Annotated in this window: 48 protein-coding genes (2 of these 48 running past the window's edge); 23 read left to right on the forward strand and 25 right to left on the reverse strand. The window is 63.8% G+C overall.

The features are described from left to right. Together VGN93_RS00920 and VGN93_RS00925 are read right to left on the reverse strand one after the other, a co-directional pair. On the reverse strand, positions 1–203 hold the 5' portion of the coding sequence (locus VGN93_RS00920; RefSeq protein ID WP_319323616.1) for an RbsD/FucU family protein. 244 nt of this gene lie to the left of the window's left edge; only the first 203 of its 447 coding nucleotides appear in the window; it begins with the start codon at positions 201–203; its stop codon lies beyond the left edge, outside the window. 27 nt (positions 204–230) lie between these two features. Continuing rightward, positions 231–1,250 (reverse strand): aldo/keto reductase, encoded by a 1,020-nt coding sequence (locus VGN93_RS00925; protein WP_327505955.1) that lies wholly within the window; start codon positions 1,248–1,250, stop codon positions 231–233. Between the two features lie 191 nt (positions 1,251–1,441). On the opposite strand from VGN93_RS00925, the gene VGN93_RS00930 reads away from it, so the two are divergent. Both VGN93_RS00930 and VGN93_RS00935 read left to right on the forward strand, forming a co-directional pair. Further along, the gene (locus VGN93_RS00930) at positions 1,442–2,320 is read left to right on the forward strand and encodes a GntR family transcriptional regulator (protein WP_327505956.1); all 879 of its coding nucleotides are present in this window, start codon (positions 1,442–1,444) and stop codon (positions 2,318–2,320) included. Between the two features lie 10 nt (positions 2,321–2,330). Continuing rightward, a complete protein-coding gene (locus VGN93_RS00935; RefSeq protein ID WP_327505957.1) occupies positions 2,331–3,422 on the forward strand; it encodes a mannitol dehydrogenase family protein in 1,092 nt (363 codons plus the stop codon). Here VGN93_RS00935 and VGN93_RS00940 read toward each other — a convergent pair. Together VGN93_RS00940 and gabD are read right to left on the reverse strand one after the other, a co-directional pair. Continuing rightward, positions 3,416–4,213, reverse strand: a complete 798-nt coding sequence (locus VGN93_RS00940; protein WP_327505958.1) for an HpcH/HpaI aldolase/citrate lyase family protein — start codon at positions 4,211–4,213, stop codon at positions 3,416–3,418. The two genes, VGN93_RS00935 and VGN93_RS00940, sit on opposite strands and share 7 nt — an antisense overlap. A gap of 67 nt (positions 4,214–4,280) precedes the next feature. After that, complete coding sequence (gene gabD, locus VGN93_RS00945; protein ID WP_327505959.1) at positions 4,281–5,732, reverse strand: NADP-dependent succinate-semialdehyde dehydrogenase; 1,452 nt, start codon at positions 5,730–5,732, stop codon at positions 4,281–4,283. Positions 5,733–5,996: 264 nt separating this feature from the next. On the opposite strand from gabD, the gene VGN93_RS00950 reads away from it, so the two are divergent. Next, positions 5,997–6,590 (forward strand): nitroreductase family protein, encoded by a 594-nt coding sequence (locus VGN93_RS00950; RefSeq protein WP_327505960.1) that lies wholly within the window; start codon positions 5,997–5,999, stop codon positions 6,588–6,590. A 39-nt stretch (positions 6,591–6,629) separates the two neighbouring features. On the opposite strand, the gene gyrB is transcribed toward VGN93_RS00950, so the two are convergent. The 5 genes from gyrB to VGN93_RS00975 form a co-directional block, all read right to left on the reverse strand. After that, positions 6,630–9,062: a DNA topoisomerase (ATP-hydrolyzing) subunit B gene (gene gyrB, locus VGN93_RS00955; protein ID WP_319323609.1), complete on the reverse strand. Its 2,433-nt coding sequence runs from the start codon at positions 9,060–9,062 to the stop codon at positions 6,630–6,632. A 133-nt stretch (positions 9,063–9,195) separates the two neighbouring features. Further along, complete coding sequence (locus tag VGN93_RS00960) at positions 9,196–9,576, reverse strand: helix-turn-helix domain-containing protein (protein ID WP_319323608.1); 381 nt, start codon at positions 9,574–9,576, stop codon at positions 9,196–9,198. Continuing rightward, a complete protein-coding gene (locus tag VGN93_RS00965) occupies positions 9,573–10,139 on the reverse strand; it encodes a Smr/MutS family protein (protein ID WP_327505961.1) in 567 nt (188 codons plus the stop codon). The genes VGN93_RS00960 and VGN93_RS00965 overlap by 4 nt, the downstream gene beginning before the upstream one ends. After that, on the reverse strand, positions 10,126–11,241 hold the full coding sequence (locus tag VGN93_RS00970) for a murein transglycosylase A (RefSeq protein WP_327505962.1): 1,116 nt from the start codon (positions 11,239–11,241) through the stop codon (positions 10,126–10,128). The genes VGN93_RS00965 and VGN93_RS00970 overlap by 14 nt, the downstream gene beginning before the upstream one ends. A 13-nt stretch (positions 11,242–11,254) precedes the next feature. Next, the gene (locus tag VGN93_RS00975) at positions 11,255–11,959 is read right to left on the reverse strand and encodes a Tim44/TimA family putative adaptor protein (protein WP_327505963.1); all 705 of its coding nucleotides are present in this window, start codon (positions 11,957–11,959) and stop codon (positions 11,255–11,257) included. Positions 11,960–12,103: 144 nt separating this feature from the next. On the opposite strand from VGN93_RS00975, the gene VGN93_RS00980 reads away from it, so the two are divergent. Both VGN93_RS00980 and secB read left to right on the forward strand, forming a co-directional pair. Continuing rightward, positions 12,104–12,574, forward strand: coding sequence for an FxsA family protein (locus tag VGN93_RS00980; protein WP_327505964.1), 471 nt, complete (start codon positions 12,104–12,106; stop codon positions 12,572–12,574). 94 nt (positions 12,575–12,668) lie between these two features. Then, on the forward strand, positions 12,669–13,145 hold the full coding sequence (gene secB, locus VGN93_RS00985) for a protein-export chaperone SecB (RefSeq protein ID WP_256120455.1): 477 nt from the start codon (positions 12,669–12,671) through the stop codon (positions 13,143–13,145). Between the two features lie 84 nt (positions 13,146–13,229). Here the strand turns inward: secB and dnaQ are convergent, their stop codons facing one another. From dnaQ to VGN93_RS01010, 5 genes are read right to left on the reverse strand one after another with little or no spacing between them, the layout of a single operon-like run. Further along, positions 13,230–13,934 (reverse strand): DNA polymerase III subunit epsilon, encoded by a 705-nt coding sequence (dnaQ, locus tag VGN93_RS00990; RefSeq protein ID WP_327505965.1) that lies wholly within the window; start codon positions 13,932–13,934, stop codon positions 13,230–13,232. Continuing rightward, positions 13,934–14,524 carry a dephospho-CoA kinase gene (coaE, locus tag VGN93_RS00995; RefSeq protein WP_327505966.1) on the reverse strand — a complete coding sequence of 197 codons (591 nt, stop codon included), beginning with the start codon at positions 14,522–14,524 and terminating at the stop codon, positions 13,934–13,936. Before coaE ends, dnaQ begins: the two co-directional genes overlap by 1 nt. Then, on the reverse strand, positions 14,521–15,381 hold the full coding sequence (locus VGN93_RS01000; protein WP_327505967.1) for a shikimate dehydrogenase: 861 nt from the start codon (positions 15,379–15,381) through the stop codon (positions 14,521–14,523). Before VGN93_RS01000 ends, coaE begins: the two co-directional genes overlap by 4 nt. Further along, positions 15,374–15,970 (reverse strand): Maf-like protein, encoded by a 597-nt coding sequence (locus VGN93_RS01005; RefSeq protein ID WP_327505968.1) that lies wholly within the window; start codon positions 15,968–15,970, stop codon positions 15,374–15,376. The genes VGN93_RS01000 and VGN93_RS01005 overlap by 8 nt, the downstream gene beginning before the upstream one ends. 28 nt (positions 15,971–15,998) lie before the next feature. Continuing rightward, the gene (locus tag VGN93_RS01010; protein WP_319323599.1) at positions 15,999–16,820 is read right to left on the reverse strand and encodes a pyruvate, water dikinase regulatory protein; all 822 of its coding nucleotides are present in this window, start codon (positions 16,818–16,820) and stop codon (positions 15,999–16,001) included. A gap of 405 nt (positions 16,821–17,225) precedes the next feature. Here VGN93_RS01010 and hemE point away from each other — a divergent pair, with 405 nt between their 5' ends. The 8 genes from hemE (at position 17,226) to VGN93_RS01050 (ending at position 26,013) form a co-directional block, all read left to right on the forward strand. After that, positions 17,226–18,260, forward strand: a complete 1,035-nt coding sequence (gene hemE, locus VGN93_RS01015) for a uroporphyrinogen decarboxylase (protein WP_327505969.1) — start codon at positions 17,226–17,228, stop codon at positions 18,258–18,260. Further along, the gene (gene hemJ, locus VGN93_RS01020; RefSeq protein WP_327505970.1) at positions 18,257–18,796 is read left to right on the forward strand and encodes a protoporphyrinogen oxidase HemJ; all 540 of its coding nucleotides are present in this window, start codon (positions 18,257–18,259) and stop codon (positions 18,794–18,796) included. Before hemE ends, hemJ begins: the two co-directional genes overlap by 4 nt. Positions 18,797–18,995: 199 nt before the next feature. Then, positions 18,996–20,261 carry a transcription termination factor Rho gene (gene rho / locus VGN93_RS01025; protein WP_319323596.1) on the forward strand — a complete coding sequence of 422 codons (1,266 nt, stop codon included), beginning with the start codon at positions 18,996–18,998 and terminating at the stop codon, positions 20,259–20,261. Positions 20,262–20,384: 123 nt separating this feature from the next. Then, positions 20,385–21,710 (forward strand): tRNA uridine-5-carboxymethylaminomethyl(34) synthesis GTPase MnmE, encoded by a 1,326-nt coding sequence (gene mnmE / locus VGN93_RS01030; protein ID WP_327505971.1) that lies wholly within the window; start codon positions 20,385–20,387, stop codon positions 21,708–21,710. Between the two features lie 67 nt (positions 21,711–21,777). After that, positions 21,778–23,658 carry a tRNA uridine-5-carboxymethylaminomethyl(34) synthesis enzyme MnmG gene (gene mnmG / locus VGN93_RS01035; RefSeq protein ID WP_327505972.1) on the forward strand — a complete coding sequence of 627 codons (1,881 nt, stop codon included), beginning with the start codon at positions 21,778–21,780 and terminating at the stop codon, positions 23,656–23,658. Continuing rightward, on the forward strand, positions 23,655–24,290 hold the full coding sequence (gene rsmG, locus VGN93_RS01040) for a 16S rRNA (guanine(527)-N(7))-methyltransferase RsmG (RefSeq protein ID WP_327505973.1): 636 nt from the start codon (positions 23,655–23,657) through the stop codon (positions 24,288–24,290). Before mnmG ends, rsmG begins: the two co-directional genes overlap by 4 nt. A 13-nt stretch (positions 24,291–24,303) precedes the next feature. Continuing rightward, a complete protein-coding gene (locus tag VGN93_RS01045) occupies positions 24,304–25,098 on the forward strand; it encodes a ParA family protein (RefSeq protein WP_327505974.1) in 795 nt (264 codons plus the stop codon). A 24-nt stretch (positions 25,099–25,122) separates the two neighbouring features. Next, positions 25,123–26,013: a ParB/RepB/Spo0J family partition protein gene (locus tag VGN93_RS01050; protein ID WP_327505975.1), complete on the forward strand. Its 891-nt coding sequence runs from the start codon at positions 25,123–25,125 to the stop codon at positions 26,011–26,013. A gap of 16 nt (positions 26,014–26,029) precedes the next feature. Here the strand turns inward: VGN93_RS01050 and holA are convergent, their stop codons facing one another. The 3 genes from holA to leuS are packed head-to-tail and all read right to left on the reverse strand — an operon-like array spanning position 26,030 to position 30,213. Next, a complete protein-coding gene (gene holA, locus VGN93_RS01055) occupies positions 26,030–27,064 on the reverse strand; it encodes a DNA polymerase III subunit delta (protein WP_327505976.1) in 1,035 nt (344 codons plus the stop codon). A 7-nt stretch (positions 27,065–27,071) separates the two neighbouring features. Continuing rightward, positions 27,072–27,596, reverse strand: a complete 525-nt coding sequence (lptE, locus tag VGN93_RS01060) for an LPS assembly lipoprotein LptE (protein ID WP_327505977.1) — start codon at positions 27,594–27,596, stop codon at positions 27,072–27,074. Next, entirely contained in the window at positions 27,583–30,213 is a 2,631-nt protein-coding gene (leuS, locus tag VGN93_RS01065; RefSeq protein WP_327505978.1) for a leucine--tRNA ligase, read from the reverse strand. The genes lptE and leuS overlap by 14 nt, the downstream gene beginning before the upstream one ends. A 198-nt stretch (positions 30,214–30,411) precedes the next feature. On the opposite strand from leuS, the gene VGN93_RS01070 reads away from it, so the two are divergent. Beyond that, positions 30,412–31,071 carry a YggS family pyridoxal phosphate-dependent enzyme gene (locus tag VGN93_RS01070; protein WP_327505979.1) on the forward strand — a complete coding sequence of 220 codons (660 nt, stop codon included), beginning with the start codon at positions 30,412–30,414 and terminating at the stop codon, positions 31,069–31,071. 138 nt (positions 31,072–31,209) lie between these two features. Next, positions 31,210–33,114, forward strand: coding sequence for a propionyl-CoA synthetase (locus tag VGN93_RS01075; protein ID WP_327505980.1), 1,905 nt, complete (start codon positions 31,210–31,212; stop codon positions 33,112–33,114). A gap of 185 nt (positions 33,115–33,299) precedes the next feature. Here the strand turns inward: VGN93_RS01075 and VGN93_RS01080 are convergent, their stop codons facing one another. Further along, positions 33,300–34,001: a DUF1013 domain-containing protein gene (locus VGN93_RS01080; protein ID WP_327505981.1), complete on the reverse strand. Its 702-nt coding sequence runs from the start codon at positions 33,999–34,001 to the stop codon at positions 33,300–33,302. Positions 34,002–34,236: 235 nt separating this feature from the next. Between VGN93_RS01080 and acs the strand changes: the two genes are divergently transcribed. Then, the gene (gene acs / locus VGN93_RS01085; RefSeq protein WP_327505982.1) at positions 34,237–36,192 is read left to right on the forward strand and encodes an acetate--CoA ligase; all 1,956 of its coding nucleotides are present in this window, start codon (positions 34,237–34,239) and stop codon (positions 36,190–36,192) included. 203 nt (positions 36,193–36,395) lie between these two features. On the opposite strand, the gene VGN93_RS01090 is transcribed toward acs, so the two are convergent. Then, positions 36,396–36,593, reverse strand: coding sequence for a DUF1674 domain-containing protein (locus VGN93_RS01090; protein WP_327505983.1), 198 nt, complete (start codon positions 36,591–36,593; stop codon positions 36,396–36,398). A gap of 158 nt (positions 36,594–36,751) precedes the next feature. Between VGN93_RS01090 and htpX the strand changes: the two genes are divergently transcribed. The 4 genes from htpX to purH all read left to right on the forward strand — a co-directional run bounded on the left by htpX (position 36,752) and on the right by purH (position 42,693). After that, positions 36,752–37,717: a zinc metalloprotease HtpX gene (gene htpX, locus VGN93_RS01095; RefSeq protein ID WP_327505984.1), complete on the forward strand. Its 966-nt coding sequence runs from the start codon at positions 36,752–36,754 to the stop codon at positions 37,715–37,717. Next, a complete protein-coding gene (locus VGN93_RS01100; RefSeq protein ID WP_414713973.1) occupies positions 37,714–39,123 on the forward strand; it encodes an RsmB/NOP family class I SAM-dependent RNA methyltransferase in 1,410 nt (469 codons plus the stop codon). Before htpX ends, VGN93_RS01100 begins: the two co-directional genes overlap by 4 nt. Before the next feature lie 176 nt (positions 39,124–39,299). After that, a complete protein-coding gene (locus VGN93_RS01105; RefSeq protein ID WP_327505985.1) occupies positions 39,300–40,982 on the forward strand; it encodes a heparinase II/III family protein in 1,683 nt (560 codons plus the stop codon). 100 nt (positions 40,983–41,082) lie between these two features. Then, the gene (gene purH, locus VGN93_RS01110; protein WP_327505986.1) at positions 41,083–42,693 is read left to right on the forward strand and encodes a bifunctional phosphoribosylaminoimidazolecarboxamide formyltransferase/IMP cyclohydrolase; all 1,611 of its coding nucleotides are present in this window, start codon (positions 41,083–41,085) and stop codon (positions 42,691–42,693) included. Positions 42,694–42,881: 188 nt separating this feature from the next. Here the strand turns inward: purH and VGN93_RS01115 are convergent, their stop codons facing one another. After that, positions 42,882–44,261 (reverse strand): MFS transporter, encoded by a 1,380-nt coding sequence (locus VGN93_RS01115; protein WP_327505987.1) that lies wholly within the window; start codon positions 44,259–44,261, stop codon positions 42,882–42,884. A gap of 90 nt (positions 44,262–44,351) precedes the next feature. Further along, on the reverse strand, positions 44,352–49,133 hold the full coding sequence (locus VGN93_RS01120) for an NAD-glutamate dehydrogenase (protein ID WP_327505988.1): 4,782 nt from the start codon (positions 49,131–49,133) through the stop codon (positions 44,352–44,354). A gap of 276 nt (positions 49,134–49,409) precedes the next feature. Here VGN93_RS01120 and pdxY point away from each other — a divergent pair, with 276 nt between their 5' ends. Both pdxY and VGN93_RS01130 read left to right on the forward strand, forming a co-directional pair. After that, the gene (gene pdxY / locus VGN93_RS01125) at positions 49,410–50,285 is read left to right on the forward strand and encodes a pyridoxal kinase PdxY (RefSeq protein ID WP_327505989.1); all 876 of its coding nucleotides are present in this window, start codon (positions 49,410–49,412) and stop codon (positions 50,283–50,285) included. Between the two features lie 91 nt (positions 50,286–50,376). Next, on the forward strand, positions 50,377–51,018 hold the full coding sequence (locus tag VGN93_RS01130; RefSeq protein WP_319323577.1) for a carbonic anhydrase: 642 nt from the start codon (positions 50,377–50,379) through the stop codon (positions 51,016–51,018). Between the two features lie 149 nt (positions 51,019–51,167). Here the strand turns inward: VGN93_RS01130 and VGN93_RS01135 are convergent, their stop codons facing one another. Beyond that, positions 51,168–51,989, reverse strand: coding sequence for a lytic transglycosylase domain-containing protein (locus VGN93_RS01135; RefSeq protein WP_319323576.1), 822 nt, complete (start codon positions 51,987–51,989; stop codon positions 51,168–51,170). A 236-nt stretch (positions 51,990–52,225) separates the two neighbouring features. After that, positions 52,226–53,260 (reverse strand): aspartate-semialdehyde dehydrogenase, encoded by a 1,035-nt coding sequence (locus tag VGN93_RS01140; RefSeq protein ID WP_327505990.1) that lies wholly within the window; start codon positions 53,258–53,260, stop codon positions 52,226–52,228. Between the two features lie 492 nt (positions 53,261–53,752). Here VGN93_RS01140 and VGN93_RS01145 point away from each other — a divergent pair, with 492 nt between their 5' ends. Beyond that, a complete protein-coding gene (locus VGN93_RS01145) occupies positions 53,753–55,642 on the forward strand; it encodes an MFS transporter (protein WP_319323574.1) in 1,890 nt (629 codons plus the stop codon). A 58-nt stretch (positions 55,643–55,700) separates the two neighbouring features. Here the strand turns inward: VGN93_RS01145 and VGN93_RS01150 are convergent, their stop codons facing one another. Continuing rightward, complete coding sequence (locus VGN93_RS01150) at positions 55,701–56,399, reverse strand: phosphatase PAP2 family protein (RefSeq protein ID WP_327505991.1); 699 nt, start codon at positions 56,397–56,399, stop codon at positions 55,701–55,703. A gap of 123 nt (positions 56,400–56,522) precedes the next feature. Next, positions 56,523–57,443, reverse strand: the 3' portion of a protein-coding gene (leuB, locus tag VGN93_RS01155; RefSeq protein ID WP_327505992.1) for a 3-isopropylmalate dehydrogenase. It continues 189 nt past the right edge of the window; the window shows 921 of its 1,110 coding nt (coding positions 190–1,110); its start codon lies off the right edge, out of view — the gene reads right to left on this strand; the stop codon is at positions 56,523–56,525.

The raw sequence follows: 57,443 nt of genomic DNA on the forward strand, positions 1-57,443 counted from the left end.
GGCACGAAAGTATCGAGCGGCATGTGGGCAAGAATGGCCTCGGTGATCGACACCGCATCGACGCCGTCCGCCCGAATCACGTTCGGGCCGAGAAAACTCGACGGAAAGTTCGCGTCGGCAATGACGATGTCGTCGCCATGGCCCATGGTCCTGATCGCGTGCAGCAGGTCCGGCCCGAGCAGCGGATGAATGCCCTTCAACATGGTTCTGCCGATCCTCCCAGATCGAAATCATTGCCGGACGGCGTTTTCTCCCAGGTCCGGCGCGACGAGTGTATGCGGCTCGAAAGCCGGGTAAATGTCTTTCGAAAACGTCATGCGCGCGAGCGCCATATTGCGGTGAAGGCTCTCCGGCTTCGCCGTGCCGAGAAGCACGCAGGCGACCGCCGGATGCTCCAGCGGAAATTTCAGCGCCGGTGCGGCGAGCGGAACGTGGTTTTCCCGTGCGATCTCCATCATCGCACGGACCTTGCCCGCGACTTCCGGCGTTGCCGGCATATAGTCGAAATGCGCACCGTCCACCGGCCCCGTCGCCAGGATGCCGGAATTGAACACGCCGCCCACCACCAGCGAGATGCCCTTCGCTTCGCAGAGCGGCAGAAGGTCGGCCGCCGCGGAACGGTCGAGCAGCGTGTAACGTCCGGCGAGCAGGATGCAGTCGAGATCGGCGTGGCGCAGCACATCCAGGCAGACCGGCACCTCGTTGACGCCAAGCCCGAAGGCCTGGATGGCGCCGGAGGACTTCAGCTCCTCCAAAGCCTTCAAGCCGGTATCGAGAAGCTGGCGCAGGTGAAAGGCGTTGCGCTCGGCACCGTGCGTATAGACGCCGATATCGTGCACATAGAGCATGTCGATGCGGTTCAGCCCGAGCCGCGCATGGCTGAGTTCGACGGAGCGCATGATACCGTCATAGCTGTAATCGTAGCGAACATCGAAGGGCAGCGGGTCGACATAGCCGTAGGCCGGCACCTTGTCGTCGGCGACGGGAACCATGATACGGCCGACCTTGCTGGAGAGCACGTAGCCGCCCTTCGGCTTGTCGCGCAGGAAATCGCCGGTGCGGCGCTCCGCCAGGCCGAAACCGTACCAGGGCGCGGTATCGAAATAGCGCACGCCCTCCTGCCAGGCGGCATCGAGCGTCGCCATCGCCGCATCACGCGGGCAGGCCCGGTAGAGCCCGCCAAGCGCTGCGGTGCCGAAACCATATTCGGTCACGGCCAGGCCTGTCCTGCCGATCGTCCGCGTCTTCATGCATCCTCCCGGCCGGCGTCCTCCCGCCGGCTTTGTCTTTTATCGGCAATAGACAGATCGTCGTCAATGGGTAATATGCTGGAAGGAGGAAACGGGAGGATGCGGACGGGCGGACGCGATGCGGCCAACCGTCTGGTCATTTGCCCGCTCAGCCATTAAGGGACGCGACATCCCAGGAACCGGCAGCACCCATGGCCAAACAGAACAATGTCTTCAAGGACGCCTTCAATCGCTGCGTAAAACTGCTCGATCAATCGGCAAGCCTGCCCTCGGAGCCGGAGCTTGGTGCCGCACTCGGCGTCAGCCGCACCACCGTGCGCGCGATCCTGACCCGGCTTGAAGATGTCGGGCTGCTGACCTGGGAAAAGCGCCGCAAGATCGTGCTGCGCAAACCGCTCGCCTCCGATTATTTTCCGACCGAGGAAACGGATTCGCTCTCAGAAATCATCGAGCGCAGCTTCATGCGCCGGATTCTCGCCGGCGGCGCCGAGCCGGGCATGCAGATCAACGAACTGGAACTGGCGCGCGAGATCGGCATCGGCACGACCAGCGTGCGCGAATTCCTCATCCGTTTCAGCCGCTTCGGCCTCATCGAGAAACGACCGAACAGCCATTGGGTGCTGAAGGGTTTCACCCGCGAATTCGCGCTGGAACTGACGGAGGTGCGCGAAATGTTCGAGCTGCGCTCGGCCGCCGCCTTCGCGCGCCTGCCGGCGGAGCACCCCGCCTGGCTGGAACTCGATGCGATCGAGGCGGTGCATCATGCCATTCTGGGCGATATCGAAAATCGTTATCCGGATTTTTCCGAGCTCGACGAGCGCTTCCACTTGCTGGTGCACCGGGCCTCGAAAAACCGTTTCATCGTCGATTTCTACGACGTCATCGCCATCGTCTTCCACTATCACTACCAGTGGAACAAGACGAATGCGCGCCAGCGCAATGCGCGGGCGCTGGAAGAACACCTCGTCTATATCGCTGCACTTCGCTCCCGTGATTCGGTGCAGATCGAGGATGCCTGCCGGCGCCATCTGAAATCGGCGCGCGAAACCCTGCTGCAATCCATCAACTGACGAGACCGCCATGCGCACACCCATCCTGCAATTCGGAACCAGCCGCTTTTTGCAGGCCCATGCGGATCTCTTCGTCGGCGAAGCGCTTGAGCGCGGCGAGGCGCTCGGCCGCATCACGGTCGTCCAGACGACGGGTTCGCCGGAGCGCGCCGGCCGGCTTGCCGCCCTTGCCGCACCGGGCGGCTTTCCGGTCATCGTGCGCGGGCGCAGGGACGGCCGGGAGATCGACCGCGAACAGCGCGTCACCAGCGTCGCCCGCACGCTTTCGGCGGCGAGCGACTGGGACGAGGTCATCCGCGTCTTCTGCGATGAAGCAGAGGTCGTGCTCTCCAATACCGGCGATACCGGCTACAGGATCGGGTCGGCCGATCTCGCCGGCACGGTGCCGGCCTCCTTTCCGGGGAAATTGCTGGCGCTGCTGCATGCCCGCTTTCAGGCGGGCGGGCGGCCGCTGACCATGCTTCCCTGCGAACTCATCTCGCGAAACGGCGAGGTGCTGAAGCGGCTCGTGCTCGGGCTGCAAGCCGATCGTTACCCGGATTCCGCATTTTCGGCCTGGCTATCCGAAAAGGTGACCTGGGCGAATACGCTGGTCGACCGCATCGTTTCTGAGCCCATCGAGCCGGCCGGCGCGATTGCGGAACCCTATGCGCTGTGGGCGATCGAAAACCAGCCAGGCCTGACCGTGCCATGCAGGCATGCGAACATTCTCGTCGTCGACGACCTGACGCCCTACGAAAAGCTCAAGCTGCACGTCCTCAATCTCGGCCACACCGTGCTGGCGGATATCTGGATGAAGGAGAACCGCCCGGCGGACGAGACGGTGAAAGCGATCCTCAACGATGCCGGCATTCGCGAGCGGCTTCTGACGATCTATCAGGATGAGGTGATTCCCGGTTTCGCCGCCAAGGGGCTGGGCAGACAGGCGGAAGACTATGTGGCGGCGACGCTGGAGCGTTTCGACAATCCGTTTCTGGAGCACCGCATGCGCGAGATCGCCAACCACCATGCGGAAAAGCTCGTTCGCCGCATCGTCGACTTCAAGGCCTGGACGCCGGATGTGCCCATGCCGAGGCTCACGGCCATCGCGGCGGCTCAGTAGCCCCCGCGTTCGCCCGTCTTCTCCTCGCCGAGGAAGCGGCGGCGCAGGCTGTCGGCCGCCGACACGAGGCAGGTGACGTCGGTGCCGATCGCCATGAAGTCCGCGCCGAGATCGCGGTAGATTTCGGCCTGCGGCAGCGACACGGTCATGATGCCGCGCGCCTTGCCCGCCGCCCTGATGCGCTGAAAGGCATCGGTGATCGCCGCCAGCACCTCCGGCGCGCCGGGCTCGCCGAGCAGGCCCATGTCGGCGGCGAGGTCCGACGGGCCGATGAACAGGCCGTCGACGCCCTCCACCGCGGCGATCTCGTCGATCGCGGCGAGGCCGGCCCGGCTTTCGATCTGCACAATCAGGCAGATTTCTTCATTGGCGGTCGCAAGATAATCCGGCACACGGTTGAAATCGCTGGCCCGGCCGAGACCTGCGCCGACACCGCGAATGCCATGGGGCGGATAACGCACGGCGCGCACCAGCGCCTCCGCCTCGGCCGCCGATTCGACCATCGGAATGAGGAAGGTCTGCGCACCCTGATCGAGCAGCTGCTTCAACAGCCAGGCCTCGCCCATCGGCGGACGCACCATGGCGTGGCTCGGCGAATGACGCAGCGCGCCGATCTGCGCGCTGATCAGCGGCATGTCGTTCGGGCCATGTTCGCCGTCGATCAGCAGCCAGTCATACCCGCTGCCCGAGAGGATTTCCGCGGCATAGGCGCTGCCGAGCGCCACCCACAGGCCGAGCTGGAACCGGCCCTCGCGAAGGGCTGCCTTGAAGGCGTTTCTGGGTGCTGCCACGATCTTTCCCTCTCAAAACGGCAACCGGCCGGCATGGCGCCGGCCGGGTTTTCATACAGGATGCTGCTCAGGCGATGCCGCCGAGGCAGACATATTTGACTTCCATGAACTCCTCGATGCCGTATTTCGAGCCTTCGCGGCCGAGACCGGACAGCTTGACGCCGCCGAAGGGGGCTTCCGCCGTGGAGATCAGGCCGGTATTGACGCCGACCATGCCATATTCCAGCGCCTCGGCGACGCGGAAGACGCGCGACAGCTCCTTGGCGTAGAAATAGGAGGCGAGGCCGAATTCCGTGCCGTTCGCCTGGGCGATGACGTCGTCCTCGTCCTTGAAGCGGAAGAGCGGCGCGACCGGCCCAAAAGTCTCTTCGCGGGCGACGGCCATGTCGGTCGTCACGTCGGCGATGACGGTCGCCTCGTAGAAGGTGCCGCCGAGCGCATGGCGCTTGCCGCCCTGCACGACCCGGCCGCCCTTCTTCAGCGCATCCGAAACATGTTCCTCGACCTTTTCCAGCGCCGACTGGTCGATCAGCGGGCCGAGCACCACGCCTTCGTCAAAACCGTTGCCGGTCTTCAGCTTGCCGACAGCGTTGGCGAGCTTTTCGGAGAAGGCGTCATAGACCGCATCCTGCACATAGATGCGGTTGGCGCAGACGCAGGTCTGGCCGTTGTTGCGGAACTTGGCGATCAGCGCGCCTTCGACGGCCGCATCGAGATCCGCATCGTCGAAGACGATGAAGGGCGCATTGCCGCCAAGTTCGAGGCCGAGCTTCTTGATGGTCGGGGCGCACTGCTTGTAGAGCTCGGCGCCGATTCCCGTCGAGCCGGTGAAGGTGAGCTTGCGCACGACCGGGTTGGCGGTCATCTCCGCGCCGATCTCGCGGGCCGAACCCGTGATGACGCTGAACAGGCCGGCGGGCAGGCCGGCGCGCTCGGCGAGGATGGCGATGGCGATGGCGGAGAACGGCGTCTGCGAGGCAGGCTTCAGCACCATGGCGCAGCCGGCGGCGAAGGCCGGGCCTGCCTTGCGGGTGATCATGGCATTCGGGAAGTTCCACGGCGTGATCGCCGCGACGACGCCGATCGGCTGCTTCATCACCAAGAGGCGCTTATCCTTCTGGTGGCCGGGGATGATATCGCCATAGACGCGGCGCGCCTCTTCGGCGAACCACTCGACGAAGCTCGCGCCATAGACGATTTCGCCGGTGGCTTCCGCCAGCGGCTTGCCCTGTTCCATCGTCAGGATGCAGCCGAGATCGTCCTTGTTCTCGATCATCAGGTCGAACCACTTGCGCAGCACGGCCGAACGTTCCTTGGCGGTGCGGGCGGCCCAGCCCTTCTGGGCGGCGGCAGCGGCGTCGATCGCTTCCTTCGTCTCCTTCGCGCCCAGTTTCGGCACGTAGCCGACGAGTTCGCCGGTCGCGGGGTTCTTCACCGCTATGCCGCTCGAATCCGCTTCGATCCAGCGGGTGCCCACCAGGGCTGCCTGGCGAAGCAGGCTCGGGTCTTTGAAGCTCATCGGATATCTCCCATTTCGCGATGCCGTTCTGACGTGTTCGCCAAGCGTTATATTGCCTCCGCCCCCCGTTCGACAATGCGACAGAGAGTTGATTTTACCGCTTCGCGCGGGCGGGCGCCGGGTCTAGAATATGCCTGGTTCAGAACGAACCAGGCATATTCTAGATTCTTTTGTTTTCGTTTGTCTTTTCGGGAAAACCGGTCTCCACTTTTCCCTGACAAACTCTAGAGTTCCCCCGGAAAAACCCGACATTCGAGGATAACAATGACTGAAAAGACCGGCCGCACCGCAGATCACGCCATCGACCCCATTTTCCTCGACCGCTGGTCGCCGCGCGCCTTCACCGGCGAGGCCATGCCGCAGGAGACGCTGCTGTCGCTGTTCGAAGCGGCGCGCTGGGCGCCGTCTGCCGCCAACGGCCAGCCCTGGCGCTTCGTCTACGGCCATCGCGGCAACGAGGCCTTCGAGACGATCTTCCAGACGCTCGACGAGGGCAACCGCCGCTGGGCGGACAAGGCCGCCGTGCTCGCCGTGATCATCTCCCAGACCCACCGCAAGAATGCCGACGGCGAGATGCGGCCGGCCTATACCCACGCCTTCGACACCGGTGCTGCCTGGGCCTATCTCGCCCTCCAGGCGATCCATGCCGGCTACCATGCCCATGGCATGGGCGGCATCGACCGCGCGAAGGCCATGGACGTTCTGGGGGTTCCGGACAGTTTTCGCGTAGAGGCGGCGGTCGCCATCGGCAAGATTGCGCCCAAGGAGACGCTGCCGGAAGACCTGATGAAGCGCGAGGTGCCGAGCGGGCGCAAGCCGGTCGAAGAGTTCATTTCCGAAGGTCGCTTCAACGCCTGATCGCGAAATGAAAGAGCCGCCTTTCGGCGGCTCTTTCTGTTAGATGTCGAGGTTGGCGACGCTAAGGGCGTTTTCCTGGATGAAGTCGCGGCGCGGCTCCACCTCATCGCCCATCAGGCGGGCGAAGAGGCCGTCGGCATCCGTCGCATCCGGCACCTTGACCTGCAACAGCGAGCGGACGTTCGGGTCGAGCGTCGTTTCCCAGAGCTGCTCGGCATTCATCTCGCCGAGACCCTTGTAGCGCTGCATCGACAGGCCCTTGCGGCCGGCGGCGAAGACGGCGTCAAGCAGGGCGCGCGGACCGGTGATCTCGACCTGGCCATCCTTGCGGCGCAGCACCGGCTGCACCGTGTAGGTTTCGAGGAACCGCGCCGAGAGCTGGTCGATGTGGCGGGCATCGGCCGAACCGATCAGCGCCATGTCGATATGGGCGAATTCCTTGACGCCGCGCACCATTCGCTCGAAGCGCAGGCCACCGTCCGTCGCGACCGAGCCGGTCCAGCCGCGTTCGGTTTCCTCGGCGATGAGGTCAAGCCGGCGGGCCACCTCCTCAGCCTTGGCGGCATAGGCGTCGCGGTCGTGGCTGAGTTCGAGGTTCAAGGCACCGGTAATCGCCGCCTGTTCGACGATCGAACGGCTGTAGCGCGAATGCAGGCCGTCGATCAGCGTGCGCAGGCGCAGCGCGTCCTGGATCAGCTCGCGGATATCCTGGCCGGCGCGCACTTCGCCGGAGCCGAGCTCCAGCGTCGCATCGTCGAGACCGGCATTGATCAGGTACTCTTCCAGCGCCTTCTCGTCCTTCAGGTACTGGCTCGATTTGCCGCGCGCCACCTTATAGAGCGGCGGCTGGGCGATGTAGAGATGGCCGCGCTCGATCAGCTCCGGCATCTGCCGGAAGAAGAAGGTGAGCAGCAGGGTGCGGATATGGGCGCCGTCGACGTCGGCGTCCGTCATGATGATGATCTTGTGGTAGCGCAGCTTGTCGGCGTTGAATTCGTCCTTGCCGATCGACGTGCCGAGCGCGGTGATCAGCGTGCCGATTTCCTGGCTGGACAGCATCTTGTCGAAGCGCGCACGCTCGACGTTCAGGATTTTTCCGCGCAGCGGAAGAATGGCCTGGTTTTCGCGCGACCGGCCCTGCTTGGCCGAACCGCCCGCCGAATCACCCTCGACGAGGAAGACTTCCGACTTGGCAGGATCACGCTCGGAGCAGTCGGCGAGCTTGCCGGGCAGCGACGAGATGTCGAGCGCGCCCTTGCGCCGCGTCAGTTCGCGGGCCTTGCGCGCCGCTTCGCGGGCGGCGGCGGCTTCGACCACCTTGCCGACGAGGATCTTCGCGTCCGACGGATGTTCCTCGAACCAGGTGGAGAGCGCCTCGTTGACGAGGTTTTCGACGACCGGGCGAACCTCGGACGAGACCAGCTTATCCTTGGTCTGCGAGGAGAATTTCGGATCCGGAACCTTGACCGACAGCACCGCCGTCAGGCCTTCGCGGCAATCCTCGCCCTGCAACGTCACCTTTTCGCGCTTCATGATGCCCGACGTATCGGCATAGGAGACGACCTGGCGGGTCAGCGCGCCGCGGAAGCCCGCCATATGCGTGCCGCCGTCGCGCTGCGGGATGTTGTTGGTGAAGCAGAGCACGTTCTCGTGGTAGCTGTCGTTCCACCACATGGCCACTTCGACGGTGATGCCGTCCTTTTCGCCGCGGATGGCGATGGGCTTGGAGACCAGCGACTTCTTGGCGCGGTCGAGATAGTGCACGAAGGCTTCGAGGCCGCCCTCGTACATCAGCTCGTCCTGCTTGATATCCGAGTGGCGGCGATCGGTGAGCAGGATGCGCACGCCGGAATTCAGGAAGGCGAGTTCGCGCAGGCGGTGTTCCAGCGTCGAATAGATGAATTCGATGTTGGTGAAGGTGTCCGACGAGGGCAGGAAGGTCACTTCCGTGCCGGTCTCGTCGCCGCAATCACCGGTCACCACCAGCGGACCGTCGGCCACGCCATGGGTGAAGCTCATCTCGTGGATTTTTCCCGCGCGGCGGATCTTCAGCTTCAGCATGACCGAAAGCGCATTCACCACGGAAACGCCCACACCATGCAGGCCGCCCGAAACCTTGTAGGAATTCTGGTCGAACTTACCGCCGGCATGAAGCTGGGTCATGATGACCTCGGCCGCCGAAACGCCTTCTTCCTTGTGGATGTCGGTCGGGATGCCGCGGCCGTTGTCGGTCACCGTCACGGAACCGTCCGCATTCAGCGTGACGGTCACGATGTCCGCATGGCCGGCCAGCGCCTCGTCGATCGCGTTGTCAACGACTTCGTAGACCATGTGATGCAGACCCGAACCGTCATCGGTATCACCGATATACATGCCCGGGCGCTTGCGCACCGCATCGAGCCCCTTCAGGACCTTGATCGAATCTGCGCCATACTCGGCCGGGCCATTTTCGGTCTCGGGTGTGTCAGTCATTCAGAAGTCTTTCCAGGTTGTCGCGGAAGACGGGAAGCGCGGCGAATCACGGCTTTCCGGGTCTTGTGAATATAGGGATTTTGCCCTGAAGTTCCAAATCAGAGAGGGGGTAAACACGGCAGAATTCAGGGGATCAACGGGGTTTTGCCCGGGAATTGCATGCTTTTTCGAGAATGCCGGCAAGCCGGCGCACCGTCTCGGGCGGCAGGTTGCCGATTTCGGCCGATAGCCGGTTGGCAAAGGCCGTATATTCCGGCGGCAGGCCGGCCGTATCGACCACGACGCGGGGGTCGGAAATCTGGGCAATGCGGAAAAGTTCTTCCGCCTCGTCCCAGATCACGTTGAAATAACCGGCGACGCGCTGGAGGAAATCGAAGCTCGGCGTTCCGCGCCTGCCGTGCTCCAGCGCCGACAGATAGGCCGGGCTGACGCTGAGCGCCGCCGCCATCTCCTTCTGCGAGACGCCCTTGCGGTCGCGCAGGTGCCGCACGGCCTTGCCGAAGGGCGTCGTCATCGCTTCTCTCCCGGATGGCGGGCAAGCCGCACGTAGAGCGCCCCGTCGCCGCCATGGTTGCGCGCCGCCGGCTCGTAGGAGGAGATCAGCGGGCGGAACTCCGGCAGCGAAAACCACAGCGGCACCGCCCGCTTCAAGGCGCCGTCGCTGCCGAGCGAGGTGCCCTTGCCGGTGATGACCAGCACATGGCGCAGGCCCCGCTCATGCGCCTTGATGAGAAAGCCGAGCAGGAAACCGTGCGCCTCGCTCTGGAACATGCCGTGCAGATCGATGCGCGCTTCGAGCGCCAGGCGCCCCTTGGCGATCTTGCGCTTGACCGGGCGCTCCAGCGGATGGTGCCGGGTGTCCCTGTCGCGGGAAGGGGTGAGCGCGATGCCGTCGGCCGCCTTGCCGGCCTTCTTCTGCGGTTCCGGCTCGGGCGGCTTCTGCGCCTCGGGCTTTTGCGCGAAGACCGCCTCGAACTCCGTCAAGGCGTCGAGCTTGCCCGGCATTGCCCGCGTGCTGCGCGCCACCTTGCCCCAGAGGATGCGGTCTTCGCTGGAGAGCGCCTTATCCTTCGGCATGGAGGTATCTCTCCGCCGCCGCCCTGGGGATGAGGATGTGGAAGGTCGCGGCATTGCGGACATGCCCCGCCAGCGCCCCCGCCGCATCACCCGAACCGGTAAAGATATCGCCCCGCGCCGGGCCGACGATCGCGGTGCCGGTATCCAGCGCCAGCATCAGCCGCCGGAAGGGTTTGCCGCCATCCATATGGGTAAGGCTGTCGCTCGACAGGAAGAAGGGCAGGCCGAAGGTATGGATCAGCCGGTCGACGGCAAGCGACCGGCCGGCAACGAGTGGCACCTTGGCGGCGGCGATCGGCCCGAGCGACAGATCGTCCACCGTGGCCTGCCTGAAGAAGATGAAGGAGCGGTTGTGCCAGAGGACCTCGTCCACCTGATCCTCATGCCGCGCCAGCCAATCGCGGATCGAGGCCATGGAGATGGTGGCCGCGTCGATCTCGCCGCGATCGATCAGGAGCTTGCCGATCGGCGAGAAGGGATGGCCGGATTTGCCGGCATAGGTGATGCGCTTCACCGCTCCGTCCGGATAGACGAGCCTTGCTGCGCCCTGCACATGGGCGAAGAACACATCCACCTTCGAGCGGGCATAGGCGATTTCCAGGCCGCGGCCGGCAAGATAGCCGCGCTCGATCTCGCCGCGATCCGGATGTTCGACGATCTCACCGGCCTTTTGCAGCCCAAATGCAAAACCCGGCGCAAAACCGGCCGGGCGATTGGCGTCGTCGATATCGACCAGGTCGTCCGGCCGGGCATAGAAGGGATAGCGATATTCCACATCCGGCGCGGCGCGCACCGCCACTTCCGGCTCGTAGAAGGCGGTGACGAAACCGGGGGAGCCATCCGCCTTCTCGATCAGGAACGGCACGCAATGGGCTTCGAAGAAAGCGCGGACCGCCGCCGGGCCTTCCGGTTTTTCGTCTGCCGCCGCATCCAGCAACGCCAAAAGCTCGCCGGCGGTGATGCCGAGCGAGCCTGTCTTGTACGGTTTTACGGTGCGGATGTGGTCGCGACAGCGGTCCATCGCCGCCATCAGCGGCGTCGGATCGTCCTCGTCCCAGCCGGGAAGCGCCGAAAACCGGGCCGGAACCAGACGATATTCCATGGCTTGGCCCCGCTCAGCCTTCCGATTCTGTGGCGATCAGCTTCCAGTTCGGGTCGCGCGAGCGGATGTCGCGGGCGAAGGTCCACAGATCGTTGACCTCGGCCACCGTCTCCGCATCGCCATCGACCAGCGCGCCCGATTTGTCATAGGTGGCAGAAATCAACTGGCTGATGATGCGCAGCGTCACGTTGACTTCGCTGTCCTTGACCTCGGCGCTGACGATATCCGCCTTCTCGATGCCGACGAAGCTGGAGCGCACGACCTCGCCCTTGCTCTCGCGTTCAGAGATAGCGGCGTCGAAACCTTCGTAGACTTCGCGCGACAGGAGGTTCTTCAGCGCTTTGCGGTCGCCGTCGGCAAAGGCGACGACGATCATCTCGTAGGCCATGCGGGCGCCGTTGACGAATTCCTTCGGGACGAAGGAAGGATCGACCTTGACCACCGAGCGCAGCTGCTCATTGAGCGGCGTGCCGGGGGCGGCGAAGCCATCGACGGAGGCGTAGGGATTTTCCTCTTCGTCCGTGCCATCGCGCCGCGGCAGCGTGACCACCTTGCCGCGATCGGCCTGATCAGCCTCGCTGGCGGTCTCGCGCTTGGAGTACGGATCGAACGGCGGGCGCTCGCTGCCGGTACGCCGGCCGAGCACGCTGCGCAGCTGCAGGAAGATGACAACCGCAGCCACCAGGAAGAAAATCGTTACAAAGTCGAATGAGCCCATTATCGATCCGCAGCTGTTTTGGTTTTTCTTGTTCCTTCCCCATATAGTCCGCAAAGACCGATCATTCAAATGGCGATGACGTGAAAGCGGCCGAAACCGTGCCGCCAGTATCGGCACGCGCGAATCTGTGCGAGATTACGAGGCATGCTGAGACTTCTTATTCCTTTCTTCATTCTTCTGCTGCCGCTGGCGGAGATCGCCTGTTTCATTCTGGTCGGGCGGCGGATCGGGCTTTTTTCGACCCTGTCGCTGGTCGTGCTGTCGGCCGTCGTCGGCATCGTGCTGATGCGCATCCAGGGTTTCGGCGTGCTGTCCCGGCTGCGGCAATCGGCACAGACCGGCCGCGCGCCCGGCAAGGAGCTGCTCGACGGGGCGATGATCGTCGTTGCCGGCATCCTGCTTTTGATCCCCGGCTTCCTCACCGATATCGTCGGTCTCGCGCTGTTCCTGCCGCCGGTGCGCACCTTTCTCTGGAACCGGCTGATGCGCAACGTCGTTGTGGTCGATATCGGCGGCGCGCGACCAGATAACGGGCAAGGCAACCGGCCGAAAACCGGCCCGCAGCGCACGATCGATCTCGACGAAACCGACTTCCAGCGCGACGACCGGCCCTGAGGCGCCAAGGGTTCCAGGCGGCGGGCCGAGGGTTGTAAGGCCGGGGCCGAAATGCTAGATGGCCTGACTTTCCAGAGTCCCCGAGGATCTTTCCATGACCGACGCAGCAACCGAGAACAACGCCGCGAGCCCCTCGCTCAACATCCTGGCGCAGTATGTGAAGGACTTCTCATTCGAAAACCCCGGTGCACCGCGGTCGCTCCAGGCCCGTGACAAGGCCCCGGCGATCAATATCAGCGTCAACGTCAATGCCAACCCGATGTCGGAAACGGATTTCGACGTCATCCTCTCGCTGAATGCAGAGGCCAAGGACGGCGACAAGATGCTGTTCAACGCCGAGCTCGCCTATGGCGGCGTCTTCCGCGTTACCGGTTTCCCGCAGGAACACATGCTGCCGGTGCTCTTCATCGAGTGCCCGCGCCTGCTCTTCCCCTTCGCCCGCCAGATCATTTCCGACGCCACCCGCAACGGCGGCTTCCCGCCGCTGATGATCGACCCGATCGATTTTGCGCAGATGTTCACCCAGCGCATGGCCGAAGAACAGGTCAAGGCGAAGGTCCAGGCCAACTAAGGCCCATCGACTTCAAGGAAAAGCCCCCGGCTACCCAGTAGCCGGGGGCTTTTCTTTGCCGGGATTCTTCTGATTCGCTTGGCCTCAGGCTTCGTATTTCGCCCAGATCGCCTTGTCGCGCATCGTGGCGACCATGGCCGCATGGGCGGCACGCTCTTCCTCGGTCAGTCGCGGCGCCAGCGGCTTCGGCCGGACCCCGAGCGGCTGGACGACCTCGTCTTCCGCCTCGATCAGCGTCTTGCGGCCGCTTTCCGCCGAACCGAGGCCGAGGGCCGCCTGCCGGCCGCCGATCATTTCGATATAGACTTCGGCCAGCAGTTCCGAGTCGAGCAGCGCGCCGTGCCGCGTGCGGTGCGAATTGTCGATGCCGTAGCGCCGGCAGAGCGCATCGAGCGAATTCGGGCCCATCGGATGTTTGCGGCGCGCCAGCGCCAGCGTATCCGTCACCCGTTCCTGCAGGATCGGCGGCAGGCCGAGCCGGTCGAACTCGGCATTCATGAAGCCCATGTCGAAGTTGGCATTGTGCGCCACCCAACGGGCCTCGCCGAAGAACTCCAGGATCTGCTCGGCCACCGCGGCGAAAGGCGGTTTGTCCTTCAGGGATTCGTCCGTGATGCCGTGCACCGCCAGCGCATCGGGATGGACCTTGCGGTCGCCGGGATTGATGTAGAGGTGCAGGGTCCTTCCGGTCGGGAAATGGTTTTCCAGCTCCACGCCGCCGATTTCGATGACGCGGTCGAGCTTGCTGTCGAGGCCGGTCGTTTCCGTATCGAAGATGATCTCGCGCATCAGTCCCGTCGTCCCTTCAAAGTATCGACTGTTTCTTCCACCTGTTTGCGCGCCGCTTCAAGCCCCCCGTCGGTATGGATGAGGAAATCGGCGCGGCGTCGTTTTTCCGCATCCGGCATCTGCCGCGACAGGATGAGCGCGAATTTTTCCTCCGTCATGCCGGGGCGGGCAAGCACGCGCCGGCGCTGGGTCTCAGGATCACAGGTCACGACGACGACCTTGTCGACCCGCGCCTCGCCGCCCGTCTCGTAGAGCAGCGGAATATCGAGCAGGACGAGCGCCGAACCCTTCTGCCGCTCGGCATCGAGAAAGGCCGTTTCCCGCGCCCGCACCAGCGGATGGATGATCGCCTCCAGCTCGCGGAACCGTTCCGGCGATTGCGCCAGCACGGCCGAGAGTGCCTTGCGGTCGATGACCCCGTCTTTGAGCGCTTGCGGAAAATGCGCGGCGACGGGGGCCACGGCCTCGTTGCGATAGAGATCATGCACCGTCGCATCCGCATCGTGCACCGGCACGCCGAGATCGCGGAACATCGCCGCGGTCGTCGACTTGCCCGTTCCGATCGATCCGGTAAGGCCGAGCACGATCATCGATGCTTCTCCATGTCCTCCAGGATCAGCTGCCGCAAGGCCGCATCGACGACCGGCCGCGTGCCGAACCATTTTTCAAAGCCGGGCGCCGCCTGGTGCAACAGCATCCCAAGGCCATCCACCGTGGCAAAACCCTGCTGCTGCGCCTGGCGAAGGATCGGCGTGATCAGGGGCACATAGACGATGTCGGTGACCACCGCCCCGCCCGCAAGCGGCGAGAAATCGAAATCCGGCGCCGCCTCTCCATCCATACCAAGCGAGGTGGTGTTGACGAAGAGCCCCGCATCCTTCGAAACCTCGTGCAAGGCGCCCATGGCATGGGCATGCACCTTCGCGCCAAAACGGTCGGCGAGTTCCTGCGCCCGCTCGACGGTGCGGTTCACCACATGGATTTCGCCCACGCCCCGATCGCGCACTGCCTGGACAATCGCCCGGCTGGCACCGCCCGCCCCGAGAATGACGGCCCGCTCCGCCCTGTCCCAACCTGGCGCCGTCGCATCGAGATTGGCGAGGAAACCAAAGCCGTCCGTGTTGGTGGCGTGAAGCGCGCCCTCCTCCAGCCAGAGCGTGTTCGAAGCGCCGAGTTCTTCGCTCAGCGCATCCGGCTTGTCGGCCAGGCGAAATGCCAACTCCTTGTGCGGGATGGTGACATTGCCTCCGATGAAGCCGGATTCACCGCTTTTCAACGAGGAAAGGAAGCCGGCAAAATTCTCCGGTGCTACTTCCTGCCGTGTATATGAGCCCGCCAAACCCAGCGTTTCCAGCCAGTAGCCGTGGATCATCGGCGAGCGGGAATGTTTGACCGGATAGCCGGTGACGAAGGCGTTGCGGGTGAATGTTTCACGTGAATCATACATCGATGGCACCGAGTTCGCGAAGTTTAGCCAGCAACGGAAGCAGCGGCAGGCCGAGAATGGTGAAATAATCGCCGTCGATCCGCTCGAAAAGCTGCACGCCCTCCCCTTCGAGCTGATAGGCGCCAACGCTCGCCAGCACCCGCTCACCCACCCGTGCAAGGTGGCGATCGATGAAGGAGGCGGACAGCGGTCGCATCGTAAGATGCGCGATGGAAACGTGGCTCCAGAGCGTTTGACCGTCCCGCACCAGCGCAATGCCGCAGTTCAGCGCATGGGTGCGTCCGGACATCGCCGTCAGATGCGACTTCGCCTCGGCCATGTCGGCCGGCTTGTGAAACACCCGGCCGTCGAGCGAAAGCGTCTGGTCCGACCCGATGACGAGGGCGCCCGGAGAACGCAACGCGACATCGCGCGCCTTTTCGATCGCCAGCGCCTCGGCCACGTGCGGCGGCGTGGGATTGCGATCCGCCAGCGCCGCTTCCACCGCACGTTCGTCGATCTCGGCAGCGCGCGTTTCAAAAGCCAGTCCGGCATTCTCCATCAGCATGCGCCGGAAGGGACTTTGCGAGGCGAGGATCAGCGGCGTCATCGAACGGTCTCCATTATGCGCCCCCGCGTTAACGGAGCTTGGGGCGAAGAGCAACGATGGCCGCTGCGGTTTCCTCGATCGAGCGGCGCGTGACATCGATGATCGGCCAGTTGTGGCGGGCGCAGAGCGCGCGGGCAAATTTCAGCTCCTCGGAAATCTGCGCCCGGTCGATATAATCGTCACCGCGAAACCCCTGCGCCTGGCCGAGCACCCGGTTCTGCCGCACCTGGGAGATCCGGTCCGTCGTGGCGATCAGGCCGACGATGAGAGGCTTCGTCGCGCTCGACAAGCGCTCCGGCAGCGGCACGCCCAGCACGATCGGCACATTGGCCGTCTTGATGCCGCGGTTGGCGAGATAGATGCTCGTCGGCGTTTTCGACGTGCGGCTGATGCCGACAAGAATGACATCCGCCTCGTCGAGATCCGCCGGCAATTGCCCGTCATCATGGTCCATCGTGAAATTCAGCGCATCGATGCGCGCGAAATAGTCCGCGTCCATCACATGCTGCGCGCCCACCCGGCGGCGCGACGGCGCGCCGAGATAGGACTGGAACAGATCGATCACCGGTTCGAGCACGGAGACACAGGGCACGCCCATCTCCCGGCAGCGCTGGTCGATGATCTGCGACAGGTCCCGGTCGACGATCGTGTAGAGCACGATGCCCGGCGCGCCGTCGATGGCATCGAGCACCGGCATCAGCTGCTTGCGGTTGCGGATCAGCGGATAGACATGTTCGAGCGCCTGCGAGGACTGGAACTGCGCCGCCGCCGCCCGGCCTGCGGCTATGAGAGTCTCGCCCGTCGAGTCCGAAATCAGGTGGAGATGGAAGTAGTTTTTGGTGCTTTCCACAATATCCTCCGCCCCCTGTTGATGAACCGGGACAGCCACGAGCTAAGAACGGGAGGGGTCCGGAGGCAAGAGGACAAGTGCCGATTTATCCACAAATGGCGCAAAGCGGGAGAGGGATCCGGCGGCCATGTGGATAAGACTCACCGACGGGCAAAGTGTCGCGCTTCTCCACAACTCATCCACAGCCAGGCTTTTTTCCAGCGGTGCCCGATCGTTTTGATTCAATGGATGGAATCCGGTTTTCCCTGTTTTGCGCTCAAAGAGATCATGCGCGTGCGATCTTTTTCAGCGCCTGTGCGTTGAGGCCCGCTTTCTGTGGAGAGGATTTAATCCTTGATAGTCACCGACTCTAAGAAATAGAAACCTTCTTAAAAGAGATTATTTCTTTATTGGGAGAACCCTGCGGTGCCAGTGAAAACCCGGAAGATCGTCGATGTGCTGAATGGCAAGACGGTCTCTCCCCCTCCCCTCTGGCTGATGCGCCAGGCCGGACGCCACCTGCCCGAATACCGGGACGTGCGTGCGAAGGCGGGGAGTTTCCTCGATCTGTGTTATTCGCCGGAACTGGCAACGGAAGTGACGCTGCAACCGATCCGCCGTTACGGCTTCGATGCGGCGATCCTGTTTTCCGATATTCTCGTCATTCCCGATGCGCTGAAGCGCAATGTGCGCTTTGAGGAGGGCCATGGCCCAAGGCTCGATCCGATCGACGTGGACGGTATTTTTGCCCTGAAGGGCGACGAGGTGGCAAAACACCTCGAGCCGGTCATGGAAGCGGTCTCTCGCATCCGCCGGAGCCTCCCCGAGGAAACGGCGCTGCTCGGCTTCTGCGGGGCGCCCTGGACCGTCGCGACCTACATGATCGCCGGTCACGGCACGCCGGATCAGGCGCCGGCGCGGCTTTTTGCCTATCGCGAGCCGCGTGCCTTCGCACACCTGCTCGACGTGCTCGCCGAGCTCTCGGCCGATTACCTGGTGGCGCAGATCGATGCCGGCGCCGATGCCGTGCAGATTTTCGATTCCTGGGCCGGCGTTCTCGGCGAGCGGGAGTTCGCCGATTTTGCCGTGCGCCCGGTGCAGCGGATCATCCAGTCGGTCAAAACCCGCCGACCGCAGGCCAGGTTCATCGCCTTCGCCAAGGGTGCCGGCCTGTTCCTGAAATCCTATCGGCAGCAGACCGGGGCCGATGCCATCGGCCTCGACTGGTCGGTGCCGCTCTCCGTTGCCGCTGAACTCCAGAAGGACGGCCCCGTCCAGGGCAATCTCGATCCGATGCGGGTCGTCGCCGGCGGTGCGGCGCTGGACGACGGCATCGACGCCATCCTGCAAGCCCTCGGCAACGGCCCGCTGATCTTCAATCTCGGCCATGGCATCACGCCGCAGGCCGACCCCGTAAACGTTGCCCGCCTCGTGGCGCGCGTGCGTGGAGAAGCCCGGTGAGCGAGAGGCAGACGGGCGAGAATGCGGGGCGCCGGGCGCGGCTGCGCGCGGCCGTTGCGCTCACGCTCTTCGCCCTGCTGGCTGCGGTTCTGATCCTCTATCCGCCGGACGATCTCTACCTGTGGATCAAGGCGCTGCACATCATCGCCGTCATCTCCTGGATGTCGGGCCTGCTCTACCTGCCGCGGCTTTTCGTCTACCACACGGATGCGCCGGTCGGTTCCGCCCAGTCGGAAACCTTCAAGGTGATGGAACGGCGGCTCTACCGCGTCATCATGCAGCCGGCGATGGGCCTTGCCTGGCTGCTCGGCCTCTACCTCGCCTGGTCGGTCTATGGTTTCCAGGGCGGCTGGCTGCATGCGAAACTCGCCTTCGTCGTGCTGCTGACCGGCGTGCATCAATATTACGGCCGCGCCGTTAAGGCCTTCGCCGAGGACCGCAACACCAAAACCGGGCGGCAGTGGCGGTTCTGGAACGAGGCGCCGGCGCTTCTGATGATCCTCATCGTCGTGCTCGTCGTCGTCAAACCGTTCTGAGGCCATATCCCAGGCCTCGGGCAACAAAACGGACGAAATTCCCAAGCCCCCTTGCGAGCATCGACCGGAACAGCTATTTTCCGCGCATCTCATCTCTCGTGGCATGTGACTTCGTTCAATGGACTGCACCGGACCCCGCGCAGTTCGTCCTTGACCCGCACGCCTTTTCCCATCCCGATGACCGCAGCATGGACCATTCATGGCCGAAATGAAGCTACAAGACCTCAAGAACAAGACTCCGACCGACATCCTTGCCTTTGCCGAATCGCTCGAGGTCGAAAACGCCAGCACGATGCGCAAGCAGGAGCTGATGTTCGCCATCCTGAAGATGCTGGCCGAGCAGGACGTCGAAATCATCGGCGAGGGTGTCGTGGAAGTGCTGCAGGACGGTTTCGGCTTCCTGCGCTCGGCCAATGCGAACTACCTGCCGGGTCCGGACGATATCTACATTTCACCCTCCCAGATCCGTCGTTTCTCGCTGAAGACCGGCGATACGGTCGAAGGTCCGATCCGTGGCCCCAAGGAAGGCGAACGGTATTTTGCCCTGCTCAAGGTCAATACGATCAATTTCGATGATCCGGAAAAGATCCGCCACAAGGTCCATTTCGACAACCTGACGCCGCTCTACCCGAACGAGCGCTTCAAGATGGAACTCGAGATTCCGACCTCGAAGGACCTTTCGCCGCGCGTCATCGATCTGGTGGCGCCGCTCGGCAAGGGCCAGCGCGGGCTGATCGTCGCGCCGCCGCGCACGGGTAAGACGGTTCTCCTGCAGAACATCGCCCATTCGATTACGGCAAACCATCCGGAATGTTATCTCATCGTGCTGCTCATCGACGAGCGCCCGGAAGAAGTGACGGACATGCAACGCTCGGTAAAGGGCGAGGTCGTCTCGTCGACCTTCGACGAGCCGGCGACGCGCCACGTCCAGGTCGCCGAAATGGTGATCGAGAAGGCGAAGCGCCTTGTCGAACACGGTCGTGACGTCGTCATCCTGCTCGATTCGATCACCCGCCTCGGCCGCGCCTACAATACGGTGGTGCCGTCGTCCGGCAAGGTCCTGACCGGCGGTGTCGACGCCAACGCCCTGCAGCGCCCGAAGCGCTTCTTCGGCGCCGCGCGCAACATCGAGGAAGGCGGCTCGCTGACGATCATCGCGACGGCCCTGATCGATACCGGCAGCCGCATGGACGAAGTCATTTTCGAAGAGTTCAAGGGCACCGGCAACTCGGAAATCGTGCTCGACCGCAAGGTCGCCGACAAGCGTATCTTCCCGGCCATGGACATCCTCAAGTCCGGCACCCGCAAGGAAGACCTGCTGGTGCCGCGCCAGGATCTCCAGAAGATTTTTGTTCTTCGCCGTATCCTCGCCCCGATGGGGACGACGGATGCGATCGAGTTCCTGATCGACAAGTTGAAGCAGACCAAGAGCAACGGCGATTTCTTCGACTCGATGAACACATAGTCGGGTTGCGCTTTGGCTTATGCGAATGGTCCCGTCGCAAGATGGGACCATTTTCGTTTCACGACAGAGAATCGATTCTTTTCCGAAACGGAATAATCGATTCGTAGCCGGAATATTGGACAGATGAGCACCGCCGATACGATCTTTGCGCTGTCCAGCGGCGGTTTGCCCTCAGGTGTCGCCGTGATCCGTCTTAGTGGTCCGGCCAGCGCGCAGGCACTTCAATCCCTCTGCGGACATTTACCGCAGCAAAGACGTGCGTCGCTACAAACGATTCGGAACCGCAATGGTGAGAAACTCGATGAAGGGATTGTGCTGTTCTTCCCAGGGCCCAATTCCTTCACGGGAGAGGACTGCGCCGAACTTCAAATCCACGGCGGCCGAGCCACGGTAAAGGCGGTCCTGGCGACTTTGGACGGTATGGAAGGTCTGCGCGCCGCGGACGCTGGCGAGTTTTCACGCCGCGCTTTTCTGAACGGCCGCATGGATCTGGTCGAGGTGGAGGGCCTCGCCGATCTGATTTCCGCCGAAACCGAGATGCAACGCCGTCTGGCCGCCGAACAGGCCTCGGGTGGGCTTTCGAGGCTTTATGATTCGTGGGCGAAACGTTTAACCCATGCCCGTGCCATGATTGAAGCCGAATTGGATTTTGCCGACGAAGACGATGTTCCGGGTTCCGTCGCAAGCCGGATTTGGCACGATATGCGGAAGCTCGATCAAGAGATCCTTAACCATCTCGCCGAAGCCCGCGCCGGAGAAATCGTCCGGGACGGTCTGAAAGTGGTCATTGTGGGCCCGCCGAACGCGGGAAAATCAAGCCTCCTGAACTATCTGGCAAAACGCGACGTCGCCATTGTCACGGACGTCCCCGGCACCACGCGCGACGTCCTGCATGTGGATCTCGATCTCGCAGGTTTCGCCGTGCGCCTATACGATACCGCCGGCTTGCGAGAAACCGACGACATCGTCGAACGGGAAGGCATTCGCCGGACCCAACTCTCGATGGCGCAAGCGCATCTGCTTCTTCTTTTGTCCCCAGACGACAATCCGGACTGGAACGCCTTCATCGAAGATTATGTTGGTCCCGTCGTCCGAGTCCGGACGAAGGCCGATTCAAGAGATGCATCTTGGCCAAAGCCCGAAGCGGATGTTATAATATCGGTGCGAACGGGGGAAGGCATACCGGAACTCCTTCATCGCCTCGGTCGGCATCTTCCGGATCTCGACACCGGCAATGCCCTGGCGCTTCCCACACGGCAGCGACATGCGCTGAATCTTGCGGCAGCACGGGAACACATACAACTTGCCTTGAGCGTCCCGGGGCCGGGCTTGGATATCCAGGCAGAATATCTCCGGTTGGCAGGACAGGCCCTCGGCCGGGTAACAGGACGCGTCGATGTCGAAAATCTGCTCGACGTCATCTTTTCGGAATTTTGCATAGGCAAATGATTCACGTGAAACAGCACAACGCAGACGAGTCGCTTTGTACGTTTCACGTGAAACAGGTGGGTTCAACATGACGACAATGAATTATGATGTTGTGGTGATTGGTGGTGGTCACGCGGGCGTCGAAGCGGCCGCAGCTTCTGCCCGGGCCGGTGCCCGCACCGCTCTGGTGACACATAAAGCCGCGACGATCGGCGTCATGTCCTGCAACCCAGCGATCGGCGGCCTCGGAAAAGGTCATCTTGTTCGCGAAGTCGATGCTCTCGATGGCTTGATGGGCCGCGTGGCAGATCGGTCCGGCATCCAGTTTCGTTTGCTGAATCGGCGGAAAGGCCCTGCCGTCCGTGGGCCCCGAACCCAGGCCGACCGTAAACTCTACCGGAAGGGCATGCAGGCCGAAATCGGGGCGATACCCAATCTGGACGTGATCGAAGGCGATGCTTTTGATCTTGACGTCAAAGATGAAACGATTACGGCGATTGTCATGAAGGATGGCCGCCGTCTGCGTTGCGGCGCCGTCGTCATCACCACCGGCACCTTTCTGCGTGGCCTTATTCATATCGGCAACGAAAAGATTCCGGCGGGACGCGTCGGAGAGGAACCTTCGCTGGGTCTATCAGCAACATTCGAACGTCTTGGACTAAGACTGGGGCGCCTCAAAACCGGTACGCCAGCACGGCTTGACGGGCGTACGATTGACTGGGCCGCCGTCGGGCGCCAAGCGGCGGATGAAGAACCGGTGCCGTTCTCCTTCATGACCGATCACATTACGACGCCGCAGATCGAATGCGGTGTGACACGGACGACGCCCGATACTCATCGCATCATCGAAGAAAACATCGGCAAGTCCGCGATGTATTCCGGCCAAATCGAGGGTGTCGGCCCCCGCTACTGCCCGTCGATAGAAGACAAGATCGTCAAATTCGGTGAACGCGACGGTCATCAGATTTTTCTGGAGCCTGAGGGGTTGGACGACCACACGGTCTATCCGAATGGTATTTCGACATCCCTCCCGGCCGATGTACAGGATGCGTTCATACGCACGATCCCGGGCTTGGAGCGAGTGACGATCCTTCAACCGGGTTATGCCATCGAATATGACCATGTGGACCCGCGCGAGCTGTCGGCCACTCTCGAGGTGAAGCGACAACCGGGTCTCTTCCTGGCGGGTCAGATCAACGGCACGACCGGGTATGAAGAAGCGGCGGCGCAAGGGCTTGTGGCAGGGTTGAACGCTGCCCGCCGTGCCGCGAACAAGGACGGACACGTCTTCAGCCGAACGGAAAGCTATATCGGTGTCATGCTCGATGACCTCACCTCGCGTGGTGTGACCGAGCCCTACCGCATGTTTACCTCCCGGGCCGAATATCGCCTTTCCCTACGCGCTGACAATGCGGATGTCCGGTTGACGCCGCTTGGACTGGCTTTGGGCCTCGTTGGGCCGGAGCGCGAGCGGCGTTTTGGCGATTGGTCGGACGCTATGAGACTGGCGCGGAAGCAGCTTCACGCATTGACGCTTTCCCCGAATGAAGCCGCCGGTCGCGGCTTGAAGATCAACCAGGACGGCGTGCGGCGCAGTGCTTACGACTTGCTCGCCCATCCTGACATCGACTATGCGCGGCTCGCGGCAGTGTGGCCGGAGCTCCAGCATGTTGCGCCGCGCGTTAGTGACGCCGTGGAGATCGAGGCGGCTTATTCGGTTTACATGAACCGCCAAGAGAAAGACATTGTGGAGGCGCGTCGTGAGGAAGAACGGCGTATTCCGGATGATTTCGATTTTGGCGCCTTGCCGGGTTTGTCCATCGAATTGCGGCAGAAGCTCGCGGCAGCGAGGCCTTCTAATCTCGCACAGGCGGCCCGCGTTGACGGTATGACGCCCGCTGCATTGACACTGCTTCTTGCCTATCTCAAACGCCTGCCGGCGCCGGCGGATCGGACCGCGCACGCATGAGCCGCCTTCCTTCCGAACTGAATGGCCTGAATGTTTCACGTGAAACTGTGGACAGGCTGAACGCCTTTGTTGTGCTTTTCCAAAAATGGGCGAAGGCCATCAACCTGGTTGCTCCCTCCACGCTCTCGGAAGTGTGGAGCCGCCATATTGTCGATAGTATGCAGATCTATTCGCTTTACCCGGGCCCTCGAACTTGGGTGGACCTCGGTAGCGGAGGGGGTTTCCCCGGGATCGTGAGCGGCATTCTGCTGGCCGGCATTGGAGGCGGTTGGGTCCATCTTGTCGAGAGCAACAACAAGAAAGCTGCTTTTCTGCGAACCGCTATTCTCGAAACCGGCGCTCGGGCATCCGTACACGCGATTCGAATCGAGGATGCGCCGGTGGCGATTGCCCATTGTGACGCGATTTCGGCGCGCGCACTGGCCGATCTCGACTTGCTGTTGGAGTTTGGACTACCCTGGGCGCAGCGGAATACCGATTTGCGGCTTTTTCTTCACAAAGGCCGGGATTACCAGCGGGAGATCGATAAAGCGCTTGGTCGGTGGAGATTCGATCTGGTAAAACATGCCAGCATTGTCGAGCCGGACTCCGTCGTGCTCGAACTGTCGAAACTCTCGCAAAAAAAACCGTGATCGGTGGATGTCCATGGCAGGCGAAAAGAACCGAATCATTACCATCGCAAACCAGAAAGGCGGGGTCGGAAAGACGACCACGGCGATCAATCTGGCAACGGCGCTGGCCGCGATCGGTGAGCGTGTCCTGATCGTCGACCTGGACCCGCAGGGCAATGCAAGCACCGGCCTCGGCATCGATCGTCGGAACCGTGAATTTTCGTCGTATGATTTGCTGATCGGCAGCCATGGCGTCGCCGAGACCGTATTGCCAACGGCCGTGCCCAACCTGTCGATCATTCCGTCGACGATGGATCTGCTCGGTGTCGAAATGGAAATCGCGCAGCAGAACGACCGTGTTTTCCGGCTGAAACGGGCGCTTGCCTCCGATGAGGCGCTGACTTACTCTTACGTGCTGGTCGATTGCCCGCCGTCCTTCAATCTTCTGACGATGAATGCGCTCGCTGCCGCGCATTCCGTTCTGGTGCCGTTACAATGCGAATTTTTTGCGCTGGAGGGTCTCAGCCAGTTGCTGGAAACGGTGGATCAGGTCCGCCGCACGATCAATCCGCGCCTGGATATCCAGGGCATCGTGCTCACCATGTTCGATTCGCGCAACAATCTTGCGCAGCAGGTCGTCAACGACGTGCGCACGCATCTCGGCGAAAAAGTCTATCACACACTCATTCCGCGGAATGTGCGGGTCTCCGAGGCGCCGTCCTACGGCAAGCCGGCGATCCTCTATGACCTCAAATGCGCCGGAAGCCAGGCCTATCTTCAGCTTGCTTCCGAGGTGATCCAGCGTGAAAGGCAGCGTAAAGCGGCCTGAATTCAGTATCTGTGAGTAGAACCGATGAACGATGACAACTCCAAGCGGCGTCTTGGCCGTGGCCTTGCAGCCCTGATCGGTGAAATGGACCAGCTTCCGGCCGCCGATGTCGGCGCGCGCCCGGCGCTCAATCCGGACCGGGACGTGCCGATCGAATTCGTCGGCCGCAACCCGCGCAACCCGCGGCGTTATTTCGACGAGTCGGAGTTGCAGGACCTGGCGTCGTCCATTCGGCAACACGGCATCGTGCAGCCGGTCGTCGTGCGCACCACTGCCGACAATCGCTTCGAGATCATCGCCGGCGAACGGCGCTGGCGAGCGGCGCAGCTCGCCGGCCTGATCGAAATCCCGGTCATCATTCGTGACGTGGACGATCGTACGGCGCTGGAAATTGCCATCGTGGAAAACGTCCAGCGGTCCGACCTCAACCCGCTGGAAGAGGCGATGGGCTACGAGCTCTTGATCGCGGACCATGGTTACACGCAGAACGATCTCGGCGAGATCATCGGCAAGAGCCGGAGCCACGTGGCAAACAGCCTTCGCCTGCTGAAGCTGCCGGAGCCGGTGCGTGAAATGCTTGCCTCCGGTACGCTTTCCGCCGGTCATGCGCGCGCGCTTATCCCGACGTCGGATCCGATTGCGTTAGCCAAGGCGGTCGTCGCAAAGGGCATGTCGGTGCGCGATGCGGAGCGGCTTGCCCAGAACGACATCAAGGCGCAGACCGATCCGAACCACGGCCAGACGCCGCGCAAGGACGAGAAGGATGCCGATACGCTGGCGTTGGAACGCACGCTTTCCGACGTCCTTGGTCTCGATGTCTCCGTGAACCACAAGGGCAGCGGCGGCCATCTGCGGATCGCCTACAAGACGCTAGAGCAGCTGGAAGAGATCTGCCGGCTTCTCGAACGCCGCTAAAAGTCCTTAGCCGGATTCAGCGCCGGGCAGATTGAAGCACGGTTGCCAGCATGGTCTGCATGGCGATCGTGTCTTCCAGCGCCGGGCGCTGCCGGCTTTGCAGGATGGCGGCTTGCAGGCGCTGGGTTTCACGGCGGATGGCGGGACCAGCCCAGGTTTTCAGGGCATTTTCGATGATCGGCTTGCGGCGAAAGTGAAGATGGCGGCCGAGCGTCGCCATGGCCTGCGCCGCGGGCGCGCGTTTTTCATCCATTTCGGCGCGCATCAGCTCCAGAAGCTGGAATTGCCGGAGGCAGCCCTGCAGGACGAGGAAGATCGGCGTCTTGGAGGAGACGATCTTCTGGATCGCGTGCATGAAGCCGTCGCGGTCGCCCTTGAGGATCGCGTCTATGGCGTCGTCCGTCGAAATCGCGCTGGCATCGCCGACAATGTCCTCGACATCCTGTTCCTCGATCAGTTCCTTGCCGCGGCAATAGAGGGCGAGCTTGCGGACTTCGTTGCGGGAGGCGAGCCGGTCGCCGCCGATCGTTTCCACCAGGCGTTCGCGGGCGGCCGGGGAAATACGAAGGCCTTCGGCGGAAAGTTCCTGGTCTATGAGCGTCTGCAGGGCGCGGCCGTCGTCGGCATAACAGGCGATGGCGGCGGCTTGTGTGCTCGTTTCCGCCGCCTTGCGGAGGGCAGCGCCCTTCTTCAGGTCGCCCGCTTCTATGATCAGCGTGGACGGGCCGGCGGGCATGCCCGCGAGGATGTCGAGCGCGTCGGCAAGGCCTTTTTCGCTGCCGGCATTGCGGATCCAGACAAGGCGATCGCCACCGAACAAGCCGATGGCGTTCATTTCGTCGATCAGCCGACCCGGCTGGTTGCCGACTTCGCCGGCATCGAGTTTCACGACGGAGAAGGCATCCGCAAGGTCGACACCGCTGTTGGCGGCGAGTGCGGCGGCGCGCTCGGAAACCAGGCCGCGGTCCGGCCCATAGATGAGGAAGAGCCGCACGGGCAGCGGCTTCCGCTTCAGGAAGCCGTCGAATTCGTGCGACTTGACCTCTGCCATAGCCGGCTCAGCGACGGCCGAGAGCGGCGGCGACGTCTGCGCGGATCAGCTCTGCCAGCTCGCGTGCGGCGCGGTTTTCCGCATTCCGAACGGCGCGCAGTTTTGCGAATTCCTGCACGGGAAAATCGACCAGTGCGACGGACGAACGTTTGCCGGAAGCCAGCGTTTCGCCGGAGTCGGTCTTCACGAGGTTATAGTCCGCCGCGACGACGATGCGGCCGGCGCGCGGAATATCGTCGGCAACGTCGATGAGAACGCCGATATTGCGAACGGTGACGTTCATTTCCAGGTGGTAGATCGCGTTCTGCGGTTCGCCGGCACCCCCGGCGAAGAGGAAGATCAGGTCGTTGCGAACCCGCTGTTCGACGCGGTCATTCGCTTCCGAAATGGACACGGAGGCGAGTTTGCCTTCCGTGCCGCTTCCCGTGGAATAGAGCGGGCGCACCTGGCAGCCTGCGAGCGTGCCGATGATGGCGAGGCCGGCGAGCGCCTTGGCAAACCGCGAGAGGCCGGTTCCGTCAGACAACAACATTCACGATCCTCTGCGGTACGACGATGATCTTCTTGGGGCGTTGGCCGGCGAGCGCGGCCTGGACGGCTTCGAGCGCCAGCACGGCCGCTTCGACCGCACTCTGGTCCGCATCGCGGGCGATTGTCAAATCCGCACGCTTCTTGCCGTTGATCTGCACCGGCAGCGTGACCTCGTTGTCGGCGACCAGGCTGTCCTGGTAGGCCGGCCAGCCGGATGTGGCGACGAGGCCTGCGCCGCCGATCTCGCGCCAGCACTCTTCCGCCAGATGCGGGGTCATGGGGGCGACGATGCGGATCAGGATGCCGACGGCCTCGCACAGCGCGGACGCGAGCTCGGGTGAGGCCTTGCCGGCGGCGGCGGTGGCCAGCGGCGCGGCAAGCGCGTTGACGAATTCGTAGATCCGCGCGACGGCCTTGTTGAAGGCGAGCTTGTCGTAATCGGCCTGCACGGCCTTCAGCGTCTTGTGCGCGATCTGCGAGACGGCGAGCGCGTCGCCCTCCTCGCCCGGACGGCTTTCGGCGGTTTTCAGGGACAGAGCAGCCTCGGACACCAGGCGCCAGACGCGCTGGACGAAACGATGCGCGCCTTCGACGCCGGCTTCCGACCAGATGACGTCACGGTCCGGCGGAGAATCGGAGAGCACGAAGAAGCGGGCGGTATCGGCGCCGTAGGAGGCGATGATATCGTCAGGGTCGACGACGTTCTTCTTCGACTTCGACATCTTCTCGATCGAGCCGATGGCGATTTCTTCGCCGGATTCAAGGTGCAGGGCGCGGCGCTTGCCGTCCAGTTCCTCGATGCGGATTTCGGCGGGCGTCACCCATTCGCGCCTGGCGCCCTCGCCGCGGCTATAGGTCTCGTGCACGACCATGCCCTGGGTGAAGAGGCCCTTGAAGGGCTCCTTAACGTCGAGATGGCCCGAGACCTGCATGGCGCGGGTGAAGAAGCGCGAATAGAGCAGGTGCAGGATCGCGTGCTCGATGCCGCCGATATATTGATCGACCGGCAGCCAGGCATTGGCGGCGGCGGGATCGGTCGGGTTGTCTTCCCAGGGCGCGGTGAAGCGGGCGAAATACCAGGACGAATCGACGAAGGTGTCCATCGTGTCCGTCTCGCGCCGCGCGTCCTTGCCGCAATGCGGGCAGGCGACATGGCGCCAGGTCGGGTGCCGGTCGAGGGGGTTACCGGGCTTGTCGAAGGTGACGTCGTCCGGCAGCTTGACCGGCAGGTCGGCCTTCGGCACGGGAACCACGCCGCAATCGTCGCAATGGATGACCGGGATCGGGCAGCCCCAGTAGCGCTGGCGCGAAATGCCCCAGTCGCGCAGGCGGAAGTTCACCTTGAGCTCGCCCTGCGGTGCATTGCCGAGGGTGGCAGCCGACAGGCGGGTCGCCACGGTCTCGAAGGCGTCTTCGGTGCTGAGACCATCGAGGAAACGGGAATTGATCATCACGCCGTCGCCGACATAGGCCTCGTCGCCGATCGCGAAGGTCGCGGCGTCGGCATCCTTGGGCATGACGACGGGCACGACGGGCAGGTCGTATTTATGGGCGAAGTCGAGGTCGCGCTGGTCGCCGGAGGGGCAGCCGAAGATGGCGCCCGTGCCGTAATCCATCAGCACGAAATTCGCGACATAGACCGGCAATTCCCAATTCGCATCAAAGGGATGGCGAACGCGGATGCCCGTGTCCATGCCCTTCTTCTCGGCGGTTTCGAGCGCGGCCAGCGAGGTGCCGGCGCGGCGGCACTCTTCGCAGAAGGCCATGATCTCGGGATTCTGCGCGGCGGCGTCCTTGGCCAGCGGATGGTCGGCGGAGATCGCCAGGAACGAGGCGCCGAACAGCGTGTCGGGACGCGTCGTGTAGACGGTCACATCCTTTTCGCCCGTGAGACCCGCGTTTTCGGCGATCTCCCAGCGGATCAGCATGCCTTCGGAGCGGCCGATCCAGTTCTTCTGCATCAGCCGGACCTTTTCCGGCCACTGGTCGAGCGTGTCCAGCGAATCGAGCAGGTCCTGGCTGAAATCCGTGATGCGGAAGAACCATTGCGTCAGTTCGCGCTGTTCGACCAGCGCGCCGGACCGCCAGCCGCGGCCGTCGATCACCTGCTCGTTGGCGAGAACCGTGTGGTCGACCGGGTCCCAGTTGACCTTGGATTGCTTGCGGTAGACCAGGCCCTTTTCCAGGAAGTCCAGGAAGAGGTGCTGCTGGCGCTGGTAATATTCGACATCGCAGGTGGCGAATTCACGCGACCAGTCGAGCGACAGGCCCATGGATTTCAGCTGCCCGCGCATCGTCGCGATGTTTTCATAGGTCCAGCCCTTGGGGTGGACCTTGTTCTGCATGGCGGCGTTTTCGGCGGGCATGCCGAAAGCGTCCCAGCCCATCGGGTGCAGCACGTTGAAGCCGCGCGCACGCTTGTAGCGGGCAACCACGTCGCCCATGGCGTAGTTGCGCACATGGCCCATATGGATGCGGCCCGACGGATAGGGGAACATCTCAAGCACGTAGTACTTTTCGCGCGGATCGTCGTTCCTGGTCAGAAAGACGTTTTCTTCGTTCCATTTTGCCTGCCAGCGGGGCTCGGCATCGCGCGGATTGTAACGTTCGGTGGCCATGTCTTTGATGTTCCGGAAGTCTTTTGGGAGTCTTGGAGGGCGCTTCGCCCATGCGAATATAGTGGCGAGACCTTCATCATGAAACCGCCGAAGCGTCAAGTTTTGTGGGCTCCGCCGGGCTCTGTCGCATCGCCCGCGGCTTGGCAAGCGGCGCCATTTTGGCTAGGTCCGGAGCCTGATGCCGAAGGGAGAATGACCATGGACCTGCAGGACCGTCTCGAAGACGTTCGCAACCGGATGCGCAAGGCCGCGACTGAAGCCGGCCGGGAACCGCAGGCGGTGACGCTGGTCGCGGTCTCGAAGACCTTCGATGCCGATGCCATCCGTCCGGCCATTGGGGCCGGCCAGCGCGTTTTCGGCGAGAACCGGGTGCAGGAGGCGGAGGGCAAGTGGCCGGGTCTTCGCGCCGAGACGCCGGATATCGAGCTGCACCTGATCGGCCCGCTGCAATCCAACAAGACGGCCGAGGCCGTGGCGCTGTTCGATGTCATCGAGACGGTCGATCGCGAGAAGATCGCCCGCACCATCGCCGCCGAGATGGCACGGCAGGGACGCAGCTTGCGGCTCTATGTGCAGGTCAATACGGGCCTTGAGCCGCAGAAGGCAGGCATTGCGCCGGACGATACGGTCGCTTTCGTCGCCTTCTGCCGCAACGAACTCGGCCTTTCGATCGAGGGGCTGATGTGCATTCCGCCGGCGGACGCGTATCCCGGGCCGCATTTTGCGCTGCTGGCGAAACTTGCCGAACGCTGCGGTCTCGAAAAGCTCTCGATGGGCATGTCGGGCGACTACGACGTCGCCATCGGCCTTGGCGCGACGAGCGTGCGCGTCGGCTCGGCGATTTTTGGTACGCGCTGATTTCGGCTCGGGTTTGACGAAACGCAAAAGCGCGGCCTCGCCGCCTGAGGCTTTCGTCTGGCTTTGCGGAACGGATCGCCTTCCCTATTCTCTCTTCAGGAGAAACCGGCCGTTTCGCGGTCGGGCGGGAGGAAAGTCATGCCAAGAACCTATGCCGAGATCTATCGGGCCTGGAAGGACGACCACAAGGCGCATTGGGCGGAAGCCGCGCGGGCGATCGACTGGTTCACGGAGCCGGTGGAAATTTTCAATGGCGCGCAGGGCGTCTATGGGCGCTGGTTTCCGGATGCGGTGGGCAATACCTGCCACAATTGCGTCGACCGGCATGTGGCCGCGGGACGCGGCGACCAGGCGGCGCTGATCTACGATAGTCCGGTGACGGGCCGCACGGCGCGCTACAGCTATGCCGAGCTGCTCGCCCAGGTGAATGCCATGGCGGCAGTGCTGGCCGATCATGGCGTCGCGAAGGGCGATCGCGTCATTCTCTATATGCCGATGATCCCGGAGGCGATTTTCGCCATGCTGGCCTGCGCGCGCGTCGGGGCGATCCATTCGGTGGTCTTCGGCGGGTTTGCTGCAAGCGAGCTGGCCGCGCGCATCGATGATTCCACCGCGAAACTCGTGGTTACCGCAAGCTGCGGCGTGGAACCGAACCGGGTGGTGGCCTACAAGCCGCTGCTCGACGCGGCGGTGGAGTTGGCGCGGCACAAGCCGGATCATTGCCTCGTGCTGCAACGGCCGGAGCTGGCGGCGGATCTCGACGGCGCGCGCGACGTCGATCTCGGCGCGGCGCTGGCGGCGGCACGGGCTGCGAGGCGTGAAGTCCCCTGCGCGGCGCTCGCCGCGACCGACCCGCTCTATATCCTCTACACCTCCGGCACGACCGGCCAGCCGAAGGGCGTCATCCGCGACAATGGCGGGCATATGGTGGCGCTCGCCTGGACGATGCGGGCGCTCTACGGCGTGGAGCCTGGCGAGGTCTATTGGGCGGCCTCCGATATCGGCTGGGTCGTCGGCCATTCCTATATCGTCTATGCGCCGCTTTTGAACGGCAGCACGACGGTGCTGTATGAGGGCAAGCCGGTCGGCACGCCGGATGCCGGGGCCTTCTGGCGGGTGGTGGAGGAGTACAAGGTCTCCGTGCTCTTCACCGCGCCGACGGCGTTCCGTGCGATCCGCAAGGAGGATCCGGAGGGGCTGCTGGTGAAACGGCACGACCTGTCCAGCCTGCGGGCGCTGTTCCTGGCGGGCGAGCGCGCCGATCCGGAGACGATCCGCTGGGCGGAGGCCGTGCTCGGCGTGCCGGTGGTGGATCACTGGTGGCAGACGGAGACGGGCTGGGCGATCGTCGGCAACCCGCTCGGCCTCGACCGGCTGCCCGTGAAACACGGCTCGCCCACCGTGCCAATGCCGGGTTACGAGCTGCATGTGCTGGACGATGCCGGCCATGAGGTGGCGCCCGGAACGCTCGGCAACATCGCCATCAAGCTCCCCCTGCCCCCGGGCTGCCTGCCGACCTTCTGGAACGCCGACGAGCGGTTCCGCACCACCTGCCTCTCGGAATTTCCCGGCTACTACAAGACGGCCGATGCCGGTTATGTGGACGAGGACGGCTACGTCTTCATCATGTCGCGCACCGACGACATCATCAATGTCGCCGGCCACCGGCTTTCGACGGGGGCGATGGAGGAGGTCTGTGCCAGCCATCCGGACGTCGCCGAATGTGCGGTGATCGGCGTCGCGGATGCGGTGAAGGGCCAGGTGCCGGCAGGCTTCCTCGTTTTGAAGAGCGGTGTTTCACGTGAATCATCGCTTGTGGAGCAGGAGGTGGTGGCGCTGGTGCGCGAACGCATCGGCCCGGTCGCCGCCTTCAAGACGGCGCTCTGCGTAAAACGGCTGCCGAAGACGCGCTCGGGAAAAATCCTGCGCGGCACCATGCAGAAGATCGCCGACAAGCAGGACTGGAAGATGCCCGCGACGATCGACGATCCGGCCATTCTCGACGAGATCGCCGAGGCGCTGTCTACGCGCCGGCTCGGCTGAGGATTCCGGCGCCCACATAGCTCTCCTCCGTCATGGTCGGGCTTGACCCGACCATCCAACACGTCGAGCAAGCCGGTGGATCCTCGGGTCGAGCCCGAGGATGACGTTGTGGGGTTGGTAGGTCCAAAAACAAAAAAAACCGGCCGCTTTGGGCGACCGGTTTATGATCTGCGAGGGATCGGCGCTTAGAAGCGCTCGTCTTCGTCCTCGTCGGGCGTTGCCGACTTCAGCGACTTGAGCTTGGCGAAGACGGCATCGGCGTCGATTTCCTTCTCCTCTTCCACATCGGTGCTGTAGGGCAGCTTTTCCGTTTCGCGGGCGGCTTCCAGCGTCGCGCCGAGTTCGGCGGCGGTCGGCAGCGGACGGCCCTTCGAGGCGCGCTCGACTTCCAGGTCGAGGTCGATCTGCGAGCAAAGGCCGAGCGTCACCGGGTCCATCGGCGCGAGGTTGGCGGAGTTCCAGTGGGTGCGTTCGCGGATCTGCTCGATCGTCGACTTGGTCGTGCCGACGAGACGCGAGATCTGCGCATCCTTCAGTTCCGGATGGTTGCGCACGAGCCAGAGAATGGCGTTCGGCCGGTCCTGGCGCTTGGAGACCGGCGTGTAACGCGGGCCCTTGCGCTTGGATTCCGGCACGCGGACCTTCGGATCGGAAAGTTTCAGCTTGTGATAGGGGTTGGCTTCCGCACGCGCGATTTCCTCGCGGGAAAGCTGGCCGGTGGAGATCGGGTCGAGACCCTTGATGCCCTGGGCCGATTCGCCGTCGGCGATCGCCTTCACTTCAAGCGGGTGCAATTTGCAGAATGTGGCGATCTGGTCGAACGACAGCGCCGTGTTGTCGACCAGCCAGACCGCGGTCGCCTTTGGCATGAGGAGCTGCTGAGACATGCATATAGTCCTTCTGTCCGTCCGCGCCGGTGTCGCGGGGTCGTGGGGTAGTTAACCACTATGTTCCGGGAATTGGGCCCTCTATAACGCCACTGTCGCAGAAATGCAATTCTTCAAGAGACAAATGACCTTTGTCTAATTGCGAGGGTGATTTGACCTGATATGTATGGCGCAGGAGGTGCGGGGCCGAAGGAGAATGCGGCTTCCCGCGCATGCGCAGTCAAGGGAGGCATGAATGTCCGCAAAGACCTATCCGGTCCTGAAATCCGCAAAAAGCCGTGCGTTGATCGACGCCGACACCTATCAGAAATGGTATCGTGAAAGCGTCGAGAACCCTGAGCGGTTCTGGGACAAGCACGGCATGCGGATCGACTGGTTCAAGCCCTATACCAAGGTCAAGAACACGTCGTTCAACGGCAAGGTCCCGATCAAGTGGTTCGAGGACGGCATTACCAACGTCTCCTACAATTGCATCGATCGCCACCTCAAGACGCATGGCGACCAGGTCGCCATCATCTGGGAAGGCGACAATCCCTATATCGACAAGAAGATCACCTATAACGAGCTCTACGAGCACGTCTGCCGCATGGCGAACGTGATGAAGAAACACGGCGTCAAGAAAGGCGACCGCGTCACCATCTACATGCCGATGATCCCGGAAGCGGCCTATGCGATGCTCGCCTGCGCGCGCATCGGCGCCATCCATTCGATCGTCTTCGGCGGCTTCTCGCCGGATGCGCTGGCCGGCCGCATCGTCGATTGCGAATCGACCTTCGTTATTACCTGCGACGAGGGCGTGCGCGGCGGCAAGCCGATCCCGCTCAAGGAAAACACCGACACGGCGATCGACATCGCCGCCAAGCAGCATGTAATCGTCAACAAGGTGCTGGTCGTGCGCCGCACCGGCGGCAAGACCGGCTGGGCCCCCGGCCGCGACATCTGGCACCACCAGGAAGTGCTGACCGTGCCGCGCGATTGTCCGCCGACCAAAATGAAGGCGGAAGATCCGCTCTTCATCCTTTACACCTCCGGCTCGACCGGCAAGCCGAAGGGGGTGCTGCACACCACGGCCGGCTACCTCGTCTATGCCTCGATGACGCACAAATATGTCTTCGACTACCAGGACGGCGATATCTACTGGTGCACGGCCGATGTCGGCTGGGTGACGGGCCATTCCTATATCGTCTACGGGCCGCTCGCGAACCGCGCGACCACGCTGATGTTCGAAGGCGTGCCGAATTTCCCGGATGCCGGCCGTTTCTGGGAAGTGGTCGACAAACACAAGGTCAACATCTTCTACACCGCCCCCACCGCCATTCGCGCGCTGATGGGCGCCGGCGATGCCTATGTGAAACGCTCGTCGCGCTCGTCGCTGCGCCTGCTCGGTTCGGTCGGCGAGCCGATCAACCCGGAAGCCTGGGAATGGTATTATAATGTCGTCGGCGAAGGCCGTTCGCCGATCGTCGATACCTGGTGGCAGACGGAGACCGGCGGCATCCTGATCACCCCGCTGCCCGGCGCGACGGACCTCAAGCCGGGTTCCGCGACGCGGCCCTTCTTCGGCATCAAGCCGGAGCTCGTCGACAACGAGGGCAAGGTGCTGGAAGGCACCGCCGACGGCAATCTCTGCATCGCCGATAGCTGGCCGGGGCAGATGCGCACGGTCTATGGCGATCACAAGCGCTTCGTCGAGACCTATTTCTCGACCTATAAGGGCAAATATTTCACCGGCGACGGCTGCCGGCGCGACGAGGATGGTTATTACTGGATCACCGGCCGCGTCGACGACGTGCTCAACATTTCCGGCCACCGCCTCGGCACGGCCGAAATCGAATCGGCGCTCGTCTCGCACCACCTGGTCTCGGAAGCCGCCGTCGTCGGCTATCCGCACAGCCTCAAGGGCCAGGGCATCTATTGCTACGTCTCGCTGATGGCCGGCGAAGAGGGCAACGATGCGCTGCGCCAGGATCTCGTCAAGCATGTGCGCAAGGAGATCGGCCCGATCGCGTCGCCCGACAAGATCCAGTTTGCCCCGGGCCTGCCGAAAACCCGCTCGGGAAAAATCATGCGCCGCATCCTGCGCAAGATCGCCGAGGACGATTTCGGCTCGCTCGGCGACACCTCGACGCTCGCCGAGCCCGCCGTCGTGGACGACCTGATCGCCAACCGGCAGAACAAGGCCGCCGGCTGAGGAAAACGAACGGCGGCCACTGGCCGCCGTTTTTCTTTAGGGATCGGTAGGTTGCGGAAAGCCGCCTCCCTCCCCTCCTGCGTCATCCTCGGGCTTGACCCGAGGATCCACCGGCACTTGCGGCATGGATGGTCGGGTTAAGCCCGACCATGACGAAAGAGAGGAAACCGGGCATGTCGCGGCCGTTAGCCGGATTCCGCCGCTCAGAAATCGATCGCCCGGCCCTTGATTTCCCAGTCGCCGAAGCGGGCCGGGTCGGCGCCGCCGCGGCCGCCGATCTCGGGGCTGGGCTCGGCCGGCTTCTCGGCCTTGCGCCGTTCCTCGGCTTCGTGGAGGGCGCGCTGGGCTGCAGGCGGAAGCACTTTCCGGCCGTCCGAATGATTGTCGTTGTCGTTCTGCATGAAAATCGGCATCCTTCCCGGATATTGAAGAATTCCTGTTCGCTTACCATCATATAGGAGCGTGACGGCGCTGTGGAAAGCGTTGATTCACGTGAAACACTCCCTTGACAACAGGGAAAAACAACCGGTCCCAAAGACCCAACAGGAGCCGTAACCGTATGAACATCGTCCGCACAGCCATGCTTCTCGCCTTCATGACGGCGCTTTTCATGGGCGTCGGCCTGCTCATCGGCGGCAAGGGCGGCATGATGATCGCGCTTCTCGTCGCGATCGCCATGAATTTTTTCTCCTACTGGAATTCCGATCGCATGGTTCTGTCCATGTACGGGGCCAAGGAGGTGGATGAGCGTTCCGCGCCGGAATATTACGGCATCGTGCGCGACCTCGCCAAACGCGCCGGCCTGCCCATGCCGCGCGTCTTCGTCATCAACAGCGACCAGCCGAACGCCTTTGCGACCGGCCGCAACCCGCAGAATGCCGCCGTCGCCGCCTCGACCGGCCTTCTCCAGGCGCTGAGCTACGAGGAGGTCGCAGGCGTGATGGCGCACGAGCTCGCCCATATCCAGAACCGCGACACGCTGACCATGACGCTGACGGCGACGATTGCCGGCGCGATCTCCATGCTTGCCAACTTCGCCATGTTCTTCGGCGGTAGCGGCCACCGGGAGAACAACAATCCGCTCGGCTTCATCGGCATTCTGGTCGCGATGATCGTCGCCCCCTTCGCCGCCATGCTGGTGCAGATGGCGATTAGCCGGACGCGCGAATATTCCGCCGACAAGCGCGGCGCGGAGATCTGCGGCAACCCGCTGTGGCTTTCCTCGGCGCTCGGCAAGATCGCCGTTGCGGCGGGCCGCGTGCCGAACGACGACGCCGAGCGCAATCCGGCGACGGCGCATATGTTCATCATCAATCCGCTGTCGGGCGAGCGCATGGACAACCTGTTTTCCACCCACCCGAACACGGAAAACCGCATCGCCGCGCTCGAGGAAATGGCTCGCGGCATGCAAGCGCGCTCGACGGAGCCGGTCCGGGCTGATAATCCCGTCCGCAAATCGCGCTCCGTTCCGACGACGGGCTGGGGACGCGGTGGTTCCGAACCACCCAAAGGTCCCTGGTCTTGAACGACGACAGAACGAAACACAGAGCGCATCCGAAACGCAATGCCGGCGGCCGCGGGCCGAAGGCGCCCGCGGCGGATGCGGGCTATCCGGAAAAGCCGGGCCTGCGCGCCCGCCAGGCTGCCGCCAAGATTCTTGCCGCCGTGGTGGACCGCAGGACGCCGCTCGACGGCATGCTCGATTTCGAAAACGGCAATCCGGCCTACCGGCAACTCAACGATGCCGACCGCGCGCTGGTCCGCGCCATTCTCAACACGGCGCTGCGCCACCTGCCGCGCATCGATGCCATCATGGACACGCTGGTCGGCACGCCGCTGCCGGAGGGAGCGCGCGCGCTGCACCATGTGCTGACGGTCGCCGCCGCGCAGATCCTCTATCTCGACGTGCCGGACCATTCCGCCGTCGATCTGGCGGTCGAGCAGGCGCAGATCGACCCGCGCAACCGCCGCTTCGCCAGCCTCACCAATGCCGTGCTGCGGCGCCTGGCGCGCGAAAAGGCCTCGCATCTGACGGCGACCCGCACGGTCCCGGTCATTCCGCCCTGGTTCCATGAGCGGCTGGTCGGCATCTACGGCCGCGAGCACACCGCGCGCATCAACGACGCGCTGCTCGAATCCTCCACCATCGACCTCACCGTCAAGTCCGATCTGGACGGCTGGGCCGCGCGGCTTGGCGGCCTCGTGCTGCCCACCGGCTCCGTCCGCCTGCCTGTCGCCTCGGGTGCCATCCCGGCGCTGGAAGGCTTTGAAGCGGGCGAATGGTGGGTGCAGGATGCGGCGGCGAGCCTGCCGGCAAAACTCTTCCGCGACCTTGCCGGCAAGCGTGTCGCCGATCTCTGTGCCGCGCCCGGCGGCAAGACCGCGCAGCTTGCCGCGGCGGGCGCCGTGGTGACGGCGCTCGACCAGTCCGCCAACCGCCTGAAGCGGCTCGCCGGCAATCTCGAGCGTCTCGGTCTTTCCGCGACCGTGGTGGAAGCCAATATGGCGGATTACCGGCCGGAGGACCTGTTCGACGCGGTGCTGCTCGACGCGCCCTGCTCCTCCACCGGCACGATCCGCCGCCATCCCGACGTGCTCTGGACCAAGGGGCCGGAGGATATCGAAAAGCTTGCCCGGCTGCAGGAGCGCCTGCTGCGCCACGCACTGACGCTCGTCAAGCCCGGCGGCGAGCTGGTGTTTTCCAATTGCTCGCTCGATCCGATCGAGGGCGAGGAGATGGTCGCCCGCGTTCTCGCCGACAATCCGGCCTGGCGGATCGATCCCGTCGACCCTGCCGAATGGCCGGGCCTGGAGACGGCGATTTCCCCCCGCGGCGAATTCCGCACCACGCCCGCCATGCTGCCCGCGACGGAGACGCGTGCCGGCGGCGTGGACGGATTTTACGCCGTACGGCTCAGCCATGGCGGCTAAAGCAATTCCAGCAAAAGTGCTTGGGCGTTTTGCGTCCGGAATTGCGGGGAAACGCTCTGAGCTGAAAAAATCGACCCGAAATGCTTCCGAAGTCATCAACAGCCCATCAGCGGTCGATGAATTGACGCCGCTTGCCTCCTCAGCCTACCTATAGGTCCAGGAGGCATTCGTTAACCATGCAGCTTTCCGACAGGCAGCGGCTACTCTATCTGTATATGCGTGAGGGTTGGCGCCGGTTTTCCCGGAGGCTTGCCCTGGGACGAATCAGCGCCATGCGCTTTTCCGGCGGCACGCCGGACCGGCTGGTCGTTGCACCGACGGACCTGCACCCGGCCGATCTCTTCGCCGGCGAAGAAATCGTCAGCGGGCGTTTTCCGCTCGCCGGCCGTATTCTCGAATGCGAAGGCGAATCGCCCTTCGCGCTGGAGCTTCCCTCGGAAGAATTCGCCGTCCGGCTGCATTCCTTCGGCTGGCTGCGCCATATGCGCCTCGTCGATCCGGAAAAGGCGGCGCTCACCGCCCGCTTCATCGTCGACGACTGGCTGCAAAGCCACGGGCGTTACATCGGCGGGCTGGCCTGGCGACCGGATGTCGCGGCGCAGCGCATCATTGCGTGGCTCTCCCATTCGCCGGTCGTGCTGAAGGATGCCGATTACCCCTTCTATCGCCGCTTCCTCAAGAGCCTCGCCTTCCAGGTGCGCTACCTTCGCCACGTTGCCGATACGACGCGCGACGGCGAGCCGCGGCTTCGCGTGCGCATCGCGCTCGCCATGGCCTCCATCGCCATGCCGGCCTCTCCCTCGCGCATGCGCAAGGCCGCGCGCCATCTCGACGAGGAGCTCGACCGGCAGATCCTTCCCGATGGCGGCCATTGCTCGCGCAATCCGCGCGCCGCACTCGATGTGCTGCTCGACCTGCTGCCGCTGCGCCAGACCTATGTCAATCTCGGTCATGACATGCCGGCGCAGCTCATTCCCTCCATCGACCGCATTTATCCGGCCCTACGCTTCTTCCGCCACCAGGGCGGTGAACTCGCGCTCTTCAACGGCGCCACCTATACGCTGGCGCACGAGCTGATGTCGGCGCTGCGCTACGACGAGACCGGCGGTGCGCCCTTCAAGGCGCTGCCGTCGAGCAATTACGACCGCCTGGCGGTGAAGGAGACGGTCGTGCTGATGGATACCGGCGTGCCGCGCTCGGTCGATCTTTCGGCCACGGCCGCCGCCGGCGCACTGTCCATCGAAATGTCGTCGGGAAAGAACCGCTTCATCGTCAATTCCGGCCGGCCGCGTTTCGCCGGCGATGCGCTGCGGCAATTGTCGCGCACCACGGCGGCCCATTCGGTCGCAACACTCAACGACACGTCCTCCGCGCGCATCTCCACCTCGCGCTTCATCGGGCCGATCGTCGTCGGCGGCATTTCCAAGGTCGAGGTGTCGCGTGCCGAGCGCCAGTCCGGCGCCGACAGCGTGACGGCGACACATGACGGCTACCTCAAGCGCTTCGGCCTGCTCTATGAGCGCGACATCCTCGTTGCGGCGACAGGCAGCGAGATCCGCGGCCGCGAACGCTTCTACAAGCCGAGCGATCCGGATGCTGCGATCGACAAGGGCACGGCGGTGGTGCGTTTTCACATCCACCCGACCATCCAGCTCTACCGGGTCTCCGCCAACGAGACACGGCTCATCGCGGTGGATGGCGAGGCCTGGGCGCTGACCTGCGTCGACGTGCCGGTGGAAGAGGAGGAGGACGTCTTCTTCGCCGATCCTTCCGGCGTGCGAGCCTCGCGCCAGCTGACGCTGACCATGCCGCTGGCCAGGGTGGCGGAAATTCAATGGTCGCTGGCGCGACAACGCTGAGACATCAGGACGTTTCGCGGTTTTCTCGCGGGCGCGCCTGTGATAACGGGGCGCATGACCATCCGGCCCTCCCCTCCCGGGCCGCAGAACGGAGCGCCCCATGGCCGTCATTTCCAAGAAAATCCCCGCCCCCGATCGCGTCGCCATCCGCACGGCGCTGCTGTCCGTGTCCGACAAGGCCGGTATCGTCGATCTCGCCCGTGCATTGGCCGAAAAGGGCGTGCGGCTGCTGTCGACCGGCGGCACGCACAAGGCGCTGAGCGATGCCGGGCTCGCGGTGACCGACGTTTCCGAGGTGACGGGCTTTCCGGAAATCATGGACGGCCGCGTCAAGACGCTGCATCCCGCCGTGCATGGCGGCCTGCTGGCGATCCGCGACGATGCGGAGCATGTCGAGGCGATGAAGGCGCACGGCATCGGCGCGATCGACCTCGCCGTCATCAACCTCTACCCGTTCGAAGAGGTGCGCGCCAAGGGCGGCGATTATCCGACGACCGTCGAGAACATCGATATCGGCGGCCCGGCGATGATCCGCGCCTCGGCCAAGAACCACGCCTATGTCACCATCGTCACCGACCCGGCCGACTATCCTGCCCTCATCGAGGAACTCGCCGACGGCTCGACCTCCTATGCCTTCCGCCAGCGCCTGGCGGCCAAGGCCTATGCCCGCACGGCGGCCTATGATGCCGCGATCTCCAACTGGTTTGCCGAAGCGCTCGACATCGCCATGCCGCGCCACCGCGTGCTCGGCGGCGTGCTGAAGGAAGAGATGCGCTACGGCGAGAACCCGCACCAGAAGGCCGGTTTCTACGTCACCGGCGAGAACCGTCCCGGCGTGGCGACGGCGACGCTGTTGCAGGGCAAGCAGCTTTCCTACAACAATATCAATGACACCGACGCGGCCTTCGAGCTCGTCGCCGAGTTTCTGCCGGAAAACGGCCCGGCCTGCGCGATCATCAAGCACGCCAATCCCTGCGGTGTCGCCACCGGCAAGACGCTGAAGGACGCCTATGCGCGGGCGCTCGCCTGCGACCCGGTCTCGGCCTTCGGCGGCATCATTGCGCTCAACTCGACCCTCGACGGCGAGACGGCGGAAGAGATCGTCAAGCTGTTCACCGAGGTCATCATCGCGCCGGATGCGGACGAGACGGCGCGTGCGGTCATCGCCGGCAAGCCGAACCTGCGCCTGCTGGTGACCGGCGCCCTGCCCGATCCGCGTACGCCCGGCCTTTCCGCCAAGACGGTCTCCGGCGGCTTGCTCGTGCAGAACCGCGACAACGGCATGGTCGAGGACCTCGAACTCAAGGTCGTCACCAAGCGCGCACCGACCGCGCAAGAGCTGATCGACATGAAGTTCGCCTTCAAGGTCGCCAAGCACGTCAAGTCGAACGCCGTGGTCTATGCCAAGGACGGTCAGACCGCCGGCATCGGTGCCGGCCAGATGAGCCGCGTCGATTCCGCCCGCATCGCCGGCCTGAAGGCCGAGGACGCCGCCAGGGCGATGGGCCTTGCCGAGCCGCTGACGCGCGGCTCCGCCGTCGCCTCGGAAGCGTTCCTGCCCTTCGCCGACGGTCTGCTCTCGGCGATTGCCGCGGGCGCGACGGCCGTCATCCAGCCGGGCGGCTCGATGCGCGATGCGGAAGTGATTGCCGCCGCCGACGAGGCCGGCGTCGCCATGGTCTTCACCGGCATGCGCCACTTTAGGCATTGAGCCGGATTCTTCGCGGGGCTTAAAACGTCGGCGTTAACCGCAACCCCTCCTCCGTCATGCTCGGGCTTGACCCGAGCATCCACCGCAGCGGACGAGACGTGGATCCTCGGCTCAAGGCCGAGGATGACGTTGTGGGTGCGGCAAGGTTGCCATGAAGCTGACGCCCCGCTTGCGGGGCGTTTTGCGTTTCAGGCCTTGTCGGCCGGATAGGGCGTTCGCAGCAGGAGCAGGAAACCGACGACGAGGAAGGCGATGAGCGCCATCATGCCGATGCGGGCGGAGCCCGTCGCGGTGGTGATGAGGGCGACGGAGAGCGGTGCGAGGAAGGACGTGGCGCGGCCAGACAGGGCATAGAGGCCGAAATAGCGGCCCGCCTCGTCCGGATGGATGCTTTGCGCGAGATAGGAGCGGGCCGAGGCCTGGACGGGGCCGAAGGCGACGCCGATCAGCAGGCCGTAGAGGATGTAGGCCTTCTCCGCGGCCGTGGCGAACAACCCGCCGGAATCGGCGGTCGGCAGCGGGATCAGGCCGAACAGGGTGAAGCCCGGGCCGGTGGAAACGATGCCGATGGTGGCGATGGTCAGGCAGACGAGGCTCATCACCACGACGGGCTTCGAGCCGAGCCGCTTGTCCAGCCGGCTGGCATAAAGGCATCCGCCGATCGCCACCACGTTGAGGATGATGCCGTAGATGCCGAGTTCGAAGGTCTGCCAGGCGAACATGCCGGCCGCAAAGGTGCCGCCGAGCGCCAAGAGGCCGTTGACGCCGTCCTGGTAGATCATGCGGGCGATGAGGAAGCGCAGGATGCCGGGTTTCTGCTTGAGGTCGCGCAGCGTTGCGGAAAGATCGGCGAGGCCGGCGCGCACGGCGGCGGCGATCGGCAATCCCTTTTTCTGGTCGGGCGTGAAGAAGAACATCGGCAGGATGAAGACGAGATACCAGAGCGCCGAGATCGGCCCGGTGATGCGGGCATCCTCGCCGGCGGCAGCGTCGAGGCCGAAGAGCGGCACGATGCCGATCGCCGTCCTGCCGGTCTCGGGATTGGCGGCGAGGAGGGCGACGACGGCGATCAGCACGATCATGCCGCCGAGATAGCCGAGGCCCCAGGCGATGTTGGAGATGCGGCCAGCGTCCTCGGGGCGCACGAGGCGCGGCATCATCGAATCGTTGAAGACGATGGAGAATTCCGCCGCGACGGTCGCCAGCACGATCATCGCCATGGCGAAGAGCAGGCCCGAGCCCGGTGCCGCATACCAGAGGGCGGCGAGCGACAGGATCTTGATCACCGCGAAGACGGCGATCCAGGGTTTGCGGGCGCCGGAGGCATCGGCGATCGAGCCCATGACGGGGGCGAGCAGCGCGATCAGAATGCCGGAGACAGTAAGCGTGTAGCTCCAGGCGGCCTGGCCGGCGGCGTGGTCCTCGGTCAGGCGCGAGACGAGGTAGGGGCCGAAGATGAAGGTGGTGATGACCGTGAAGAAGGGTTGCGCCGCCCAGTCGAACAGCATCCAGCCCGTGATGCCGGCCCGGCTGGTGCGCGGCTCCCGGCTTTCCGTCGCGATCGTCATCGGCCCTCCAATTCGCGGGGGGCGACGACTGTGCGCCCGTCCGATGCCGGCTAACGGAGCCTTCGCCCGATCAGCCGGCACGGGACTTTGTCACTTCGACCGTGCCTGTGCAAGGTCGCTCAGGATGCCGGCGGCGACGCTCACCTTGGCGAGTGTGGCTTCGCCCGTCTCGGTCAGCGCCGAGAGGTTTGCCGTCACGCGGGCGAGCCGTTCCTTGTCGGCCTGCTGCCAGGTCGCCAGCGGCGTCTTGTCGCCCTTGTGGCCGGTCAGTACGACGCTCGCGAGATCCCGGCGGGCATTGGCGATGTCGGTGAGGCTGCGCTGCAAGGCGAGCGCCTCGTAGAGATCGCCGGTCGGAATGCGGCTTGCCGCGACAAGCAGCCGGCCGATATTGAGCGCCGAGCTGATGCCGGCAAAGGTCTGCGCCGTCCTGCCGAGCGTGTCGCCGGTCGCCGATGCGATCAGCATCACTTCCGGCACGAAGGTCAGCATGGAAAGCGTGGCGATCTCCGCCGCCAGGTCGGCCGGCACGCCCTCGTCCTCATAGGCGTGGGCCTTGCGGCGCGCCTCGTCGCCGGCCGCTTCCGAGATCAGTGTCGAGAGCTGCGGGCGAAGCTGCTTCAGTGCCTGCTTGAGCTTGTGCACGGCCTGGTCCAGCGGGCCGGACACGGCGCCGGTCGTCAACAGCAGGCTGGTGACGGTGGCGTAGATGCGGCCGATCTCCTCGTAGAGTTCGTTCTGCACGGCGCCTGCCACCAGCGTATCGAGCGCGTCGACGCCGGCATAGAGGGCTGCGAGGCCGTAGCCATCGCGGGCGATGACGGCGGCCTTCACGGCATCCGCCGGGCCAAAGCCGGTGCCGTCGGTCAGCGCGTTGATGAAGGCCGGGCCGCCGCGGTTGATCACCTCGTTGGCGAGGATCGTCGCGATGATCTCGCGGCGCAGGCGATGCGAGCGGATGTCGTCGCCATAGGTCTTCTGCATCTTGGCCGGGAAGTAGCCCACCAGCGTCGGCTCGAAATAGGGCTCGTCCGGCAGGCCGGTATGCACGAGTTCATCGAACAGCACGAGCTTGGCATAGGAGAGCAGCACGCCGATCTCCGGCCGCGTCAGCGGCTTGCCGGCCTGGTAGCGCTCGGCGACGGTGCGGTCGTCCGGCAGCGTCTCGACCTTGCGGTTGAGCTGGCCGGCGGCCTCGAAACGGTCCATCAGGCGCGTCAGGGGCGCGCGGTTGGCCGTGCCCTGCTTTTCGATCAGCGAAATCGCCAGCGATTGCAGGTAGTTGTTGCGCAGCACGAGGTGACCCACCTCGTCCGTCATCGAGGCGAGCAGCACGTTGCGCTTGGCGCGCGTCAGCCGCTCGTCGCGCATGGCGGAGGCGAGCGCGATCTTGATGTTGACCTCGACGTCCGACGAATTCACGCCGGCCGAGTTGTCGATGGCATCCGAGTTGCAACGCCCGCCCTTCATCGCGAAGGCGATGCGGCCACGCTGGGTGACGCCGAGGTTGGCGCCCTCGCCGATCACCTTGGCGCGCAGATCGTCGGCGACGATGCGGATCGGGTCGTTGGCACGGTCGCCCACCTCCGCGTCCGTCTCGTTCTGGCCGCGGATATAGGTGCCGATGCCGCCGAACCACATCAGGTCGACCGGCGCCTTGAGGATCGCCGTCATGACCTCGAACGGCGTCGCCTTGGCCTTGTCGATCCCGATCACGGCCATCGCTTCCGCCGTCAGCGTCACGGATTTTTCCGTGCGCGGAATGATCATCGCACCCTTGGAAAGCACGGAGCGGTCATAGTCCTGCCAGCTTGAGCGCGGCAGGGCGAACATGCGGCGGCGTTCGGCGAAGGACGTATCGGTATCCGGATTCGGATCGATGAAGATGTCGCGGTGATCGAAGGCCGCGACGAGCCTGATCTTGCGCGAGAGCAGCATGCCGTTGCCGAAGACGTCGCCCGACATGTCGCCGACGCCGGCGACGGTGAAGGGCGTCTTCTGGATGTCGATGTTCATCTCGCGGAAGTGGCGTTTTACGGTCTCCCAGGCGCCGCGGGCGGTGATGCCCATCTTCTTGTGGTCGTAGCCGGCCGAACCGCCGGAGGCGAAGGCGTCGTCGAGCCAGAAGCCGGCTTCCTGCGCGAGCCCGTTCGCCGTGTCGGAGAAGGTCGCCGTGCCCTTGTCGGCGGCGACGACGAAATAGGGATCATCGCCATCAAGGCGGACCGTATCGGCCGGCGGCACGACATCCTGGCCGACGATGTTGTCGGTGACGGAGAGCAGCGTGCGGATATAGGTCTTGTAGGCCTCGGTGCCGGCCTTGAAGATGGCGTCGCGGCTGCCGCCGGCGGGAAGCTGCTTCGGATAGAAGCCGCCCTTTGCGCCGACCGGCACGATGACCGAGTTCTTCACCTGCTGCGCCTTGACGAGGCCGAGCACTTCCGTGCGGTAGTCCTGCGCGCGGTCCGACCAGCGCAGGCCGCCGCGAGCGACCTTGCCGAAGCGCAGGTGCACGCCTTCCACCTCGGCGCCGTAGACGAAGATCTCACGGAAGGGCCGCGGTTCCGGCAGGCCGTCCAGCGCCTTCGGATCGAGCTTGATCGCCAGCGTCTTGCGCGGCTTGCCGTCGGCGTCGCGCTGGAAATAGTTGGTGCGCAGCGTCGCCTGGATGGCGTTGACGTAGCGGCGCAGAATCCGGTCCTCGTCGAGGCTCGGCACGTTGGCGAGCGCCTCTTCGATCGCCGTGGCGGTCTCGCCGGTCTTCTTCTCGCGCTGGCGATCCGAAAATTTCGGGTCGAGGCGGGTCTTGAACAGGCGGAACAGATTGGCGGCGATGGGTGGGTACTTGTTCAGCGTATCGGCGATATAGCCCTGCGAATAGGCAATGCCGGTCTGGCGCAGGTAGCGCGAATAGGTGCGCAACGCCATGATCTCGCGGGCGGAAATGCCGGCGGTCAGGATGAGGCGGTTCAGCGCGTCGTCGTCGACTTCGCCATGCCAGGCCGCCAGAAACGCTTCCTCCAGCATCGGGCTCAGCTTGTCGAGATTGATCTCGATGCCGTCGCGGTGCTTCAGCTCCATGTCGTGCAGGATGACGCGGCGCTGTTCGCCGTCGAAACCGACGACCGTGAGGTCGTGCGTCTGTTCGCTGACGACGTTGAAGCCGAGGTTTTCGAGCAGCGGCACGCGGCGCGACAGCGACACGGGTTCGCCGGCATGGAAGATCTTCAGCTCGACCGTGCTGAGGTCGGTGTTCCAGGCCTTGCGGTAGAAGGAAATGCGGATCGGGTTGTCCGGCGTCGCCGTCGAGATGAGGGCGAGGTCGGCATGGGCCTCGGCGGGGGTGAAGTCCTCCTGGTAGCCGCGGTCGGTGACGAGGCGTAGGCCGTCGCCGCCGGAGAGCGTTTCGAAGCGGTCCGTCCAGCGCGTTGCGATCTCGCGCACGGCCTGTTCAAGCTTCGGCTGGGGAATGCGCGGCGTCTTGCCGCCGGAGCGGCCGATGATGAAGTGCACGCGGGCAAGCCCACCTTCCGGGAAAGCCGGGTAATAGGCGGAGACGCGGCCATCGTAAGTCGACTTCAGATAGTTGCCGATCTTTTCGCGCACGTCGGAATCATATTGTTCGCGCGGCACGTAGACGATGACCGAGACGAAGCGGTCGAAACGGTCGATGCGCGGCAGCACGCGGATGCGCGGGCGGTCGGACAGTTCGTTGATCTGCTCGCAGAAAGTGGCGAGCAGGCCGGTGTCGATCTGGAAGAGATCGTCACGCGGATAGGATTCCAGCGTGTTGATCAGCATCTTGCCGGAATGGCTCTTCGGGTCGTAGCCGAAATGCTCGACGACATCAGCCACCTTGGAGCGCAGAAGCGGGATCTGGCCGGCGGCATGCGTATAGGCGGTGGAGGTGAAGAGGCCGACGATGCGCAGTTCGCCGATCACCTTGCCCTTCTCGTTGAACCGCTTCAGGCCGATATAATCCATATAGGCGCGGCGGTGCACGAGGGATTTCACATTGGCCTTGGTGACGATCAGGAAGTCCGGGCCTTCGAGGAATTCCAGAATTTCCGGCGTCGTCGTCACGGCGTCCTTGCCGAGGCGCAGCACGCGCACGTCCGGGTCGGAGAGGATGCCGAGGCCTTCGCCGCCGCGTTCCACGGTCGCCTGCTCGCCCTTGCCGGAATAGCTGTATTCCCGCATGCCGAGGAAGGTGAAGTTGTTGCCGCGCAGCCAGGTCATGAAGGCGAGCGCTTCGTCCTTGTCGGCCTTGGCCTTGGCGTAACGCTCCATGTCGGCCATGGCGCTGTCGAGCTTTTCCACCATGGCGGGCCAGTCGTCGACGGCCTGGTGGACCTGGTCGAGCACGGTGTTCACCCGTTCGACGAGCAAGGCGGCCTCGCCCGGCGCGAGTTCCGACAGGTGGATCTCGATATGGCTGACGCGGTGTACCGGGTCGCTGTCCTCGTCCGGCGAGAAGAGTTTCGGCGTTTCGCCCGGTGTGACGACGAGGATCGGGTGGACCGCGAGGTGGATGTCGCGGTGCGTGCTCGTCACTTCGCCCATCACCGAATCGTAGAGGAACGGCTGGTTGCGGTCGGTGACGGAGAGCACGGAGACGGGCGCGCCCTGGGGCGTGACATCCGGCAGCGTGGTGACCGTGACGCGCGGCGTTGCACCGTTCCACGCCTCGATTTCGGCCATGGCGTGCGCTGCGGCAACCGCCAGCATCGGGCCGGTATAATGCTCGAGGTCGTCCTTGCTGGCACGCCCGAACAGGATGTCGGGCCCAAGCGTCTTTGCGCCGAGGGCGGCGGCGGCAGCCTTTGCTGCCTCGATGTGTTTTTCTCGCTTCACGTTGGTCCTGGCACCCATGGAATTTTCCCTCGAATCCGATGGCCGGACGTTAGCAGAAGAAAAAATACCTGCGACGAAATTTGTGGAATGGTGAGAAAATTCAATCGATTTTGTCCGGAATAGGTCAGTTCTGCTGTCGTTTTGCCCCGAAATTCGCGGTTTTTCGTCGAAAAGCAGCCCCGGACCGGCCTTGCGGGACGATCGTGGCCCTCCGGAAGGCCTGGAACGGCAGAGCGGGCGTTGACAGGCCATGACCCCCTTGTCATCACTCGGCAGAACGAAGGGAACCCGGCTATGAACGAGAGCGACAAGGGCACGGTCATCGTTATTTCGAGCCATGTGGTGCGCGGCACGGTCGGCAACCGCGCCGCCGTCTTCGCGCTCGAGACGCTCGGGCATCCGGTCTGGGCGCTGCCGACGGTCATCCTGCCCTGGCATCCGGGCCATGGAAAATCGACCCGCGTGGCGATCTCGACGGAGGATTTCGACGCGATGATCTCCGACCTCATCCGCGCGCCCTGGCGCGGCGAGGTGAAGGCGGTGCTGTCGGGTTATCTCGGCAGTGCGGCGCAGGTCGCATCCGTCGCGCGCCTCGTTTCAGGGCTCAAGGCGGAAAATCCCGACCTTCTCTATATGTGCGACCCGGTCTGCGGCGATGAAAACGGCCTCTATATCGCGGAAGAGACAGCGGTGGCGATCCGCGACCAGCTGATCCCGCTCGCCTCGATCGCCACGCCCAACCGGTTCGAATTGGCCTGGCTTTCCGGCGCGCCGCTGGAAGCCAATGCCGCCGTCATGGAGGCGGCTTTGTCACTCGGCCCGTCCCGCATGCTGGTCACCTCCTCCCTGCCGCTGATGGCGGGCAGCACGGGCAATCTCTATCTCTCCGGGCGCAGCGCGCTTCTGGCGGAACACCGCCTCGTGCCCAACCCGCCGAACGGCACGGGCGACCTGCTTTCGGCGATCTTTCTCTCCCGGCTGATGGAAGGCCTTGCGGAGGAACGTGCCCTGATGATGGCGACGGCCAGCGTCTTCGAGATCGTCGCGCGCACCGCCAAGCGCGGAGCCGACGAGCTGACGCTGGAACAGGATGCCGGCAGCATTTCCACGCCGATGGCCATGGTGCATATGCGCCGCCTGCTGCATCCGGCGCAGAGCAAACGGCCCTGAATCGTCTTGCGCCATCCCGTGCGGAGTGGTTTATGCACATCCGGATGGGGCCTCATCCGGCAGATCGTTTGCACGGGGGTATTTTGACACCATGAACCGCTTTCCCGACCGTCTTCTGAATGGCTACCGCAATTTCATGTCCGGCCGTTATGCCGAACAATCGGCGCGCTACCGGGCGCTGGCCGAGACCGGCCAGAAGCCGAAGACGCTGGTGATTGCCTGTTGCGACTCCCGGGCAGCACCCGAGACGATCTTCGACAGCGGGCCGGGCGAACTCTTCGTGATCCGCAATGTCGCCAACCTGGTGCCGCCCTATGAGCCGGACGGGCAGTTCCACTCGACGTCGGCAGCCCTTGAATTCGCCGTACAGTCGCTGAAGGTCAGCGATATCGTGGTGATGGGCCATGGGCGCTGCGGCGGCATTTCGGCGGCACTCGCCGTGGATGCCGAGCCGCTCTCGCCCGGTGATTTCATCGGCAAGTGGATGGGCATGCTGAGGCCCGTCGCCGAACAGATCCAGGGTGCCGAAATCCTGACGCAGGGCGAACGCCAGCGCGCGCTCGAGCGTGTCTCGATCCGCAACTCGCTCGCCAATCTCAGAACCTTCCCCTGCGTGCGAATCCTGGAAGAAAAGGGCCGCCTCCAGCTGCACGGCTCCTGGTTCGACATCTCGACCGGCGAGCTCTGGATCATGGATGCCAAGACCGGCGATTTCCAGCGCCCGGGCACGTAAAGAAAAACCCGGCCTGGTTTCCCGCCGGGTTTTAGCTTGCCGATAGCTTCGCCTCATTCTCCACCGTCATCCTCGGGCTTGACCCGAGGATCCACGCGGCTGGACGGTTGGGTCAGGCCCGACCATGACAAAGGAGAGGGCACGAGCGATTAATCGCCGTCGATTTCCGCGCCGATGATGGCGATCGCGCGCTGATAGACGCTGGCCGCGTTCCAGCCCTGCAGGGCGCCGAAATTGCCTTGGCCCGGCTGGTAGCCGCCGCCGGCGCTCCAGCCGTGGCCGCGCAGGAAGTTCGCGGTGGAGGCGAGCGCGTCGGCCTTCGAGCCGACGAGGTCGATGCGGCCGTTGCCGTCGCCGTCGACGGCGTATTTCAGCACGTTTGCCGGCAGGAACTGCGTCTGGCCGATTTCGCCATGCGCGGCACCGCGTGCGGACGTCGAGAGAATGCCCTTCTGGACGAGCTGCATCGTGGCGTTGAGCTGGTTGGTGAAATATTCCGACCGGCGGCAGTCATAGGCGAGCGTCGCCACGGCCGAGATCGTATGTTCCTTGCCGAGGAAGCCGCCGAAGCCGGTTTCCATGCCCCAGATGGCGAGCAGCGGGCCGGCCGGCACGCCGTAGCGGCTCTCGATGCGCTCGAACAGCGCCGCGTTCTGCTTCTTCAGGCTCTTGCCGCGGCGGATGATCGCCTGGCCGCCACGCTTCTGCATGAACTGTTCGAGGGAGAGCTTGAAACTCTTCTGGCCGCGGTCGGCGCGGATCGTCGCGCGGGCATAGCTGACATTGGCGAATGCCTTGTCGAGCGTGGCGCGGCTGATGCCGCGGCCGGCGGCCTCGTCCTTGTATGCCTCTACCCAGGCCGGAAAACCGCCTGCATCGTTGCCGCACTTGGCAGCCTCAGCCGCCGCCGGCACTGCTGCCGTGGCGATCATTGCGGCCAGCACCTTGGCCACGCTCCGTGTCATGCCCATGAAAAACCCCGTGATCTAAGTCAAATTCCGCTGCGGGAGCATGCCATGCCCCGCCGTTCCTGTCATCGCACCTTGCCGTGAAGCCGTTCCGGCCTGTCCGCCGGCATGGTTCAAAGCAAAGTCCCGATCGTTCTCAAACGGAACAACCGGGACTTTTATTTAAAATTGGTTACCGGAACGTTGCCGCATTTGCCGGAAATGCGAAAACGCTCCGATTTCACCGTCTGCCTCTGGGATCAGGCAGCCTGCTTCTTCGCCTTGATCAGGCCGCGGGCGACGAGCAGTTCCGCGATCTGGATGGCGTTGAGGGCGGCACCCTTGCGCAGGTTGTCGGAGACGACCCAGATGTTGAGGCCGTTTTCGACGGTCGCGTCCTCGCGGATGCGCGAAATGTAGGTGGCGTCTTCGCCTGCCGATTCGTACGGCGTGATGTAGCCGCCGTTCTCGTGCTTGTCGATGACCTGGCAACCCGGCGCCTCGCGCAGGATTTCGCGGGCCTCGTCCGCCGTGATCTCGTTTTCGAACTCGATGTTGACCGATTCGGAATGGCCGATGAAGACGGGCACGCGCACGGCCGTGCAGGTCACCTTGATCTTCGGATCGAGCATCTTCTTGGTCTCGGCCAGAACCTTCCACTCTTCCTTCGTGTAGCCGTCTTCCATGAACGAATCGATGTGCGGGATGACGTTGAAGGCGATGCGCTTGGTGAACTTCTTCGATTCGACCGGATCGGCGACGAAGACGGCGCGGGTCTGCTGGAAGAGTTCGTCCATGCCTTCCTTGCCGGCGCCGGAAACGGACTGGTAGGTCGAGACGACGACGCGCTTGATCTTGGCGCGGTCATGCAGCGGCTTCAGCGCGACGACGAGCTGGGCAGTCGAGCAGTTCGGGTTGGCGATGATGTTCTTGCGCGAAAACTGCGCGACGGCATCCGGGTTCACTTCCGGAACGATCAACGGAACGTCGGCGTCGTAGCGCCAGGCCGAGGAATTGTCGATGACGACGCAGCCCTGCGCGCCGATCTTCGGCGAATACTTCTGCGAAACCGTGCCGCCGGCCGACATCAGGCAAATGTCCGTGTCGGAGAAATCGTAGTTTTCGAGGTTCTGCACCTTCAGCGTCTTGTCGCCGAAGGAGACCTCGGTGCCCTGCGAGCGGGCAGAGGCGAGCGCCACGACTTCATCAGCCGGAAAGCCGCGCTCGGAAAGGATGTTCAGCATTTCCCGGCCGACATTGCCGGTCGCGCCGGCGACTGCGATCTTGAAACCCATGACTAAAGCTCTCTTTCTCTGTCTCTCCGCGGGTCTAGGAGGGAAACCCGTCGGCCTCGACGCGGGTTTCGGTCCCCGGCCATACCGGGGAGAGAGCGGTGGGCCAGAGACGTCAGACGGTTTTCGTCGTCGTTTTGGCCGTTGTTTTGGAAAAGGATGCGCAATGGCGAACCCGTCCGGCGTTGAGGGCCGGATCGATCATGCTGGCGATGGTGATACCAAGGCGGTACATGGCGGTTCCTTTGCGTGGGTGCTGAATACGCTCATCTCACGAAGAGTCAAGCCTTGCGCGCGCGCAAAGCGGCGCTTGCGCGAAGACGTTCATCTTCGACTTAAGTCGTACACCCAAAGTCATAAGCCCAAAGCAGCGCTGCTGTCACAGTTCTTTTTCTGCCATCCTTCCAATCAGGCGCACCCTGTCCGGGGTTTTAAGGGAGAAACTCCGGACGATCATGGGCTGCCCGACACGCCGTTTTTGTGGAGGACAAACAAATGGCAAATGTTTCGACGGCAGGCACCGCCAAGGCGGCGCCCATGACCGGCGAGCAGAAGAAGGTGATCTTCGCCTCTTCGCTCGGCACAGTTTTCGAATGGTACGATTTCTATCTTTACGGTTCACTGGCGATCTATATCGGCGCCACCTTCTTCAGCCAGTATCCCGAAACGACGCGCAATATCTTCGCGCTGCTGGCCTTTGCTGCCGGCTTCCTCGTGCGTCCGTTCGGCGCGCTGGTCTTCGGCCGCCTCGGCGATCTCGTCGGCCGCAAATATACCTTCCTCGTCACCATCCTGATCATGGGCTTCTCGACCTTCGTGGTCGGCCTTTTGCCCGGCGCCGCCACCATCGGCATCGCCGCCCCGATCATCCTGATCATCCTGCGCATGCTCCAGGGCCTGGCGCTCGGCGGTGAATATGGCGGTGCCGCGACCTATGTGGCGGAACATGCTCCAGATGGCCGGCGCGGTTATTTCACCTCGTGGATCCAGACGACGGCGACGCTCGGCCTGTTTCTGTCGCTGGTGGTCATCCTCGCGGTGCAGTTCATTCTCGGCAAGGAAGCCTTTGCCGAATGGGGCTGGCGCATCCCGTTCCTGCTCTCGGCCATCCTGCTCGGCGTTTCCGTCTGGATCCGCCTGAAGATGAACGAATCGCCGGCCTTCGCGAAGATGAAGGAAGAGGGCAAGGGCTCCAAGGCTCCGCTGAAGGAAGCGTTCGGCCAGTGGCGCAACGCCAAGATCGCGCTGCTCGCGCTGTTCGGCGCCGTCGTCGGCCAGGCCGTCGTCTGGTATTCCGGCCAGTTCTACGCGCTGTTCTTCCTGACCGGCGTGCTGAAGGTGGACGGCCAGTCGGCCAATATCATGGTTGCCTGCTCGCTGTTGCTCGGCACCGGCGGATTCGTCTTCTTCGGCTGGCTGTCGGACAAGGTCGGTCGCAAGCCGATCATCATGGCCGGCCTGCTGCTCGCCATGCTGACCTACTTCCCGCTGTTCAAGGCGCTGACCTGGGCCGGCAACCCGGCGCTGGCACAGGCGCAGGACACGATCCGCGCAACGGTGACTGCCGCTCCGGGAGACTGCAAGTTCCAGTTCAACCCGACGGGCACGACGAAGTTTACGACCTCGTGCGACATCGCGACGTCGTTCCTGACCCGCAATTCGGTGCCCTATGACGTCGTGACCACGGCGGCTGCCGGCACCGCTGCAACGGTTCAGATCGGCGACAAGACGATCCCGAGCTATGACGCCATCGCTTCGGCCGACCAGGCCAAGGCGCTCGATGCAGCCTTCCAGAAGCAGACCAACATCGCCCTGCACGACAGCGGTTATCCGCTGGTGCGCGGTGCGGCCAAGGTTCCGGACTCCAAGCTCGACGCCTTCGTCGCGGCCAACCCGGAACTCGCCCTCGATGCCGCCGCCATCCGCGCCGGCGAAAAGGCGACGACTCCCGCGGCAGACCTCGTCACGGCCAAGCTGCTGACGGCCGAGGAAGCCGCCGGCGTCACCGACATGGCGGTCTACACGATCGACAAGGGCGGTGCCTTCACGATGGTGGCCGATCCGGCAAACGTGAACTGGATCATGACCATCGCCGTGCTGACGGTGCTCGTGATCTACGTCACCATGGTCTACGGCCCGATTGCAGCCCTGCTGGTCGAACTGTTCCCGACTCGCATCCGCTACACCGGCATGTCGCTGCCCTACCATATCGGTAACGGCTGGTTCGGTGGTCTGCTCCCGGCAATGGCCTTCGCGATGAGTGCCGCCCAGGGCGATATCTACTATGGTCTCTGGTATCCGATTGTGTTCGCCGGCATCACGCTGGTCATCGGTCTCCTGTTCCTGCCGGAAACCAAGGATCGCGACATCCACGCCATGGATTGATCTCCCCCTTCCGATTGTTCATGGCAGACCCGGCTCGTGGCGACACGGGCCGGGTTCTTTATTGGAGTTTGGGTGGCAGCAGAGCCTTCGGCAGCGGCCAGCCGTGCTCGTTGAAGCGGAAGAGCCATTCCTTGCGGGCAAAGACGAAGGCGGTGGCGATGGCCGTCCAGAGGCCGAGCAGCAGGCCGGCGGCGACATCGCTCGGATAATGCGCACCGACGATGACGCGCGAGACGCCGATCATGAGCGCGCCGACCAGGAACAGCGGCCGCAACCGCGGCGCCAGCATGGAAAAGGCGCCGAAGAACGAGCCGACGGCGGCGGAATGGCCGGAGGGGAAGCTCGCATAGAGATTGTCATTGGTGAAGGGCGTCAGGCTGTAGGCGCCGAGTTCGGAGAAGAGTTCCGGCCGCGCCCGCCCGACGATCAGCTTTACGAGATGCACCAGCGCGCTCGTCGCGCCGATCGTCACGAGGAAATAGAGCGACAGCCGCCGCGCCGTTCGGGCGCGACCCGCCAGCGTCTCGTTGCGGCTGACGCGGTGCACGATATAGGCAAGGATGACGACGAGGCCGGAGCCGTAGATCATCCAGCTGAACGTGCCGAAATCGGTGATGCGCTGGTTGAAGGTGACGATGCCGCCCGGCAGGCCCTGGGCGCGCTGCGAAAGCATCGGATCGAAGGGCACGAGGGCCACGACGAGGATCGCGGTGGCGGCGAGGATCCAGAGCGAGGAGGTCGCAAACGATCGGTTCATGGTCATCCTTTGAAAACAGCGTGGCTTCCATGTGTTGGCGGCAGCCGGCATTTCAAGGGAGCGCAAACGAAAAAGGCTCCCGGAGCGCCTGCGCCGGGAGTCTTTTAAGCGAAGATATCAGTCTCAGGCCGAGAGCTTCTTGAACGCTTCAAGGATGGCGTCGCCCATCTCGGTCGTGCCGACCTGGCGGCTGCCTTCCGACATGATGTCGCCGGTGCGCACACCACTGTCGAGCACGTCGGCGATCGCCTTTTCCAGGTTGTCGGCTTCCGCGACCATGTTGAACGAGTAGCGCAGGCACATGGCGAAGGACGCGATCATGGCGATCGGGTTGGCGATGCCCTTGCCGGCAATGTCCGGCGCCGAGCCGTGCACGGGCTCGTAGAGCGCCTTGCGCTGGCCCTTGGCATCCGGCGCGCCGAGCGAGGCGGACGGCAGCATGCCGAGCGAGCCGGTCAGCATGGCGGCGACGTCGGAGAGCATGTCGCCGAACAGGTTGTCGGTGACGATGACGTCGAACTGTTTTGGCGCGCGCACAAGCTGCATGCCGCCGGCGTCCGCCAGCATGTGCTCCAGCTGCACGTCGGAATAGGCGCGCTTGTGCGTTTCCGTCACGACCTGGTTCCAGAGCACGCCGGACTTCATGACGTTGCGCTTTTCCATCGAGCAGACGCGGTTGCCGCGCGTGCGGGCGAGTTCGAAGGCGACGCCGGCGATGCGTTCGATCTCGTAGGTGTCGTAGACCTGCGTGTCGATGCCGCGCTTCTGGCCGTTGCCGAGGTCGATGATCTCCTTCGGCTCGCCGAAATAGACGCCGCCGGTGAGTTCGCGCACGATCAGGATGTCGAGGCCTTCGACGAGTTCGGCTTTAAGCGATGAGGCATTGGCGAGCGCCGGGTAGCAGATCGCCGGGCGCAGGTTCGCAAAAAGCTTGAGGTCTTTGCGCAGGCGCAGCAGGCCGGCCTCGGGGCGCACCTCGTAGGGAACATCATCCCATTTCGGGCCGCCGACGGCGCCGAACAGCACGGCATCCGCCGCAAGCGC

Source organism: Shinella sp. (genome assembly GCF_035998705.1).
GTDB lineage: Bacteria > Pseudomonadota > Alphaproteobacteria > Rhizobiales > Rhizobiaceae > Shinella.

Bases quoted from the DNA above. Each gene is read 5' to 3' on its own strand.
- VGN93_RS00925 (WP_327505955.1), bottom strand. From the start codon at position 1,250: ATGAAGACGCGGACGATCGGCAGGACAGGCCTGGCCGTGACCGAATAT.
- VGN93_RS00930 (WP_327505956.1), top strand. From the start codon at position 1,442: ATGGCCAAACAGAACAATGTCTTCAAGGACGCCTTCAATCGCTGCGTA.
- VGN93_RS00935 (WP_327505957.1), top strand. From the start codon at position 2,331: ATGCGCACACCCATCCTGCAATTCGGAACCAGCCGCTTTTTGCAGGCC.
- gabD (WP_327505959.1), bottom strand. From the start codon at position 5,732: ATGAGCTTCAAAGACCCGAGCCTGCTTCGCCAGGCAGCCCTGGTGGGC.
- VGN93_RS00950 (WP_327505960.1), top strand. From the start codon at position 5,997: ATGACTGAAAAGACCGGCCGCACCGCAGATCACGCCATCGACCCCATT.
- gyrB (WP_319323609.1), bottom strand. From the start codon at position 9,062: ATGACTGACACACCCGAGACCGAAAATGGCCCGGCCGAGTATGGCGCA.
- VGN93_RS00960 (WP_319323608.1), bottom strand. From the start codon at position 9,576: ATGACGACGCCCTTCGGCAAGGCCGTGCGGCACCTGCGCGACCGCAAG.
- VGN93_RS00965 (WP_327505961.1), bottom strand. From the start codon at position 10,139: ATGCCGAAGGATAAGGCGCTCTCCAGCGAAGACCGCATCCTCTGGGGC.
- VGN93_RS00970 (WP_327505962.1), bottom strand. From the start codon at position 11,241: ATGGAATATCGTCTGGTTCCGGCCCGGTTTTCGGCGCTTCCCGGCTGG.
- VGN93_RS00975 (WP_327505963.1), bottom strand. From the start codon at position 11,959: ATGGGCTCATTCGACTTTGTAACGATTTTCTTCCTGGTGGCTGCGGTT.
- VGN93_RS00980 (WP_327505964.1), top strand. From the start codon at position 12,104: ATGCTGAGACTTCTTATTCCTTTCTTCATTCTTCTGCTGCCGCTGGCG.
- secB (WP_256120455.1), top strand. From the start codon at position 12,669: ATGACCGACGCAGCAACCGAGAACAACGCCGCGAGCCCCTCGCTCAAC.
- dnaQ (WP_327505965.1), bottom strand. From the start codon at position 13,934: ATGCGCGAGATCATCTTCGATACGGAAACGACCGGCCTCGACAGCAAG.
- coaE (WP_327505966.1), bottom strand. From the start codon at position 14,524: ATGATCGTGCTCGGCCTTACCGGATCGATCGGAACGGGCAAGTCGACG.
- VGN93_RS01000 (WP_327505967.1), bottom strand. From the start codon at position 15,381: ATGTATGATTCACGTGAAACATTCACCCGCAACGCCTTCGTCACCGGC.
- VGN93_RS01005 (WP_327505968.1), bottom strand. From the start codon at position 15,970: ATGACGCCGCTGATCCTCGCCTCGCAAAGTCCCTTCCGGCGCATGCTG.
- rho (WP_319323596.1), top strand. From the start codon at position 18,996: ATGGCCGAAATGAAGCTACAAGACCTCAAGAACAAGACTCCGACCGAC.
- mnmE (WP_327505971.1), top strand. From the start codon at position 20,385: ATGAGCACCGCCGATACGATCTTTGCGCTGTCCAGCGGCGGTTTGCCC.
- mnmG (WP_327505972.1), top strand. From the start codon at position 21,778: ATGACGACAATGAATTATGATGTTGTGGTGATTGGTGGTGGTCACGCG.
- rsmG (WP_327505973.1), top strand. From the start codon at position 23,655: ATGAGCCGCCTTCCTTCCGAACTGAATGGCCTGAATGTTTCACGTGAA.
- VGN93_RS01045 (WP_327505974.1), top strand. From the start codon at position 24,304: ATGGCAGGCGAAAAGAACCGAATCATTACCATCGCAAACCAGAAAGGC.
- VGN93_RS01050 (WP_327505975.1), top strand. From the start codon at position 25,123: ATGAACGATGACAACTCCAAGCGGCGTCTTGGCCGTGGCCTTGCAGCC.
- holA (WP_327505976.1), bottom strand. From the start codon at position 27,064: ATGGCAGAGGTCAAGTCGCACGAATTCGACGGCTTCCTGAAGCGGAAG.
- lptE (WP_327505977.1), bottom strand. From the start codon at position 27,596: ATGTTGTTGTCTGACGGAACCGGCCTCTCGCGGTTTGCCAAGGCGCTC.
- leuS (WP_327505978.1), bottom strand. From the start codon at position 30,213: ATGGCCACCGAACGTTACAATCCGCGCGATGCCGAGCCCCGCTGGCAG.
- VGN93_RS01070 (WP_327505979.1), top strand. From the start codon at position 30,412: ATGGACCTGCAGGACCGTCTCGAAGACGTTCGCAACCGGATGCGCAAG.
- VGN93_RS01075 (WP_327505980.1), top strand. From the start codon at position 31,210: ATGCCAAGAACCTATGCCGAGATCTATCGGGCCTGGAAGGACGACCAC.
- VGN93_RS01080 (WP_327505981.1), bottom strand. From the start codon at position 34,001: ATGTCTCAGCAGCTCCTCATGCCAAAGGCGACCGCGGTCTGGCTGGTC.
- acs (WP_327505982.1), top strand. From the start codon at position 34,237: ATGTCCGCAAAGACCTATCCGGTCCTGAAATCCGCAAAAAGCCGTGCG.
- VGN93_RS01090 (WP_327505983.1), bottom strand. From the start codon at position 36,593: ATGCAGAACGACAACGACAATCATTCGGACGGCCGGAAAGTGCTTCCG.
- htpX (WP_327505984.1), top strand. From the start codon at position 36,752: ATGAACATCGTCCGCACAGCCATGCTTCTCGCCTTCATGACGGCGCTT.
- VGN93_RS01105 (WP_327505985.1), top strand. From the start codon at position 39,300: ATGCAGCTTTCCGACAGGCAGCGGCTACTCTATCTGTATATGCGTGAG.
- purH (WP_327505986.1), top strand. From the start codon at position 41,083: ATGGCCGTCATTTCCAAGAAAATCCCCGCCCCCGATCGCGTCGCCATC.
- VGN93_RS01115 (WP_327505987.1), bottom strand. From the start codon at position 44,261: ATGACGATCGCGACGGAAAGCCGGGAGCCGCGCACCAGCCGGGCCGGC.
- VGN93_RS01120 (WP_327505988.1), bottom strand. From the start codon at position 49,133: ATGGGTGCCAGGACCAACGTGAAGCGAGAAAAACACATCGAGGCAGCA.
- pdxY (WP_327505989.1), top strand. From the start codon at position 49,410: ATGAACGAGAGCGACAAGGGCACGGTCATCGTTATTTCGAGCCATGTG.
- VGN93_RS01130 (WP_319323577.1), top strand. From the start codon at position 50,377: ATGAACCGCTTTCCCGACCGTCTTCTGAATGGCTACCGCAATTTCATG.
- VGN93_RS01135 (WP_319323576.1), bottom strand. From the start codon at position 51,989: ATGGGCATGACACGGAGCGTGGCCAAGGTGCTGGCCGCAATGATCGCC.
- VGN93_RS01140 (WP_327505990.1), bottom strand. From the start codon at position 53,260: ATGGGTTTCAAGATCGCAGTCGCCGGCGCGACCGGCAATGTCGGCCGG.
- VGN93_RS01145 (WP_319323574.1), top strand. From the start codon at position 53,753: ATGGCAAATGTTTCGACGGCAGGCACCGCCAAGGCGGCGCCCATGACC.
- VGN93_RS01150 (WP_327505991.1), bottom strand. From the start codon at position 56,399: ATGAACCGATCGTTTGCGACCTCCTCGCTCTGGATCCTCGCCGCCACC.